Source organism: Pseudomonas onubensis, from assembly GCF_965653655.1.
In the GTDB taxonomy this organism is placed as follows: Bacteria; Pseudomonadota; Gammaproteobacteria; order Pseudomonadales; family Pseudomonadaceae; genus Aquipseudomonas.
Genome location: NZ_CBFHAZ010000009.1, coordinates 1 through 57671, shown reverse-complemented (window position 1 = coordinate 57671; position 57671 = coordinate 1). Strand labels below are relative to the sequence as shown.

The 57671-nt window shown below is 58.2% G+C and carries 51 protein-coding genes and 1 pseudogene (1 of these 52 running past the window's edge); 14 read left to right on the top strand and 38 right to left on the bottom strand.

Annotated features, from left to right (window positions below; genetic code table 11):
• Positions 1–561: the final stretch of an ABC transporter permease gene (locus tag ACTD9P_RS05155; RefSeq protein WP_438866924.1), read on the top strand. 1950 nt of this gene lie to the left of the window's left edge; 561 of the gene's 2511 nt are visible here — the last part of the coding sequence; its start codon lies beyond the left edge, outside the window; the stop codon is at positions 559–561.
• Positions 562–604: 43 nt separating this feature from the next.
• Here the strand turns inward: ACTD9P_RS05155 and greB are convergent, their stop codons facing one another.
• Together greB and ACTD9P_RS05145 are read right to left on the bottom strand one after the other, a co-directional pair.
• Positions 605–1078: a transcription elongation factor GreB gene (gene greB / locus ACTD9P_RS05150; protein WP_056857197.1), complete on the bottom strand. Its 474-nt coding sequence runs from the start codon at positions 1076–1078 to the stop codon at positions 605–607.
• 126 nt (positions 1079–1204) lie between these two features.
• Entirely contained in the window at positions 1205–2257 is a 1053-nt protein-coding gene (locus tag ACTD9P_RS05145; RefSeq protein WP_438866923.1) for a hypothetical protein, read from the bottom strand.
• 238 nt (positions 2258–2495) lie between these two features.
• On the opposite strand from ACTD9P_RS05145, the gene ACTD9P_RS05140 reads away from it, so the two are divergent.
• Genes ACTD9P_RS05140 through ACTD9P_RS05130 form a run of 3 tightly spaced genes read left to right on the top strand, consistent with a single transcriptional unit; the run spans position 2496 to position 5881 of the window.
• Positions 2496–3422 carry an ABC transporter ATP-binding protein gene (locus ACTD9P_RS05140; RefSeq protein WP_438866922.1) on the top strand — a complete coding sequence of 309 codons (927 nt, stop codon included), beginning with the start codon at positions 2496–2498 and terminating at the stop codon, positions 3420–3422.
• Entirely contained in the window at positions 3419–4144 is a 726-nt protein-coding gene (locus tag ACTD9P_RS05135; protein WP_438866921.1) for an ABC-2 transporter permease, read from the top strand. Before ACTD9P_RS05140 ends, ACTD9P_RS05135 begins: the two co-directional genes overlap by 4 nt.
• A 15-nt stretch (positions 4145–4159) precedes the next feature.
• A complete protein-coding gene (locus ACTD9P_RS05130; RefSeq protein ID WP_438866920.1) occupies positions 4160–5881 on the top strand; it encodes a Gldg family protein in 1722 nt (573 codons plus the stop codon).
• Between the two features lie 7 nt (positions 5882–5888).
• On the opposite strand, the gene ACTD9P_RS05125 is transcribed toward ACTD9P_RS05130, so the two are convergent.
• From ACTD9P_RS05125 to ACTD9P_RS05115, 3 genes are all read right to left on the bottom strand, one after another.
• A complete protein-coding gene (locus ACTD9P_RS05125; RefSeq protein ID WP_438866919.1) occupies positions 5889–6197 on the bottom strand; it encodes a class I SAM-dependent methyltransferase in 309 nt (102 codons plus the stop codon).
• 260 nt (positions 6198–6457) lie between these two features.
• A complete protein-coding gene (locus ACTD9P_RS05120; RefSeq protein WP_056857202.1) occupies positions 6458–6892 on the bottom strand; it encodes a DoxX family protein in 435 nt (144 codons plus the stop codon).
• 103 nt (positions 6893–6995) lie between these two features.
• Positions 6996–8417 carry an MltF family protein gene (locus ACTD9P_RS05115; RefSeq protein ID WP_438866918.1) on the bottom strand — a complete coding sequence of 474 codons (1422 nt, stop codon included), beginning with the start codon at positions 8415–8417 and terminating at the stop codon, positions 6996–6998.
• Positions 8418–8653: 236 nt separating this feature from the next.
• On the opposite strand from ACTD9P_RS05115, the gene ACTD9P_RS05110 reads away from it, so the two are divergent.
• The 3 genes and pseudogenes from ACTD9P_RS05110 to ACTD9P_RS05100 all read left to right on the top strand — a co-directional run.
• Positions 8654–9460: a TatD family hydrolase gene (locus ACTD9P_RS05110; protein ID WP_438866917.1), complete on the top strand. Its 807-nt coding sequence runs from the start codon at positions 8654–8656 to the stop codon at positions 9458–9460.
• Positions 9461–9556: 96 nt separating this feature from the next.
• Complete coding sequence (locus ACTD9P_RS05105) at positions 9557–11038, top strand: methyl-accepting chemotaxis protein (RefSeq protein WP_438866916.1); 1482 nt, start codon at positions 9557–9559, stop codon at positions 11036–11038.
• Between the two features lie 109 nt (positions 11039–11147).
• A pseudogene (locus ACTD9P_RS05100) lies at positions 11148–11396 on the top strand (terminase); the annotation flags it as partial.
• A 6-nt stretch (positions 11397–11402) separates the two neighbouring features.
• Here the strand turns inward: ACTD9P_RS05100 and ACTD9P_RS05095 are convergent.
• The 3 genes from ACTD9P_RS05095 to ACTD9P_RS05085 form a co-directional block, all read right to left on the bottom strand.
• Complete coding sequence (locus ACTD9P_RS05095; protein WP_438866915.1) at positions 11403–12200, bottom strand: acyl-CoA thioesterase; 798 nt, start codon at positions 12198–12200, stop codon at positions 11403–11405.
• Between the two features lie 90 nt (positions 12201–12290).
• Complete coding sequence (locus tag ACTD9P_RS05090) at positions 12291–13052, bottom strand: CHAD domain-containing protein (protein ID WP_438866914.1); 762 nt, start codon at positions 13050–13052, stop codon at positions 12291–12293.
• Positions 13053–13094: 42 nt separating this feature from the next.
• A complete protein-coding gene (locus ACTD9P_RS05085) occupies positions 13095–13373 on the bottom strand; it encodes a hypothetical protein (protein ID WP_010176194.1) in 279 nt (92 codons plus the stop codon).
• 197 nt (positions 13374–13570) lie between these two features.
• Here ACTD9P_RS05085 and ACTD9P_RS05080 point away from each other — a divergent pair, with 197 nt between their 5' ends.
• Positions 13571–14608, top strand: coding sequence for a patatin-like phospholipase family protein (locus ACTD9P_RS05080; RefSeq protein WP_200432799.1), 1038 nt, complete (start codon positions 13571–13573; stop codon positions 14606–14608).
• Positions 14609–14651: 43 nt separating this feature from the next.
• Here ACTD9P_RS05080 and ACTD9P_RS05075 read toward each other — a convergent pair whose 3' ends face one another.
• From ACTD9P_RS05075 to kdpF, 6 genes are all read right to left on the bottom strand, one after another.
• Positions 14652–15341 (bottom strand): response regulator, encoded by a 690-nt coding sequence (locus ACTD9P_RS05075; RefSeq protein WP_017136125.1) that lies wholly within the window; start codon positions 15339–15341, stop codon positions 14652–14654.
• 37 nt (positions 15342–15378) lie between these two features.
• The gene (locus ACTD9P_RS05070; RefSeq protein WP_438866913.1) at positions 15379–18030 is read right to left on the bottom strand and encodes a DUF4118 domain-containing protein; all 2652 of its coding nucleotides are present in this window, start codon (positions 18028–18030) and stop codon (positions 15379–15381) included.
• A 137-nt stretch (positions 18031–18167) separates the two neighbouring features.
• Positions 18168–18713 carry a potassium-transporting ATPase subunit KdpC gene (gene kdpC / locus ACTD9P_RS05065; RefSeq protein WP_438866912.1) on the bottom strand — a complete coding sequence of 182 codons (546 nt, stop codon included), beginning with the start codon at positions 18711–18713 and terminating at the stop codon, positions 18168–18170.
• Positions 18714–18851: 138 nt separating this feature from the next.
• Positions 18852–20915 (bottom strand): potassium-transporting ATPase subunit KdpB, encoded by a 2064-nt coding sequence (gene kdpB, locus ACTD9P_RS05060; RefSeq protein WP_438866911.1) that lies wholly within the window; start codon positions 20913–20915, stop codon positions 18852–18854.
• A 15-nt stretch (positions 20916–20930) separates the two neighbouring features.
• Positions 20931–22631: a potassium-transporting ATPase subunit KdpA gene (gene kdpA, locus ACTD9P_RS05055; RefSeq protein WP_438866910.1), complete on the bottom strand. Its 1701-nt coding sequence runs from the start codon at positions 22629–22631 to the stop codon at positions 20931–20933.
• A gap of 9 nt (positions 22632–22640) precedes the next feature.
• Positions 22641–22730 (bottom strand): K(+)-transporting ATPase subunit F, encoded by a 90-nt coding sequence (kdpF, locus tag ACTD9P_RS05050; protein ID WP_003218754.1) that lies wholly within the window; start codon positions 22728–22730, stop codon positions 22641–22643.
• Between the two features lie 413 nt (positions 22731–23143).
• Between kdpF and eat the strand changes: the two genes are divergently transcribed.
• Together eat and ACTD9P_RS05040 are read left to right on the top strand one after the other, a co-directional pair.
• Entirely contained in the window at positions 23144–24508 is a 1365-nt protein-coding gene (gene eat, locus ACTD9P_RS05045; protein WP_438866909.1) for an ethanolamine permease, read from the top strand.
• A gap of 111 nt (positions 24509–24619) precedes the next feature.
• Complete coding sequence (locus ACTD9P_RS05040; RefSeq protein ID WP_017136085.1) at positions 24620–24787, top strand: DUF2897 family protein; 168 nt, start codon at positions 24620–24622, stop codon at positions 24785–24787.
• 7 nt (positions 24788–24794) lie between these two features.
• Here ACTD9P_RS05040 and ACTD9P_RS05035 read toward each other — a convergent pair whose 3' ends face one another.
• Together ACTD9P_RS05035 and ACTD9P_RS05030 are read right to left on the bottom strand one after the other, a co-directional pair.
• A complete protein-coding gene (locus tag ACTD9P_RS05035) occupies positions 24795–25643 on the bottom strand; it encodes an urea carboxylase-associated family protein (RefSeq protein WP_438866908.1) in 849 nt (282 codons plus the stop codon).
• Positions 25644–25658: 15 nt separating this feature from the next.
• Positions 25659–26303 carry a GntR family transcriptional regulator gene (locus tag ACTD9P_RS05030; RefSeq protein WP_438866907.1) on the bottom strand — a complete coding sequence of 215 codons (645 nt, stop codon included), beginning with the start codon at positions 26301–26303 and terminating at the stop codon, positions 25659–25661.
• Between the two features lie 134 nt (positions 26304–26437).
• Here ACTD9P_RS05030 and ACTD9P_RS05025 point away from each other — a divergent pair, with 134 nt between their 5' ends.
• Positions 26438–27016, top strand: coding sequence for a TetR/AcrR family transcriptional regulator (locus ACTD9P_RS05025; RefSeq protein ID WP_438866906.1), 579 nt, complete (start codon positions 26438–26440; stop codon positions 27014–27016).
• A gap of 27 nt (positions 27017–27043) precedes the next feature.
• On the opposite strand, the gene ACTD9P_RS05020 is transcribed toward ACTD9P_RS05025, so the two are convergent.
• The 22 genes from ACTD9P_RS05020 to mtnA all read right to left on the bottom strand — a co-directional run bounded on the left by ACTD9P_RS05020 (position 27044) and on the right by mtnA (position 54713).
• Positions 27044–27376: a ComEA family DNA-binding protein gene (locus ACTD9P_RS05020; RefSeq protein ID WP_438866905.1), complete on the bottom strand. Its 333-nt coding sequence runs from the start codon at positions 27374–27376 to the stop codon at positions 27044–27046.
• Between the two features lie 111 nt (positions 27377–27487).
• Positions 27488–29482: a polysaccharide biosynthesis protein gene (locus ACTD9P_RS05015; protein WP_438866958.1), complete on the bottom strand. Its 1995-nt coding sequence runs from the start codon at positions 29480–29482 to the stop codon at positions 27488–27490.
• An 88-nt stretch (positions 29483–29570) separates the two neighbouring features.
• Complete coding sequence (locus tag ACTD9P_RS05010) at positions 29571–30608, bottom strand: MraY family glycosyltransferase (protein ID WP_438866904.1); 1038 nt, start codon at positions 30606–30608, stop codon at positions 29571–29573.
• On the bottom strand, positions 30605–31567 hold the full coding sequence (locus ACTD9P_RS05005) for a UDP-glucose 4-epimerase family protein (protein ID WP_438866903.1): 963 nt from the start codon (positions 31565–31567) through the stop codon (positions 30605–30607). Before ACTD9P_RS05005 ends, ACTD9P_RS05010 begins: the two co-directional genes overlap by 4 nt.
• Positions 31567–32820 (bottom strand): glycosyltransferase family 4 protein, encoded by a 1254-nt coding sequence (locus tag ACTD9P_RS05000; RefSeq protein ID WP_438866902.1) that lies wholly within the window; start codon positions 32818–32820, stop codon positions 31567–31569. Before ACTD9P_RS05000 ends, ACTD9P_RS05005 begins: the two co-directional genes overlap by 1 nt.
• Positions 32821–32834: 14 nt before the next feature.
• A complete protein-coding gene (gene wecB, locus ACTD9P_RS04995; RefSeq protein ID WP_138816132.1) occupies positions 32835–33965 on the bottom strand; it encodes a non-hydrolyzing UDP-N-acetylglucosamine 2-epimerase in 1131 nt (376 codons plus the stop codon).
• Positions 33966–33987: 22 nt separating this feature from the next.
• Positions 33988–35106: a UDP-2-acetamido-2,6-beta-L-arabino-hexul-4-ose reductase gene (gene wbjC / locus ACTD9P_RS04990; RefSeq protein ID WP_438866901.1), complete on the bottom strand. Its 1119-nt coding sequence runs from the start codon at positions 35104–35106 to the stop codon at positions 33988–33990.
• Positions 35107–35109: 3 nt separating this feature from the next.
• Positions 35110–36153: a polysaccharide biosynthesis protein gene (locus ACTD9P_RS04985; protein WP_200433263.1), complete on the bottom strand. Its 1044-nt coding sequence runs from the start codon at positions 36151–36153 to the stop codon at positions 35110–35112.
• An 11-nt stretch (positions 36154–36164) separates the two neighbouring features.
• Positions 36165–37364 carry a glycosyltransferase family 4 protein gene (locus ACTD9P_RS04980; protein WP_438866900.1) on the bottom strand — a complete coding sequence of 400 codons (1200 nt, stop codon included), beginning with the start codon at positions 37362–37364 and terminating at the stop codon, positions 36165–36167.
• A gap of 9 nt (positions 37365–37373) precedes the next feature.
• Positions 37374–38540: an EpsG family protein gene (locus ACTD9P_RS04975; protein WP_438866899.1), complete on the bottom strand. Its 1167-nt coding sequence runs from the start codon at positions 38538–38540 to the stop codon at positions 37374–37376.
• Positions 38533–39672, bottom strand: a complete 1140-nt coding sequence (locus tag ACTD9P_RS04970) for an oligosaccharide flippase family protein (protein WP_438866898.1) — start codon at positions 39670–39672, stop codon at positions 38533–38535. Before ACTD9P_RS04970 ends, ACTD9P_RS04975 begins: the two co-directional genes overlap by 8 nt.
• A 1560-nt stretch (positions 39673–41232) precedes the next feature.
• Positions 41233–41454 carry a LapA family protein gene (locus tag ACTD9P_RS04965; protein WP_438866897.1) on the bottom strand — a complete coding sequence of 74 codons (222 nt, stop codon included), beginning with the start codon at positions 41452–41454 and terminating at the stop codon, positions 41233–41235.
• 24 nt (positions 41455–41478) lie between these two features.
• The gene (ihfB, locus tag ACTD9P_RS04960; protein WP_003218804.1) at positions 41479–41775 is read right to left on the bottom strand and encodes an integration host factor subunit beta; all 297 of its coding nucleotides are present in this window, start codon (positions 41773–41775) and stop codon (positions 41479–41481) included.
• A gap of 132 nt (positions 41776–41907) precedes the next feature.
• On the bottom strand, positions 41908–42192 hold the full coding sequence (locus ACTD9P_RS04955) for a hypothetical protein (RefSeq protein ID WP_438866896.1): 285 nt from the start codon (positions 42190–42192) through the stop codon (positions 41908–41910).
• A 176-nt stretch (positions 42193–42368) separates the two neighbouring features.
• Positions 42369–44063, bottom strand: a complete 1695-nt coding sequence (gene rpsA, locus ACTD9P_RS04950) for a 30S ribosomal protein S1 (protein WP_138816141.1) — start codon at positions 44061–44063, stop codon at positions 42369–42371.
• Between the two features lie 120 nt (positions 44064–44183).
• Positions 44184–44873 carry a (d)CMP kinase gene (cmk, locus tag ACTD9P_RS04945; RefSeq protein WP_003172653.1) on the bottom strand — a complete coding sequence of 230 codons (690 nt, stop codon included), beginning with the start codon at positions 44871–44873 and terminating at the stop codon, positions 44184–44186.
• The gene (locus ACTD9P_RS04940) at positions 44870–47080 is read right to left on the bottom strand and encodes a bifunctional prephenate dehydrogenase/3-phosphoshikimate 1-carboxyvinyltransferase (RefSeq protein WP_438866957.1); all 2211 of its coding nucleotides are present in this window, start codon (positions 47078–47080) and stop codon (positions 44870–44872) included. Before ACTD9P_RS04940 ends, cmk begins: the two co-directional genes overlap by 4 nt.
• Positions 47081–47108: 28 nt before the next feature.
• The gene (gene hisC / locus ACTD9P_RS04935) at positions 47109–48221 is read right to left on the bottom strand and encodes a histidinol-phosphate transaminase (protein ID WP_438866895.1); all 1113 of its coding nucleotides are present in this window, start codon (positions 48219–48221) and stop codon (positions 47109–47111) included.
• Positions 48222–48230: 9 nt separating this feature from the next.
• Positions 48231–49325, bottom strand: coding sequence for a prephenate dehydratase (gene pheA / locus ACTD9P_RS04930; protein WP_003172650.1), 1095 nt, complete (start codon positions 49323–49325; stop codon positions 48231–48233).
• On the bottom strand, positions 49325–50410 hold the full coding sequence (gene serC / locus ACTD9P_RS04925) for a 3-phosphoserine/phosphohydroxythreonine transaminase (protein ID WP_065929271.1): 1086 nt from the start codon (positions 50408–50410) through the stop codon (positions 49325–49327). The genes pheA and serC overlap by 1 nt, the downstream gene beginning before the upstream one ends.
• Positions 50411–50554: 144 nt before the next feature.
• The gene (gene gyrA, locus ACTD9P_RS04920) at positions 50555–53218 is read right to left on the bottom strand and encodes a DNA gyrase subunit A (RefSeq protein WP_438866894.1); all 2664 of its coding nucleotides are present in this window, start codon (positions 53216–53218) and stop codon (positions 50555–50557) included.
• A gap of 424 nt (positions 53219–53642) precedes the next feature.
• Complete coding sequence (gene mtnA / locus ACTD9P_RS04915; RefSeq protein WP_438866893.1) at positions 53643–54713, bottom strand: S-methyl-5-thioribose-1-phosphate isomerase; 1071 nt, start codon at positions 54711–54713, stop codon at positions 53643–53645.
• A gap of 109 nt (positions 54714–54822) precedes the next feature.
• Here mtnA and ACTD9P_RS04910 point away from each other — a divergent pair, with 109 nt between their 5' ends.
• From ACTD9P_RS04910 to mupP, 3 genes are all read left to right on the top strand, one after another.
• A complete protein-coding gene (locus ACTD9P_RS04910; protein WP_438866892.1) occupies positions 54823–56154 on the top strand; it encodes a TRZ/ATZ family hydrolase in 1332 nt (443 codons plus the stop codon).
• A gap of 63 nt (positions 56155–56217) precedes the next feature.
• Positions 56218–56916 carry a bifunctional 2-polyprenyl-6-hydroxyphenol methylase/3-demethylubiquinol 3-O-methyltransferase UbiG gene (gene ubiG / locus ACTD9P_RS04905; protein ID WP_314385534.1) on the top strand — a complete coding sequence of 233 codons (699 nt, stop codon included), beginning with the start codon at positions 56218–56220 and terminating at the stop codon, positions 56914–56916.
• Between the two features lie 4 nt (positions 56917–56920).
• Positions 56921–57592, top strand: a complete 672-nt coding sequence (gene mupP, locus ACTD9P_RS04900) for an N-acetylmuramic acid 6-phosphate phosphatase MupP (protein WP_438866891.1) — start codon at positions 56921–56923, stop codon at positions 57590–57592.
• Positions 57593–57671: the final 79 nt, after the last annotated feature.

Here is a 57671-nt window from a genome sequence, read left to right as displayed (position 1 = left end):
TTTTTCATGATCTTCCAGCCCGGCACCTTGAAGGACCTGCCGGCCACTTACCTGACCAGCTTCTACCTGGCACCCGGGCATGACCAGCAGATCGTCGACCTGTCCCGTGCGTTCCCGGCCGTCACCATCCTGCAGGTCGAAGCCTTGCTGGAGCAGCTGCGCAGCATCCTCGCCCAAGTGACTCTGGCGGTGGAGTACGTGTTGCTGTTTGTGCTGGCGGCGGGCATGGCCGTGTTGTTTTCGGGCCTGCAGGCCACCCTGGATGAGCGGATTCGCCAAGGTGCGCTATTGCGTGCTCTGGGGGCCGAGCGCAAGTTGCTGGTCAAGGCACGGCGGATTGAGTTCGGCTTGCTCGGCGCGGTCAGTGGCCTGCTGGCAGCCCTGGGCACCGAGTTGGTGACCTGGGTGCTGTACCGCTACGCCTTTGACCTGGCGTGGCATCCGCACCCGTGGTTGCTATTGCTGCCGGTGATCGGTGCCGTGCTGATCGGCGGCGCGGGTGTATTCGGTACGCGTCGCGCGTTGAATGCCAGCCCATTGACGGTGTTGCGCGAAGGTTGAACCCAGCGCTGGCCAGCACGCCCGACGGCGTGCCGGCCAGCGTTTACTTCACATACTCGATACCGGTAATCCACCAGCACACCTCGCCGGTCGGCGTCTGCACCATGGCCTCATCGTCGACTTCCTTGCGCAGCAGCGCCCGGGCCATCGGTGAATCGATGGAGATGTAATCCATGCGTTCATAAATTTCGTCATAGCCCACAATCCGAAACCGCTTGGTCTCGCCCTGCTCGTTTTCGATATCGACCCAGGCGCCGAAAAACACCTTGCCCTCCTGCTCGGGCATGTATTCCACCACCCGCATGTCTTCCAGGCGCTTGCGCAGGTAACGCACACGCCGATCGATCTCACGCAGCAGTTTCTTGTTGTATTGGTAATCCGCATTCTCGCTGCGATCGCCCAGGGACGCCGCCCAGGTCACCTTGCGGGTGGTATCCGGACGTTTTTCACGCCACAGGTAATCCAGCTCTTTTTTTAGCGCTTCATGACCTTCTTTGGTAATCAGCTTGGTACTCAAACGCGTGCATCCCCAGACAATGTCCAATGGTGCCGATACGCCAAGGCATCACGCCCTGGCGCCGGCCGGCTGGGGTTGATGATAAATGAACCCTGAAAAGTAGCCAGACCGCAGAACACATCGGCTTCAAGCCTGGCCATCCAGGGTTTGATCCAGCTCCAGGAGCACACCCTGCAAGCGCTGGCGTATCCCCGCCACCTGCGACAGTGCCTGCGTCAACTTCTCAGCCGTCTTGCCAACCTCAAGGTCGCGCTCATGCAACTGCGCTGAGTGCTGTTGCAACGCCCGGTTCTTTTCTTCCAGTTCGCTCTGCTCCTGCTCGAGTCGTGCCTGCCACTGCTCAAGCATTTCCTCGCGCTCGATTGCCGCTTGCTGCTGTTGCGTAAGCTCTTGGGCGACCTTGGCCAGGCTGGTCAACGTGCTGTCCATCTCAACCAACGAGGCATGTTCCATCTTCGGCGCAAGTGGGCGCGGTGCAGGCGCGGCCGGCTCAACCTGAACCGGCGGCGCACTGAGTTCGACCGATTCCGGTTCCGACTCTGGTTCCGGCTCTGGTTCTGGTGCTGGCTCCAACTCCTGCGCCTGGGCAATCGCGACGGCTGTCTCCAGTGGTTGCGCCTTGAGCGGCTCGCAAACCGGCGGCTCAGAGGAATTGGCTGGGTTGGAGGGCCTGGGCGGGGTAATCATCTGCGACGAGAAGCGAATCGAAGGCACGATCAACGAAGCACTTTCGATGGCCGGCAGTGCGGGCGCAGACATGCCCAGGGTAATGACCTTCATCACCAGGCCCTTCTTGATGATCATTGAATGATGATCTTCCGGTCTGGCGGGCGGTAACTTGCAGCCTTTCAAATCAATGAAATGGAAAGGGATCGAGGATTCGCTGACAGTGCCGGTCTTGGTTCCGGAGGCCGCAGCCGCCATCAGGATTTGCTTGAACACTTGCATGGCAACTTGCAGATCTCCCTTGGACTCGACCCCACCCAGGAAATACCGATCGAGTTTCTTGCGGAGCGCCGCGATATAGACCCTGGAGTTACCAGGTTCGGTCTCTTCATCCAGGCTATAGACCAGAAAGTTTGAATCGGTCTGTGCAACGGCAAACCCGCAAAGTAGTGCACCGTTGATCGGTGTGTCCTGACCGCTGCGTTCAAGAACAAGCGTGCGAAGAAGCATCATGATATTCAGGCCTTATTGCGAAAGAGTAAACCTTATATAAACGCCAGATAAACACCCGGCCGTTAACAAACCTCGGAACAACGCAATTGTTTCAGCAAGTTAGGCGCTGCGGCGTAGGACTTATCTGATAAACATGTCCCCACGTTCCCAAGTCCAATGATTAAACGTAACCTTCCTGGCGCTCACCGTATATGACGGTAAATGTTCCTACGCCTCGCAAAACTTATTCGGTAAAAAGATGCTCGAGATAAGCAGCCTGACAAAGCGTTTGGGTAAAAGAAACGTCATCACTAATGTCTCATTTTGTGCCCAACGCCAGGAATGCATAGGCCTGTTCGGGGAGAATGGTGCAGGCAAGACCACTCTACTGAGCGTAATAGCCGGGCTCGCCAAACCTTCTGCGGGGCATGTGACGGTCCAGGGCTTCGACACTCAAACGCAGCCACTGCAGGCGCAAAAAAACCTCGGTTATCAACTCCAGGGCGGCCTCAGCCATCAGTCACTGTCGGTTAAAGGCGTGCTCAATTTCATTGCTGCCGTTCGCGGCTTCAGCGGTGCCGAAAAACGCAGCCGTGTTGATCGGGCCGCCATGCGCCTGGAGTTGTCACGGGTGCTCGATGCACCGCTTGCTACGCTTTCGATCGGCCTGAAACGCAGAGTCGCCATCGCCCAGGCGATCCTGCACAACCCCGGCCTGTTGTTACTGGATGAGCCGACCGAGGGGCTCACACCGGATCAACTGCTCAGGTTCAAGACACTTATCCAGGCGCTGACCGAAGACATGGCAGTCATCATTGCCTCCCGGCACTGCGACCACCTGTCCGGCCTCTGCACGCGCGCCCTGGTTATCGCCGGCGGGCACCTTGTGGCAGACACACCGCTGCCCGACTTGCAGCGCAACTCCCGGCATTACCGAGCCGTCACGCTGGCCGCAGAAACACCCCTGGATTTACTCGCCCTTGCCGTATTACCCGGCGTAGCGGGCATAGAAGAGGACCGGCATGCACCCGGCACCGTGACGGTTCTGGCCATGCCCGGGCACGCCATCTACCCCCATATCAACGCACTAATCGCCAGCCGTGGCTGGAACATAACGTCACTGAATCTGGAGCCGGGTCGCCTGAACGAAGTGGTTCAGCATCTGAGCCACGAGGTCAACCTTTGAAACTGCTGCCCGTCATTTTCAAGCGCCAACTGGCCAGTTATGCCTGTACGCCCAGCACATACCTGGGTATTGCCGCGTTTCTGGTGTTGTGCGCCACCCTGGGGCTGTATACAAGCAATTGGCTGGAACAGGACAGCGGCGACCTGCAGGTGTTTTTCCAATTGCACCCTTGGCTCTACCTGCTGCTGATTCCCATGCTGTCGACGCAATTGTGGTCGGACGAACACCACGCAAGCATGCGCCACATGCTCAAAACCCTGCCCATCACCAGCGTAGAGCGAGTAATCGGAAAGTTTCTGGCGGCGTGGGTCGTGTGCGGTATTGCATTGTTGCTGACTTTCCCACTGGTGATCCTCGCCAACTACCTCGGCACCGCCGACAACCGTGTTATCTCTTCACAGTTTCTAGCCAGTTGGTTGCTGGCCGGCGCCTATCTTTCTGTCGGATGTTTTACTTCTGCCCTGACCCACCAACGTTTGGCTGTATTTCTGGTGACGGTGGTGATGTTACTGGCAGCCAGCGGACTTTCATCGGTGCTGGACGCACTAGAACATCAGGCACCAATCTGGGTAGTAGACAGCCTGGTCTCGATTAACCCGATTTCGCGTTTCGGCTCTATCGACAACGGCAAACTGACACTGCATGACGCCTTGTACTACATCAGCATGATCCTTGCCTTTCTCTCGGCATCCACAGTCACGCTCAATTACAAAACCAGTTGAGAAGGAAAGCAAACGATGCGTTCCACTCTGAGTACGGGTATGACACTGCTGGTCATACTGCTGCTTTTCCTTGCATTCAATCTCGCGTGGGTCGGCAAACTACCGAATATCCGCTGGGACTTCTCACAGCAGAAAATCCACACTTTATCGCCCGCTGTGCGACAACTGCTTGCCACTCTGGAACACCCACTGGATTTGTATTACTTCAACTCAAGCAATGACCCGAGAAGAAGCCAGACAATAAACCGCTATGGCGAACGAGTGGCAGATTTACTCAAAGAGTTCGAAAAAGCATCAAAGGGCATGATTAACCTACATGTTATAGATCCTACCCCTTATTCAGAGGATGCCTACAAGGCCGGCCTGTTCGGATTGGATGACAAGCAAGGCTTTCTTGGCCTCATTGGCACCCGTGCAGGCCAGCCCGCACAACGTATCGATGTACTGCGCCTGGATGACGAGCCCTTGCTTGAGTACGAAATCAGTCATCTGATCCACCAACTGATGCACCCCGAGCCTCCCACCGTCGGCGTATTGACGGGGTTGGCACTGAACGCGTCTGGCGAACAGCTGCTGGCACAGATGCATCAGCATTTTGATCTGATTGGCCTGGCATCAAGCACCCCGACAGTGCCCGAATCGATCAAAACCCTGATGGTTGTGCACCCGCGCGCCCTGCCGGAACAAACCCTGTATGCGATTGAACAGTTTGTATTCAGGGGTGGCAAACTGATGCTCTTCATTGACCCGGTGAGCGAGGCCGAGACCAACGCCAAGCCCGCCGACACAAGGCTGGATGGGCTATTGGCGGCGTGGGGCATTCAGATGCCGGCGGACAAGCTGTTGGTCGATCACGCTTTTGGCTCAGGCGCGCCAACCGTACTGCACCCGGCCAAGCTGAACCTGCCACGGCAAGCGATGGCGGCCAACGATGTGAGTGCCTGGAAACTGGATACGGTCATCGTATCGAGCAGCGGTGCGCTGTCGCGCGTGAGAAAAAGCCGCACCACACTCACGCCTCTGTTGCAAAGCTCCAGGCGCTCCACACTGCTGGATGCAGGCCGCTTTGCAGCAACGCCTGCAGCCGACTTACTGGATGAAGGAATACCGGCTGCCGCGCAACCCCATATGATCGCGGCGCGCCTCGAAGGCCCCGCCTACTCGGCCTTTCCAGATGGCATTGACGGACAACCTGCCGGGCTGCAAAAAGCTGCACATATCGATGTAGTGGTGGTCGCCGATACCGATTTGCTGATGGACGCGGTGATCAACTCTGCGCCCAATAGCAATGTGATGTTTGTCTTGAATACCTTGGATAATCTTGCCGCGCCCGACATGCTCGCAAACATTCAACCGCGTACCAGCGTCAGCCATTCTCCCCACGCACTGGAGCAACTGCGCGAGGCTGCCGAGCAGGCTTATGCGCAAAAAGCCGGGGAACTGCAAAGACGTCTTGAGCAAACCGAGCAGGAATGGCAACGCTTGAATCCACCGAGTACTGGCTTCGGCACCCGCGCGGTGGACACCACTATCCAATTGCAGGCGCTCAACAAGGAACGACTGCGGCTGCCCATGGAGTTGCATTCACTCAGGGTCCAGGCGTATGCACCGGTGCATCGAGCGGAACGCAACCTCAAGTTGCTGATGATTGGCGCAGTACCGCTGTCGTTATGCCTGATCGCCTGGGCAGTGTTCCTCTACCACCGGCGACGCCGGTCGGCGGTTGTCGTTCACTGATGAGCCGTCAACGACGCGCAATCAGCCCTTGCCGGGCGATGCGCGTCAGTTGGCGGATCACCTCCTCGGCATCGTCCGCACTGGGCGCCTGGATAACGGCGAGGTCAAAGCTGTTGCTGGCAAAACGCGCCAGGGAATCGCCATCTTCCACAAACTGGATCAGAAACGCTGAGGGGCGCCCTGTACGGCGCGGCCAGCCGTCCAGATAACGCAGCAAGGTCGGCTGATGCTTACCGCCCAGCAGGATTTTGGGGTTGCGTTGAGTCAGGTCCGCGGTGATCGGGGCCAGGCGTATGAGGGGGCGTAGTGCATTCATCGTGTCGTGTCTCTGCCTCAAAAGTCTGCGGGCAGGTGAGAGGCAACACCGAACCAGCGCTTTAGCGGTATTTCGAAACCTGACTCTTGATGAGTGCATGCTTCTGTCGGGCTGCATTGAGTCCCAGTGGCGCCCCGCAATTAGCTGTTTAAATCGGCGCATGAGCAGCATCCTAGAGAAGCCGGTGGGGCGCTGTCAAGAATCCCGAGCAATGAAAAAGCCCGCTCATGGCGGGCTTTTTCAGGGGGTTACGCGGGTCTTCAGTGGGCGATGGCGCGGTCGACGGACAGTTTGCCGGCGCCTTCGAACAGCACCGCCAGTGCACCGCCGAGCAAGGCCAAGGCGAACTCATAACCGTTGTTGGCCATGAACAGGCCGTTATGGATATGCACCGAGAAGATCGCCACCAGCGACAGGAACGCCAGGCCCAATGCCGCAGGGCGTGCCAGCAAGCCAATGATCAAAGCCAGGCCGGCAAAGAACTCAGTCCCACCTGACAGCACTGCCATCAGTGTGCCCGGCGTCAGGCCCAGGCTTTCCATGTACTGCGCCGTGCCGGCCAAACCGCCGCCGCCAAACCAGCCGAAGAGTTTTTGCGAACCATGGGCGGCGAAAACAATGCCGACAAAAATTCGCAGGATGGTCAGGCCGTAACCGGCGCGGGTGGACAGAATACGAGTGATCAGTGGGCTCATGGTGAGAATCCTTTTCAAAGTAGGGGTTGGTTGGCCGCTATATTAATCGGATCAGACTATGATAAAAGCGCAAAAATCGCCTAATACTTATCGATAAAACCGATTATTTTCGTGAGGCAATTTTCGGCGTCGACGGTTCCAGGGATTCCCGCTCCCGATCAAACGCCAAGTAATACTTGTTCACGCTATTAACATAGCTGACGCCGCCCATTCCCACCTGTTCCATGGCAATGCGTTCGACCTGGAAGAACCATTGATTGGGGTTCAAGCCCCGCCGGCGAGCCTCTGCGCGCATACCCTGGACCCGCTCCGGCCCCATGTTATAAGCCGCCAGCACAAAGGCCATGCGTTCGCGCTCGTTGAGTTTGGGGCTGGCGAAGAACTTGCGGCGGATCATTGCCAGGTAACGCGCACCGGCCTGCACATTGTTGTCCAGGCTCTCGATATTGTTCACACCTACCCGCTGCGCCGCCGATGGGGTGATCTGCATCAGGCCGGTCGGCCCGCCGCTGTTGCGCGCGCCAGGGTCCAGGGCAGACTCCTTGAAGGCCAGCGCGGCCAGGTTCAGCCAGTCCATGCCCTGCTCTCGGGCGTGCTTTTGCAGCACCGGACGCAGTTTCTCCAGGCGCTGACGGTCGGCACGGGCCAGCGGATTGCGCACTTGGTAGAGACGTCGATAGATACGCTGAAACGCTACGTCCTGGTCGGACGGCGTGCGGTAAGTCTTGAGGAAGCGATCAATACTGGCCCGCAGCATCGAGGCATCCTGGCGCACGAACCAGTACTCGTCACCCGGCTCGCTGATTGCCACCTGCCGATCAAAGCGTAACTTGGGCAGGATTTTCGACCAGCGCTCGGCAATCGGCTTTTCGACGATGGTGAGGTGGAAGATTCCGGCCTGAACCATCTCCAACACATCCTCCACGGCCAGCGTCGGGTCAACCCACTCCACCTTTACCGGCGGGCGCTTGTGCAGCGCCAGTTGCTGGTTGACCTGGTTGATGGCATCCGCCGCCGCGCTGCCGGTGGTCAACGCCAAGGTGCGCCCGGACAATTGCTCCAGCTTGGTAAACCGCCGCTCACCCTTCACGCCCACCAGCCATAGCGGCACGCCGCTGGCAATCGGGTCACTGGTGCTGATCTTGTGCGTGGCCTTCACATCGAGTAATTCACCCGGCGCCACCAAGTCGCCTTCGCCACGGGCCAATGCGCCAAGCAATTGGTCCTTGGCCTTGGGAATGATCTTGAGGCTGATTTCTTCTCCATCCCGGGCGTGGCCGTTCAGGTATTGCTCGAACGCCCGCAGGCGATGGTATTCGACCCCGATAGCCTGGCCCTGGACCTCACCGGAACTGTTACGGCTCTGGTTGACCAACACACGCAGGGTGCGACTCGAGCGGATCTGCGCCAGGTCACGGACCTTGCCGGGCTTGGTCACTTCCAGCGGCCCGTCCAGACGCGCTACCGCCGCCGTGGGCAGCAGTAACGTCAGGCACAACATAAGCAACGCCGAGGGTCGGATCATCCGCTCTCCGGAAAGAATACTGGCCAGCCATTTCGTGAAAGACGAAAAGCTGGAGGTCAGAAACAGAGCGCTTCAAGCGCTGGCAAGGCACGCAACGGTGGCGTCGGGGCAGGCGGCGCGCCAACCACAATGTCACTTGCGACGTTCAAAGACAGCTATAACGCGTTGTAGTTCTTAGTTTTTCTTATAAATCTACAGCTCTGATATGCTTTCCGGCCGCAGGCGGAGCTAGCACCATGCAACTCATTGATATCGGCGTCAACCTGACCAACCCCAGTTTCGACGAGAGGCACCAGGCCGTTCTCGACCGTGCCTACGCCGCCGGCGTGCAACAATTGGTGCTCACCGGCACCAGCGTCGACGGCAGCGAACAGGCCCTGGAACTGTGCGTAAAACTCGATGAAAGCGGCCAACGCCTGTTCAGCACCGCCGGCATCCACCCGCACTCGGCCAGTGACTGGAACGGCGACAGCGCCCAGCGTTTGCGTGCGTTGCTCAACGAAAGCCGCGTGCGTGCGGTGGGCGAATGCGGGCTGGACTTTAACCGCGACTTTTCCCCGCGCCCACAGCAGGAAAAAGTCCTCGAGGAGCATTTGGCCCTGGCGGTCGAGCTGAAACTGCCGGTGTTTCTGCACGAACGTGACGCCAACCAGCGCCTGCTGGAAATCCTCAAGGACTACCGAGATCACCTGACCGCCGCCGTGGTGCATTGCTTTACCGGCGAACAACAGGCGCTGTTCAGCTACCTCGACCTCGACCTGCACATCGGCATTACCGGTTGGATCTGCGACGAGCGCCGTGGCACGCACCTGCATCCGCTGGTCAGGGAAATTCCCCGGGGCCGCCTGATGCTGGAAAGCGATGCGCCGTACTTGCTACCGCGCACCTTGCGGCCAAAACCGAAAAATGGCCGCAATGAACCGGCTTATTTACCCGAAGTGCTGCGTGAAGTGGCACTGCATCGCAATGAAACGCTGGAAGACCTGGCCGAGCACAGCACCGCCTGCTCCCGTGCGTTTTTTGGGCTACCTCAAGTGGATTGATGCGGCGCATTGACCCATGTCAAAACCGGTTTACTGAGTAGCGGCACAATAATGGCACCTTGCCAATGCTGTTTCCGCTATCAGAGAAAACCTTCCATGGGTGCCTGGCTTAGCAATATCTCGCTGAAATACAAATTCTGGGCCGTCAATGCGGTCGCTTTCATCACCACACTGCTGCTGGTGCTGTATGCCGTGCAGCTCGAACAACAGGCCCGCAGCGATGCGTCCCGGGCTTCGGCCCAGGCCCAGGCACGACTACTCGGTGCCTGGCCGGCCAACAGCCCATTACCCAAAGACGAACATTGGCTGACCTTTGCCCGCGGCCAAATCCCACAGTTGGCCGATCAAGATCTTTCAACCCTGAGCACCGCCAGCGGTTGGGTCGAGCTCAATCACATGCCCGTGCTCGGGGAAAACCCACTGATCGGTGCCGAAGTGGTCACCCGTGCCGATGGCCAACAAATCGCAGTACTCGCCTACGGCCGTAGCCTCAGCCAGGTTTTCGGCGAACGCTTCGCCAACTACGCCGTGGCCGTGTTGATCCTGATGCTGGCGATGCTTGGCGCCTCGCAGTTGCTGATCCGCTTCCTGCTCAGCCAACTCAACACCCTCAAGGACGTGATGCTGCACGTAGAGAAGACCGGCGACCTGTCGGCCCGCGTGCCCCTGGCCTGCAAAGATGAAGTTGGCCAGATGGCCAGCGCCTTCAACGCCATGCAGGCCGGCTATCAGCGCGTGGTCAGCACCGTGGCGCGCACCGCCCAGCAACTCGACGATGGCGCCGCGCGCCTGGCCAGCAGCATGAACGAGGTGCAGCACGGCATGCTCGGCCAGCAAAGCGAAACCGACCAGGCCGCCACCGCCATCAATGAGATGACCGCCACCGTCTACCATATCGCCCAGCATGCCGGCGCTACCCGCGACCTGTCCCAGACCGCCGACACCCTCGCCGGCAGCGGCAAGGAAGTGGTCACCCGAGTGCAGCGCTCTATCGCAGGCCTGTCCACCGGCGTGCAGCAGACGGCCGAAATGATCCAGAAACTCGCCGAAGACAGTCAGAAAATCAACGGCGTGGTCGGGGTGATTCACAGCATCGCCGAACAAACCAACCTGCTCGCCCTCAACGCCGCCATCGAAGCCGCCCGCGCCGGCGAAATGGGCCGTGGTTTTGCCGTGGTCGCCGACGAAGTACGCAACTTGGCCAAGCGCGTGCAAAGCTCCACCGACGAAATCACCCGCATGGTCTCGGCACTGCAAGCCGGCACCCGCGATGCGGTGGACTTCATGCAAGAAAGCTCGTTCAAGGCTGATGATTGCGTGCAACAGGCCCAGGAAGCCGGCGCCGCACTCGCCGAAATCACCGGCGCCGTGGCCCAGATGCGCGAAAGCAATACCCAGATTGCCGTGGCCGCCGAACAGCAAAGCCATGTTGCCGAAGAGATGAACCGCGCGGTGGTGAGCATTCGCGATGTGACCGAGAACACCGTGCAACAGACCGTGGAGTCGGCCACCACCAGCAACGAACTGGCGACCTTGGCGGGGGAATTGAGCAAGGCGATCGGGCAATTGAAGCTATAAGCCAAACAAGGCTGGCTATGGCTTCCATAGCGAGTCTTGATTCGCCGTCCCACGTGCCCGCGACCTAAACTTTGTCCATGTTGTTTCAACGGACAGAGGATTCATGATCATGGGCAAACGTCACCCCAACTTCCCCGCCTGGCAATGGCGCACTCAGCCACAGGCTCACCAGCACCCCACTAACCTGGGCCTGCAACTGCTTGCCGTGCCTTTGCTGATCATTGGTTTTCTGTTGATGGTGTCTGGCGTGTTCAGCTTCAGCCTGGCCAGTGTTGCCATCGGCGTCGTCGGCCTGATGGCGGGCGTTGCGCTGCAACGCCACGGCCGCACGCTGGAAGCCCAGGGCAGCCAGCACTTCTGAGGGTCAGGCGAAGACCACCACAGTCTGGCGGCTGATGGCGATCAACTCGCCGCTCGGGCTCCACAGCGCGGCAGCGGCATGGCCGTAGCCGTCGCGGGCGTGCTCGATGTTGACGTAATACTGGCACCAGTCGAGGGTGGTCAGGTTTTGCAGCGGCTGGATGAACTCGATGGTCCAGGTCAGGGTGCTGCCCGGCGCCGGTTTGGTCAGGTGCGGCAACAAGGCCGGTGGCCAGGCATCGACCAGGGCAAGAATATACGCCTCGGTCAGCGGCTCTTCCTTCACGTCCCCACGCAAACGCACCCAGCCGCCCATATCGCGGGATTTATTACCGGTAAACGGCAGGCCGCCGACACTCCAGCGCATCGCCAGGTGCCGCATGAATTCGGGAGTAACGCCCTTGATATAGGGCAGTTCCTGGCACTCATCCCAGTGTTTGAACACCGGCGGCGGCTCGCTCGCTACATCAATGACCGACTCGCGGGCTGCGCCAAAGCTGGCTTGTACCAAGGTCGCCACTTCGCCGTTCTGCACCACACGGCCGAGCAACTGGCTGACTGCTTTGCCTTCGCGCAGCACTTCGACCTGGTAACTGGCGGGTACATCCGGCGCTACCGGGCCGACAAAGGTGATGGCCAGCGAACGCAAAGGGCGATCCGCCGGCACTTGGGCGCGCAAGGCTTCGTATTGCAAGGCAGCCACCAGGCCACCAAAGGTTGCGCGGCCCTGCGCCCATTCAGCGGGGATGGTCACTTCCAACGGGTTGTTACGGGCGGCATCGAGCAAATCACAAAAGCGCATGGCAACCTCACATCCAGAAAACCGATGCAGGGATCTTAACCAGCGGGCCGGCCTGGCACAGCGCGTATTCCGGCCAAAAGCCGGACCGGTCTAGAAACAATCCGCGCTGAGCTTGTCCAGTACCCGATCCGCCTGGCGTTCAGCCTTGGCCATGGTGCGCTGCCAAACCGCAACGCACGGCTGCAGGTCGGGTTGATGTTCGGCCTGGGCCAGCCATTGCCAGCAATCGTGCCAATCGCCCAGGGCGCCTTGTGCTTGCTTGAGGCGTTGCATCGCCTTGGCAGGTAGTTTGTCCAACTCCGGGTAGGCTTCGGCCGCGTAGCGCACGCGCTTGATCAGCAGGCGCAGACGGTGGCGGTCATGATCAGGGTCTTTGAGGGCGTCATCGAGTTTCTGCCATTGCTTGGCCAGACGCTTTTCGATGCGCGGGCGCAGGCCTTTGAGCAGTTTCTGGTGTTGGGAGGCGCGGATAAAACGCGGGAAGGCATCCAGGATCAGCAGCAAATGCGCGAGTTCCGGGCTTTGCGCCACCTGGCGATAGGCATCGGCTTGCAAACGCAGGCGCCGTTCGGCCGCCGCGTGATGACCGTGCTGATGCAGGTACGCCGCCAGTACTTCGCGGTCGCGCAGCGGCGTAGTCAATTGGCCAACCGTGCTGGCGGCTAATTCCAGCTGCTCGACACCCGGCAGCCCGCGCAAGGGGCGCAACAAACTGCGCAGGCGCCGCACGGTGGTGCGCAGGTCGTGCAAGGCTTCATCGTCGGTGACGGCGGCGAGGCGAGCCTGGCAGCTCAGTAACCCTACTTCCAGGCCAATGACCTGAGCGACTAACTGATCAACCAGCGCTGACATCCCTTCCCCCTTAACGATGAAACCCTATTCGCCGCTGACGGATCAACGCCCGGCGCGCGACTCACGAATATAGAACCGCGCCTTCTCGGCCTTGTTGGAACAGCCTTCAAACGCTTCGAATTGCTGCTGGGTCTTGGCGCCGGTCAACAGCGACAAAGCCTTAGAGTAGCTCACGGTGCCGGCAAAGCCTTCGGCCTTGGCCAAATCCAGCTCGTGCCAGGCCGCATCCAATTGCGTGCCACAGCTGTCGCGGTACGCGGTTTTGCCGGCACAACCGGCCAAGGCCAACACGATCACAGGCACACACATCCAGGCTTTCATCAATGACACCTCAAATATAGAAAAACAGTCGTAGGCTGTAGACGTTGCCCAAAAGGAAAAGTGCCTTGTCTACAACCTGAAATCAGAAGCGCCGATTGCCAGAGCATACCCGAGCGTTATGGCTATTCTGGAAAAATATTTTGATGCCCTCTGCCGGTAGGCGCATTGTGGGCCACAGTTTTGCGAAGGATCAGCTCATGAAAAAACGTGTTGCCTTGGTGCTGGGCTCCGGCGGCGCCCGCGGTTACGCCCATATTGGCGTGATCGAGGAAATCGAACGGCGCGGCTACGACATCGCCTGTATCGCCGGCTGCTCCATGGGCGCCGTGGTCGGCGGGATCTACGCCGCCGGCAAGCTTGACGAATACCGCAATTGGATCGAGAGCCTCGACTACCTGGACGTGCTGCGCCTGGTGGACGTGAGCTTTCGCCTGGGGGCGATTCGTGGCGAAAAAGTCTTCGGGCAAATCCGCAAGATCGTCGGCGAGATCAATATCGAAGAGCTGCGTATTCCCTACACCGCTGTGGCCACCGACCTGACCAACCAACAGGAAATCTGGTTTCAGGAAGGCTGCCTGCACCAGGCCATGCGCGCTTCGGCGGCGATACCCAGCCTGTTCACACCGGTGATGCAAGGCAACCGCATGCTGGTGGACGGTGGTCTGCTTAACCCGCTGCCGATCGTGCCGGTGGTGTCGAGCCATTGCGATTTGATCATCGCGGTCAACCTCAACGCCACCAACCAGAAGCACTATCACCTGCCGGTGATCCAGCGTCCGCCGGCGTTCAAAAGCCGCTTCAACAGCCTGGCCAAATCACTGGGTTCGCACCTGCCGTTTCGGCGCAAGCAGGCCGAGCAACTGATGAAGCTGGAGCAGGAAGCCTTGCAGTCCCAGGCCGCCGACATCAACCCGTGGCTGGAGTCGGCCGAACCCGAGGCCCAACAACCTGCGGCTGCGCCTGAAAAACAAGGTGCGCCGAAGTCCGCGACCGGCTCGTTCATCATCGATAACGTCGGCCCCGCGTCACTGCTGGACCTGATCAACCAGAGTTTCGAAGTGATGCAGACCTCGCTGGCGCAGTACAAGATTGCCGGTTACCCGCCGGACGTGCTGATCAACGTGCCGAAGCGGGTGTGCCGGTTTTTCGAGTTCTACAAGGCGCCGGAGTTGATCGCGTTGGGGCGGGAAATTGCCAGTGATACGTTGGACAAGTATGAGAGTGAGCAGGGTTGAACGTGTGGGTGTGGCGAAGGCGCCGGTTCAGGCACCGATAAATTCAGGCATTCAACAACCGATACCCCACACCCGCCTCGGTCACGATAAACCGTGGCTGCGTCGGATCATCCGCCAGTTTCTGCCGCAGATGGCCTACCACGATGCGCAGGTAATGGCTGTCTTCGGTATGGGTCGGCCCCCAGATATCCTTGAGCAATTGCTGCTGGGTGATCACCCGCCCAGGATGGCGCGCCAGTTGCGCCAGCACCGCATACTCCTTGCGCGTCAGGGCCACTTCAGCACCGTCCAGCAGCACGCGGCGATAGGCCAGGTCCACCGTTAACGGGCCGAAACTCAACGCCGCTTCCTGGGCCTCTCCCGCTGGCGCCTGGCGCAACAAGGCGCGCACACGGGCGAGAAATTCCTGGATGCCAAAGGGTTTGGTTACATAGTCATTGGCGCCGCTGTCCAGGGCCTCGACTTTTTGCACTTCGCTGGCGCGCACCGACAGCACCAATACCGGCACCGTCGACCACTCGCGAAACTCGCGCAACACTTGCTGGCCGTCCATGTCGGGCAGGCCGAGGTCGAGCACCAGCAGATCCGGTTTGCTCAATGCCGCTTGGGCCAGGCCCTCGTTGCCGGTGCCGGCTTCGATCACCTTGTAGCCCTGGGAGGCCAGGCTGATACGCAGGAATTTGCGGATCTGCGGTTCGTCATCAATGACTAAAATCGTCGCGGTTTGGCTCATGGTGTCCAATCAAAATCCGTGGAAAAAAGAGGGTAGCTCAAGGCTCGCGCTCCGGGCCAGGTTGCGTCGGTAACGGCAGGAATAAACTGATGCAGGTGCCGCGCCCTTCTATACCGTCATCGACGCGGATGTGCCCACCGTGAGCGCCCACCATGCCCTGGCAGATCGCCAGGCCAAGGCCCGTGCCCTGCCCGCCGCGATCACCACGGGCGGCGGTGTAGAACATATCGAAGATCTTCGCACGCTCGTCCTCGGGGATCCCCGGCCCCTCGTCGGCCACGGCAAAAAACAGCTGCTCATCGGCCACGCCGGCACTCACCTGCAAACGGCCGTGGGGCGGTGAGAAACGCGCAGCGTTTTCCAGCACATTGACCAGCGCCTGCTCGATCAATGCGGCGTGTACATACAGCAGCGGCAACTGCGCCGGCACGTCAGTGTGTACCTGCAACGGCGCCAGCACCGCGCGCAAGCGGCCCAGGGCGCTGCCGACGATATCACCCGGCGAGACCCAATCGCGCGCCAGTTTCAGCGCGCCGTGGCCCAGGCGTGTCATGTCCAGCAGGTTCTGGATATAGCGGTCCAGGCGCTCGGCTTCATCGCGGGTGCCTTCCAGCAATTCGCGGCGGTCCTCCAGTGGGATGGCTTCGCCGAGCGCCAGCAGGCTGTCGATGCTGCCGCGCATTGAGGTCAACGGCGTGCGCAAATCGTGGGACACCGAGGCCAGCAAAGCGCTGCGCAGTTGCTCGGTTTCGCCGTGCAGGCGCGCCGACTCCAGCTCCTGCGCCAGTTGCGCGCGCGCCAGAGCCTGAGCCAACGGCTGGCTCAATGCGGTGAGCAAACGTCGGCGTTGGCCGCTCAATTCCAGGCCCGGTTTGGGGCTGACACCGAGCAGGCCTAACGGCCCCTCCTCGCCCGACAGCGGCCACCACCACCAACGCCCAAACGGCAAGGTACCGGTGCCCATGCCGGCCGGTTGATCATGCTGCCAGGCCCAGTCGGCGGCAGCGCGTTCGGCTTCGGTGAGGTTCAGCGCGGCGCCGGTTTCGACCTTCCAGTCGCCCTGGCCGTCTCGGTTCAACAGGCACAGGTCCAGGTCACTCCAGCCTTCCAGGTGATGGGCCGCCGCACTGATCACCGCCTGGCGGTCGGTGGCGGCGGTGAGTTTGCGCGACAGGTCGAGCAGTTCGCTGGTTTCTTCCTGGGTGTCACGCAGGGCCTGCAATTGCCGACGCTGACGCGCCGCGAGGTTGCCGGTCAGCGCGGCCATCAGCAGGAAGAACAACAGGGTCAGCACGTCTTCTTCACGCTGGATGGCGAAGGAGAAATTCGGCGGGATAAACAGAAAGTCGTAGGTCAGAAACGACAGCGCCGCACACAGCAGCGACGGCCCCAGGCTGCTGCGCACACCGACCAACAGCACTGCCGCAAGAAACACCAACGAGATATTCGGCAGCGGCAACACACTGGCCACCGCCCATGCCAACGCCGCCGCGACGATGGTCGCAACCACCGCCAGCCCATAGTCGAACCACACCAGCCCGCGTACATCCGGCAGGCGTGGCGGCGCGGGCATGTCGTCGCTGTCGAGGACGTTGATCTCCAAACCCCGCGCATTGCGCAGCAAGCGTGCCGCCAAGCCACCGCCGAACAGCCTGCGCCGCCAGCGCATCCGCGACTGCCCTACCAGTACCAGACTGGCGCGGCGTTCGGCGGCATGCTGGATCAGCGTCTTGGCCACTTCACCGGCGCGCAGCAACACCACTTCGCCGCCGAGCCGCTCAGCCAGTTGCTGGGCATTTTGCAGGCGCAGGCGCGATTGCTCATCGCGCGCGCGACCGTTATCGATATGCACCAGGCTCCACGGCAAATGCCGACGCTGGGCCACGCGGCTGGCGTGACGCACCAGGCGTTCGGCCTGCGCATCACCGTCCACGCCCACCAGCAAACGCCCGCGCACCGCCGGAGCAGCCTGGCCAAGCTGGCGGTAGCCTTGGGCCAGATCGTCATCGACATGCGCAGCGGCGGTTTGCATGGCCAGCTCGCGCAGGGCCATGAGGTTGGTCTGGGTGAAGAACGCATCGATGGCGGCGCGGGCCTGTTCCGGCACATACACCTTGCCGTCGCGCAGGCGCTCCAGCAACTCGCGGGACGGCAGGTCGATCAGCAGCAGCTCGTCGGCCTCTTGCAGCACCCAGTCCGGCAAGGTTTCACGCACTTGCACGCCGGTGATGCCACGCACCTGATCGTTCAAGCTTTCCAGGTGTTGGACGTTGACCGTGGAGAACACGTTGATGCCGGCGGCGAGCAGTTCCTGGATGTCTTGCCAGCGTTTTTCATGGCGACTGCCGGGGGCATTGCTGTGGGCCAGTTCATCCACCAGCACCAGCTTGGGCTTGGCGGCGAGCAGGCCGTCGAGGTCCATTTCTTCGAGCATCACACCACGGTATTCGCTGCGCAGCAGGGGTTGCTGCGGCAGGCCGCTGAGCAAGGCTTCGGTCTCGGCGCGGCCATGGGTTTCAACCACGCCTGCGATCAGGCGCACACCTTGGCGCAGTTGGGTGTGGGCGGCCTGGAGCATGGCGTAGGTCTTGCCCACACCGGGCGCCGCACCGAGGAAGACTTTGAGCCGGCCACGGCCGTCCCGTGGCAGATCGGCTAACAGGGCATCGGCGCGGCCGGAGTCGCTCATGCTTAGGAGTTCCTTCAGGTATTCAGGTCACTGAAGATCCAATGTGGGAGCGGGCTTGCTCGCGAATGCGGTCTGTCAGTAACAGATTAGTTGACTGACGCACCGCATTCGCGAGCAAGCCCGCTCCCACAAGGGGATCAGAGTTTTTCCAGCGCCATGTTCAGCGCCAGCACATTCACCACCGGCGGCCCTACCAGCGGGCTTTCGATGTGCTCATCGAGCAAGCGCTGCAGTGTAGACACCGGTACATTTCGCGCCGCCGCCACTCGCGCCAGTTGATAGGCAATCGCCGCCGGTGGCAAGTGTGGATCAAGGCCGCTGCCGGAGGTCGTCAGGGAGACCAAAGGCACCGGGCCCTGGCCTGGCACCAGTTGTTTATTGGCGTCATCAAAAATGCGCGTGGCCAATGCCGGGTTGCTTGGGCCCAGGTTGCTGGCGCTGCTGGAGACCGTGGCAAACGCGCCGGCCGATGGCCGTGGGTGGAACCAGCTGTCACCGGTAAAATCCTGGGCGATCAGGCTGGAGCCGCGCACTTTGCCCTCGGCGTCACGCACCAGGCTGCCATTGGCCTGGTCGGGGAACGCAACTTGGGCGACGCCGGTGACCACCAGCGGGTAGGCAACGCCGGTGATCAGGGTCATGAGGACCAGCAGGCTCAGGGCCGGGCGGATCATGTTAGTCATCTTGAAATCCTCAATAAATCGAGTAACCACTGTGGCGAGGGAGCTTGCTCCCGTTCGGCTGCGTAGCGGCCGTAGATCCGGGACCGCTAGGCGGTCCAGCGGGAGCAAGCTCCCTCGCCACAAAAAAGTGCGATCCAGTTACACCAGGTGCAGCGCGGTCAGGAGCATGTCGATCGCCTTGATGCCCACGAACGGCACCAGGAGCCCGCCCAGCCCGTAGATCAGCAGGTTGCGGCGCAGCAACGCCGCCGCACTCGCCGCCTGTACGCGCACACCGCGCAGTGCCAGGGGAATCAACACCACGATAATCAGCGCGTTGAAGACGATGGCCGAGAGAATCGCGCTCTGCGGGCTCTGCAAATGCATCACGTTGAGCACGCCCAGTTGCGGGTAGATCGAGGCGAACAGCGCCGGCAAAATCGCGAAGTATTTAGCCACGTCGTTGGCGATGGAAAAGGTCGTCAACGCGCCGCGGGTCACCAGCAGTTCCTTGCCGATCTGCACCACGTCCAACAGCTTGGTGGGGTCGCTGTCGAGGTCGACCATGTTGGCGGCTTCGCGCGCGGCCTGGGTGCCGTCGTTCATCGCCATGCCGACGTCGGCCTGGGCCAGCGCCGGAGCGTCGTTGGCGCCGTCGCCGCACATCGCAACCAGGCGCCCATCGTTCTGCTCGTGGCGGATGCGCGCGAGTTTTTTCTCTGGGGTGGCTTCGGCCAGCACATCATCCACACCCGCTTCAGCGGCAATCGCGGCGGCAGTCAGCGGGTTGTCACCGGTGACCATCACGGTGCGAATCCCCAGTTTGCGCAGTTCGGCAAAACGTTCGCGGATTCCGGGTTTGACCACGTCCTTGAGGTGGATCGCACCAAGCAGTTTGCCATCGGCGCATACCAGCAATGGCGTGCCGCCGCTCTGGGCAATCTTGTCGATTTCCCGCGAGAGCGCCGGTTGCAGGTCACGGCGTTGTTGGCCGATAAACGCCAGCAGCGAATCGACCGCGCCTTTACGGAACACACGGGCTTGGTAGTCGACACCCGACAAGCGCGTTTCGGCACTGAACGGCACGCAGGTCAGCTCGTCCAGGGTCGGCTCGGCCTGAGGGTGCAGCGCGCGCAGGTATTCGACGATGGATTTGCCTTCCGCCGTGTCGTCCGCCAGGGACGCCAGCAGCGCACCTTCAGCCAGATCGAGACCGCTGACGCCAGGCGCGGCGATCACGGCTGCACAACGACGGTTGCCGAAGGTGATGGTGCCGGTTTTATCCAGCAGCAACACATGCACGTCACCCGCTGCTTCCACGGCACGCCCGGATTTGGCGATGACGTTGAGGCGTACCAGGCGGTCCATACCGGCAATACCAATGGCCGACAACAGGCCGCCGATGGTGGTCGGAATCAGCGTCACCAGCAGCGCGACCAGGAACACCAGCGGCAAGCTGCCATTGGCGAAGTGGGCGAACGGCTGCAGGGTGACCACCACCAGCAGGAAGATCAGCGTAAGACCGATCAGCAGGATATCCAGCGCCACTTCGTTGGGGGTTTTCTGGCGCTTGGCGCCTTCCACCAATGCAATCATGCGGTCCAGGGTGGACTCACCGGGGTTGACGGTGATGCGCACCAGCAACCAGTCCGACACCAACCGCGTGTTGCCGGTGACGGCCGAACGGTCGCCGCCGGATTCACGGATGACCGGCGCGGATTCGCCGGTGATCGCCGCTTCGTTGACGGCCGCGATCCCCTCGATGACCTCGCCATCACCGGGGATCATCTCCCCGGCAGCGACGCGCACCACATCACCTTTGCGCAGGCTGGTGGCCGGCACGACTTTGAAACTGCCGTCGGCCTCTTTCCGGCGCGCGCTGAGGCCTTCGCTACCGGCTTTGAGGCTGTCGGCGCGGGCCTTGCCGCGACCTTCAGCCAAGGCTTCGGCGAAGTTGGCGAACAGTACGGTGAACCACAGCCACACGGCGATCTGTACGGCGACAAAAGTCGGCACCGCCGTGTCCGGCACAAAGCACAGCACGGTGGTGAGGATGGCGGTCAGTTCGACCACCAGCATCACCGGCGAGCGTTGCAGTTGGCGTGGGTCGAGCTTGACGAACGCCTGGACCAGCGCCGGGCGCCACAAGGCGGAGATCGCAGTTTTTGGCGGTTCCTGGGTGTTCACAGGAGAGGCGTTTTTTGCAGGCATATTCATTTTCATATCCCCTTTAGCTCTTTATTTAGGAGCAGCCATGCTCAAGTGTTCAGCAATGGGGCCCAGTGCCAGTGTCGGCAGGAAAGTCAGGCCGCCCACCAGCAAAATGGTCACGGTCAACAGGGTTACGAACAGCGGGCCATGGGTGGGGAAGCTGTTCTGGCCAATCGGTGCGGTTTTCTTCATCGCCAGGCTGCCGGCCAGGGCCAGTACCGGCAGGATGTAACCGAAGCGGCCGATCAACATGCCCAGGCCCAGCATCAGGTTGTGGAACGGCGTGTTGGCGCTGAAACCGCCGAATGCCGAGCCGTTGTTGGCACTGGCCGAGGTGTAGGCGTAGAGCAACTGGCTGAAACCGTGGGGGCCAGGATTACTGATGGCACTGGCCGGGCCGGGCAGGCTGGCGGCAATGGCGCCGAGCACCAGCACGCCAACCGGCATCACCAAGAGCGTCACCACCAGCAATTGCACTTCCTTGGCCTGTAGCTTCTTGCCCAGGTATTCCGGGGTACGGCCGATCATCAGGCCAGCGAGGAACACCGCGATCAACACGTTGAGCAACATGCCGTACATACCGGCGCCGACGCCGCCGAAGATCACTTCGCCGACCATCATGTTGACCAGTGCCACCATCCCGCTTAGCGGGTTGAGGCTGTCTTGCATGCCGTTGACCGAACCGTTGGACGCTGCGGTGGTGGCCACCGACCACAACACTGTGCCGGTGGTGCCGAAGCGCGCTTCTTTGCCTTCCAGCGGTGCCGTTTGTTCAACCGCCGGGTTACTCAGGGTCGGGTTGGGCTGGTATTCGGCCCACAGCGAGGTCGCGCCGCCGATCAGGAACAGCGCCAGCATGCAGCCGAGAATCGCGCGGCTCTGACGCAGGTCTTTCACGTAGTGGCCGAAGGTGAAAACCAGCGCCACCGGGATCAGGATAATTGCCGACAGCTCGAACAGGTTGGCCCAGGCTGTCGGGTCTTCAAACGGGTGCGCCGAGTTGACGCCAAAGAAGCCGCCGCCATTGGTGCCCAGTTGCTTGATCGCAATCTGGCTGGCGGCCGGGCCGAGCGGGATCACTTGGTCCACGCCCTGCATCGTCACGGCATTCACATAGTGCGCGAAGGTTTGCGGCACGCCCTGCCACACCAGGAACAACGCGAACACCAGGCACAGCGGCAGCAGGCCGTAGAGGGTGGCGCGGGTCATGTCGACCCAGAAGTTGCCCAGGGTCTTGGTGGACTTGCGCCCGATACCACGGCACAGCGCGACCAGCACAGCCAGGCCGGTGGCGGCGCTGACGAAATTCTGCACGGTGAGGCCGACCATCTGGCTGAGGTAGCTCAGGGAGGCTTCACCGCTGTAGTTCTGCCAGTTGGTGTTGGTCATGAAACTGACCGCGGTGTTGAACGCCAGCGTCCATTCCTGACCCGGCAATTTCTGCGGGTTGAGTGGCAGGTATTCCTGGAACAACAGCACCGCGAACAGCAACACAAAACCGGCCAGGTTGAACGCCAGCAGCGCCAGCGTGTACTTCTGCCAGCTCTGCTCCTGGTGCTCGTCCACCCCGGACAGGCGATAACACGCGCGCTCGACGGGGCCGAGCACCGGCGAGAGCCAGGTGCGCTGACCTTCCATCACTTTGTAGTAGAACCGCCCCAGGAACGGTGCCGGCACCAGCACCACGGCAAAGAAGGCGATGATCAGCCAATAGTCATAACTGTGCATAGCCTGCTCCTAGTTCCGATCCGCGCGTAACAGCGCAACCAGCAGATAAATGAACAGCGCCACAGCCAATAGCAGTGACACCCCGTCCAGAACGCTCATGGAAGTCTCTCCGTTTTGCGGCGATTGCCGCGTGTGGGGCAATTGTCGGCAGGAGTGGCGTAAAGGAACGAGAGCGAGGGTATGGGCGGGGCGTAAAGACGGCGTAAAGAGTGGGTTTATGCGGAGTTTACAGGGGGATTAGTGGTGGCTTTGCGGGCCTCTTCGCGAGCAAGCCCGCTCCCACATTCGACCGCGTTTGAGCAGGTAGTACGCGATTAAGTGTGGGAGCGGGCTTGCTCGCGAAAGCGTCAGGCCGGGCACCGCCGCTTTATTCTGGTGCACCAACGGAAACATTCAAACGCAAAACAGTTCCCCTCGCGACACTGTCCGAGCTTTACGACACGCTTCTATGGGCTGGCATGGCCGCTGCAACACCCAGTAATCATTCCAAACCGTTCAGGGAGCGCCACACGATGAACACACAACTCAAACCCACCTTGGGCACCCTGCATTTGTGGGGCATCGCCGTCGGGCTAGTGATTTCCGGCGAATACTTTGGCTGGAGCTATGGCTGGGGCGTGGCCGGTACGCTGGGTTTTCTGGTGACCTCGTTGATGGTCGCCGCCATGTACACCTGCTTTATATTCAGTTTCACCGAGCTGACGACTGCGATTCCCCATGCAGGCGGGCCGTTTGCCTACAGCCGTCGCGCCTTTGGCGAAAAAGGCGGCTTGATCGCCGGCCTGGCGACATTGATCGAATTTGTCTTCGCACCGCCCGCGATTGCCTTGGCCATCGGCGCTTACCTGAACGTGCAGTTCCCTGCACTCGACCCGAAACACTCGGCCGTGGGTGCCTACATCGTGTTCATGGGCCTGAATATTCTGGGGGTGAAGCTTGCCGCCACCTTTGAACTGGTGGTGTGCGTGCTCGCCGTTGCTGAATTGCTGGTATTTATGGGCGTGGTTGCGCCGGCGTTCAGTTTCAGCAATTTCGCCCTGAACGGTTGGGCCGGCTCCGACACCTTTGGTGCGCCGGCGATTGCCGGGATGTTCGCCGCGATCCCTTTCGCCATCTGGTTCTTTCTCGCCATCGAAGGCGCGGCCATGGCGGCTGAAGAGGCGAAAGATCCCAAGCGCACCATTCCAAAAGCCTACATCAGCGGCATCCTGACCTTGGTGATCCTGGCCATGGGCGTGATGTTCTTCGCCGGTGGCGTGGGCGACTGGCGCACCCTGTCGAACATCAACGATCCGTTGCCGCAAGCGATGAAAAGCGTGGTGGGCACCGGTTCCGGCTGGCTGCACATGCTGGTGTGGATCGGCCTGTTTGGCCTGGTGGCGAGCTTTCACGGGATCATCCTCGGCTATTCGCGCCAGTTCTTTGCCCTGGCCCGCGCCGGTTACTTGCCGCCGTTCCTGGCCAAACTCTCGCGTTTTCAAACACCACATCGGGCAATTATTGCCGGCGGTGTGGTCGGCATCGCCGCGATCTACAGTGATGGCCTGATCAACCTGGGTGGCATGACGCTGACCGCAGCGATGATCACCATGGCGGTGTTCGGTGCCATTGTGATGTACATCATGAGCATGCTCAGCCTGTTCAAGCTGCGTAAGACCGAACCGCTGCTGGAGCGCACATTCCGCGCGCCGGGCTACCCGATCGTTCCGGCTGTTGCGCTGGTATTGGCGCTGGTGTGCCTGGTGGCCATGGCCTGGTTCAATGCGCTGATCGGCCTGATATTCCTCGGTTTTATTCTGGCGGGGTTCATCTACTTCCAGCTGACCGCCCAAGACCGTGCCGATGCACCGGCTGACGCGATGCTGACCGGGCTCTAAGGTTAATGAGGCGGAACAGGCCTACAATGAACTACTCAGAAAGCCTGTTACTCAAAGCCGTTATTAGCGTGGGAACATCCTTCCACGTTAGTCCGCCTCAAGGAGAGCCTTATGCCGTGGTATGCGTGGTTGATTTTGGTGGTAGCGATCGGGTCGATCGTCGGTGGGCTGCTGATGCTGCGTGACAGCGCCAACAAGGTAGAACTCACCGACGAACAACGCAAACGCGTGGTCGAGCGCAACGCCCAGGCGGACGCCAAGGACGCGCAGGACCGCTGAAGCGGGGTTACTCCCAGTCTGCCTTGGCAATATGCAAGCCGTGCTGCCCCTTGTAGGCAGCACGCTCTGGCTGGCTCCAGCCGTTGAGCAACTCATCCTCCAAACGATAAATCTCTACACCCAGCGGCCGGCACACGGTCAATGGGTCTTGTGCGTCCGGCCCCCACATCGGCAGCGACAGGTCCCCGCCCGGGCACGTCGACAATGCACACAGCAAATCAATCTCGGCAAAAAATTCCAGGTAATCGCCCTTCTGCGCCGGGCAAGCTTTCATGAAGTACATATCGTCGTGATTAAGGCCGGTGCACTGGAAAATATTCAGCACGTCGTGCACGTCAAATTCGGTCAGGCCATGGGGCAGCACGGCGCGGGTCAAATTGGAATGGCAGTGGTGATGGAAGTCTTCGCCGGTGAGCATGCGGTTCACATACGGATCACAACGGGTGCCGAGCAAATCGTGCAGGCGCCCGCCGTGCTCATCGATGCCATAGTTTGCCAGGCTGTCATGGGTGATGGTCACCAAGGGCCGCAGGAACGGCAGGTTCGACCACAAGCGGTCGTGAGTGCTGACATGGGCGCCCTGCAACTGCCGCGTGCGTGCCGCCCATAGGCGTTCACGCGGGTCATTGGCGTTCCACAGGTTAAAATCGCCGACCTGAGGGCCTACCGGCGTCGTCACGCGAAACACATGCCCGGCCGGCACCTTCCACGCCCTGCCCGTGCGAATCGGCACTTCGAACTGCTCGATCAATGTGCGTTTATCCGCCTGGTCGCGAATACGCGCGTAGAAGGCCGTGTCCACCTGCAGCGCCGAGCCTTTGCTGACCTGATAGGCGGCCGGGTAGTCTTTGTACATGGGTGCAATCCTCCATCAAGGGTAATCAAACAGCGCCAGGGACAGGCGTTCAGAGTCGTGCAGGTAAAGGCTCATCGCCTCCTGCGCAGCTGATTTATTGCCGTTTACCAGCAAGGTGTAGATCTCACGATCACGCTCCAGCCAGGGCGACTGAAAACGTTGCTCATCGGGCGCCGCGCAAAACACCAGGCGCAATTGAGCGATCACCTGGGCGAAGAACTCGTCGAATATTGGGCTGCACATCAACCCGACAATCTGCTGGTGGAACACCAGGCTATGAGTAGCAACGGCGCGCCAATCTTCACGCTCGCGCGCCAGCGTGGTGGCTTCGATGGCATTTTGCATGCGTACGTCGTGGTCGCCCGTCAGCGTGCCGCTCTGGGCGATGGCCTGCAGCTCAAGGGTACGGCGGACCACAAACAGATCACGTACTTCGTCGCGCGCCACACGCCGGACCACCACGCCTTTGTTGCGCACATAGCGGGTGAGCCCTTCCTGCCCCAAACGGTGTAGCGCTTCGCGAATGGTATTGCGCGAGGCGTTGTAGCGCTTGACCAGGTCCATTTCGACCAGCGCCATCCCCGGTAACAGCCGCCCACCCATGATGTCGGCGCGCAGCTCAAGGGCTATCTGGTCGGCTAAAGACAAACTGAGCGTCATCAACGCCTCACGATTGTTGAACAATTAATAAACCAAATGTAATCACTTTTCGTGCCAGCCCATCTGAACACTGCCCCTATGGGTAAAAAGGGTTCAACTCCGCTAAAATGCGCACTCGTTCTCGAGGCCGTCCTATGCGTTATTCAACAGTTCACAAAGCCCAGACTCACCAACGCATCATCAAGGAAGCCTCCGTCCGATTTCGCCGCGACGGCATTGGCGCTACCGGCCTGCAGCCCTTGATGAAAGCGTTGAACCTGACACACGGCGGGTTCTATGCGCATTTCAACTCCAAGGATGAACTGGTGGACAAGGCCCTTCTGGCCGCCGCCGCAGAACTGGATGCACACTGCGCAATGTTGTTCAGCCAGGAACGGCCGCTGGATGCGTTCATCGACAGCTACCTGTCGCCGTGGCACCAGACCTCACCGGGTGAAGGCTGCCCGCTGCCCACGATGTCGTCGGAGTTGGGCCTGCGAGGGCAGCATAGTCCGGTAACGGATGCGGTACTTGAAGCCAGGCTGACCCAGATCGACTCAGCATTGGAGCACCCAAAGGGTGATCACGAGAGCCTGGTACTGATGTCAACGTTGGTGGGCGCATTGGTGTTGGCCAGAAGCGTCGAAAACCCGGAACTGGCAGCCCGCATCCTGGAAGTGGTACGCGGGAGTTTGAAAGAACAGGTCTCGGACAATCAAAAGGCCGGTCAATGACCGGCCTTCTGCACAAGGTTTACACCCTTAGTTGATTGCCAGCCTGTCGCGGTTTTTCTCCAGCAACGCTTTGCCGATACCTTTGACCTCCAGCAGTTCGTCTACCGCGGTAAAAGGGCCATTGCTGTCGCGATAGGCGATGATCGCCTTGGCCTTGGCGGCGCCAATACCGAACAGGTCGCGGCGCAGTGCTTCCGCGTCGGCGGTGTTGAGATTGACCTTGGTGGATTGCTCGACGTTGGCCATCTGCGCCGTAATAGGTGCCGGGGCTTCGGCTTTGATGGAAGGGGCTGCGGTGGTTGCTACGGAGAGGCTGGTGAGGACGGCAAAGATCAGGGAAGAAATATAGGCGTTTTGCATTGGTGACACTCCATGACATCGGTAGAAGAAAAGCAGCTTTCCAAAAGCTGCTTTTCTAACTTAGGCGATGTGGCGAGAGAGTCAAAAGTGGGTGAGTAACAGGGTGTTAACTCACGGCTCCAAACGGCGCTGCTGGTAGATCCAATCGACGATTTCGCCGTCGGGCGAGTAGCCGCTCACGGTGTCGCGAAGCAGTTGGCGAACGCGCGAATAATCATCCGCATCTATTGCTGCCAGCAGCTCCGAGAGCTTGCCTTTGAGCGTATCCCAGGACAGGTGGTCTTCATTGGCACTCATGATCATGGGGTGCTGAGTGGCAACCACGTTGTCACCTATCAGTAACTCTTCGTAAAGCTTTTCGCCCGGACGCAGGCCGGTGAATTCAATAGCGATATCACCGTGGGGATTTTTGTCGGAGCGCACGCTCAAACCGGAAAGATGAATCATCTTCTCTGCCAGCTCGACAATTTTCACCGGCTCGCCCATGTCCAGCACGAATACATCACCGCCCTGGCCCATGGAGCCAGCCTGGATAACCAGCTGCGCCGCTTCAGGGATGGTCATGAAATAGCGGGTGATTTTGGGGTGAGTAACGGTGATCGGCCCGCCCCATTTGATCTGCTTGTGAAACAGCGGAATAACCGACCCCGAAGAGCCCAGCACATTGCCAAAACGCACCATGGTAAAACGGGTTTTGTTGACGCAGGAGATGTTGAATTTGTCGCCAAACATGACCGGAGCCAACTCGCGGCTGAGAGCCTGCAGTGTCAGTTCAGCCAGGCGTTTGGAGCTGCCCATCACGTTGGTGGGACGCACCGCTTTGTCTGTGGAGATCAGCACGAAGTTGGCAACCCCCACTTGAAGCGCCGCCTGGGCGGTGTTGAGCGTACCGATCACATTATTGAGCACGCCTTCGGCAATATTGTGTTCGACCATCGGCACATGTTTATAAGCCGCCGCGTGGTACACCGTATCGACGTGCCAGGCTTTCATGACGTCCAGCAACTTGGCCGGGTTACGCACAGAACCCAGGATCGGCAGCAACTTTATCGGCAATGATTCGCGGGTGACGCGCTGCTCAAGTTCCGAAAGGATGCTGTAGAGGTTGAACTCGCTGTGTTCGAACAACAACAAGGTGGTGGGGCGCAACGACAGGATCTGACGGCAAAGCTCAGAACCGATGGAGCCGCCGGCGCCCGTCACCATCACGCATTGACCCTTGATACAGTGCTCCAGCAAATCGCCCTGGGCAGGCACGGAATCACGCCCCAACAGGTCGGCAATATCGACCTCCTGGATGTCATCAACCTTTACCCGACCGCTGGCCAGGTCCATAAACCCGGGCACACTGCGCACATGCAACGGGAAACCTTCCAGGAAGCCAAGAATTTCACGGCGCCGACCTCGATTGGAGGATGGAATCGCCAACAGGATCTCTTGGGCGCCGGTCGCATCGATCATGCGTTGTATATGCTTGGGCTTGTAGACCTGAAGGCCGGATATGACGCGATCGGCGATACTGGCATCGTCATCGATGAACGCAACCGGGCGCATTAACCGCCCTATACGCAAGGCTGCCACCAGTTGGTTGCCGGCCGCTCCCGCACCGTACACGGCAACCCGCGGCAGCCCATCGTCACGGTTGGTGAAGGGCACGTGCTGGGAGGCGGAAAACCAGTCGCCGAGAAAGTACTGGCGCATAGCCAGGCGCAGCCCGCCGACCATGATCAGGCTGAGCCACCAGTAGTTGAAGATGATCGAGCGTGGGACGACATGCTGGTGGTTACTGTTCCAGTAGACCACCAGGCCCAGGATCAAGGCGGACAAGCTGACGGCCTTGATGATGGCGATCAGTGCATCGTTACCGAAATAGCGCATGACGGCGCGGTACATCCCAAAGCGAACAAACAGCGGGATGGCGACGACAGGTGCTGCGACGAACAGCCAGAGGTGGTCCCGAAATGGGTTGGCCATCTCATCAATGCCGAGCCGCACGACAAATGCCAGCCACAGAGCAGTCCAGACCACCACGACATCGGTAGACACCTGAATCAGGCGTTTTTTACGACGCGGCAGCCCCACCAAACAGGCCCGTAACCTTTCCATCATCCCTTCGTCCACCTCAGGCAATTCCTCTCGTTAATGGCCACGTGGCCGTACGACACATCCGACTGATTCAAAACCTTTTGAATCGTCAGGCGCCTTCCTTTGCAGTGTCAGCTTTTTCCAGTTCGCCTGCATGGTATTTGATCGCCAGCAGCACCAGGGGCACATAAGCGATAACCGCCCCCAGCGCGCCGTCCAGCCCCAGCAGAACCACGCACAGCGCCACCGGCAGTAACCAGAACAGGTTCAGCCCGGCGACAGCGAGTGTCACTGGCAAATGCCGGCCAAATCGCCGCGAAGCAAACTGATAAGCGTGGCTGCGATGTGCCTCGTATACCTTGTCTCCACGCACCAGGCGACGTATCAACGTGAACGTGGCGTCCACGATGAACACCCCCAGCAGGATCAGCCATGCCCACAGCAGCGGCGAGGACACCCAGGCCGCCTGGAGCGATAAAACCCCCAGGACAATCCCTAGAAAACCGCTGCCGGCATCGCCCATGAATATCCGCGCAGGCGGAAAGTTCCAGAATAGAAATCCCGCCACCGCCATCGTCAGGGTCATTGGCAGCCACACCAAGCCTGCGTGCCCGCTCACACCGTACAGCAGGCACATGCCCAGGCACGCGCAGATAGCTTCAACACTGGCAATACCGTCGATACCATCCATGAAGTTGTATAAGTTCAGCATCCAAACCAGGTAAAAGGCAGCGAGTACGCTCCCCACCCATCCCAGGTTTGCCGCGAAGCCAAATACGCTTACCTCAGGCAAACCGCCTAACCAGTATAGCGCCCATGCGGAAGCCACAAAGTGCCCCGCCAAACGCCACCGGGCGGCGATATGCCCGTGGTCATCCATAAAGCCGATGATTGCAATCAAGGCACCCGCGCCACCCACGGCCAGCAGGACAGGCATTGAAACGACCTGCCCCCATGCCAGCAAAGGCAAGGCCAACAGGAAAGCAACTACGATCGCTACGCCTCCCCCTCTGGGAGTGGGGACTGTATGGGAGCTACGCGCAATGGGAATATCAATGATGCTATGAGCCAGCGCGTAGCGTCGCAACACAGCGGTCAACACCCACGAAAAAAACCCAACGACGACTACAAACCACCAATATGTCATTGTTTCTTATCACTCATATACTGCGCAGCGACGGAGGCAAGTGCGTTATCCACCGAGACCGGAGGCGACCATTGCAATAGGGTTGCGGCCTTTTGGATATCAACCTGCAGTGAGCCACACAGCCGCTGGGACAAGGCCTTTTTGCCCACAAGCCTGGCGGCTGTACTGAGCATCCAGGCGGGGATGGGCAGCAGGCGTGCAGGCCTGCCGAGCGCTGTTGCGGTCCTGCGCAAAAGTTGTGTGGTGGAGAGGTCCTCGCCGTCGCTGACCAGGAAAGTCTGGTTGGCAGCAGCCGGGTGATTGATCGACGTAACAATCAAGTCCACCAGGTTATCCAGCGCCACCAAACTGCGGCGGTTATTGATAGCGCCAAAGGGTAGCGGCACGCCGTTGTCCAACCAGCGCATCATGTTCAAAAAGTTGGCTTTGACGCCTGGGCCGTAGACCAGCACCGGGCGAATGATCACCACGTCCATGCCGGTACGCTCAGCCAGGGCCAGCAACCCCTGCTCCGCTTCCATTTTCGAAATACCGTAGGGATCACTCGGCTCAGGTTTGTCATCCGCCGTATAGGGCTTACCGAGTAAGGTGCCCTCGCCGTTGACCTTGATCGAACTGATGAAGATAAAGCGCCGCACGCCAGCCTGTGCCGCCTGTTCCGCAAGATTCAACGTGCCCTGCACATTGACCTTGCGAAAGGCCGCCAATGGGTCCGGTTCGACATCGTTCATGACATGCACACGCGCCGCGCAATGAACCACCGCATCGATGCCAACACAGTTTGCGTGCCAGTCAGTGGTGTCAAACGCGTCAAACCAAACCGTGTGAGCAGCGTTCTCAGGCGCATTGGCGCCATGCCGAACGGCTGCGGTGACACTGACGCCATCCATCACTAAACGGCGCAATACCGCGCTGCCAACAAAACCGCTGGCGCCCGTCAACAAAACAGATTGCGACATCATTGCTGTTCCTTACGTAATGTTGCCTCGCGAAACAGCGTTTCCAGACGAGTCAACAACGTTAGCTTGGAATAATTTTCAAGATAATACCGCCGGCCTGATGCGCCCATTTCCTTGCGCTGCTCCCCATCGAGTACAGCCAATTTCGAGGTTATTTCAGCCAAGGCAGTTGCATCACCTGACGGGCAGCACAACCCGGCGCCCGCAGCTTCGATAACACGCGCGGCTTCGCCATTGATCATGCCCAGTATCGGCTTGCCCGCCGCCAGGTAGGCCTGCACTTTGCCGGGGATGGTTTTCTCAAATACATCGTTGGTTTTGAGCGAAACAAGCAGTGCGTCTGCGCAAGCAAACAAGCAGGGCATTGCCTCCAGCGGATGGCGTCCCAACAAAAGCACATTATCCATGTCGCGCGTACGCACTTCATTGGCGAGCCATTCACTCATACGGCCATCGCCCACAATCACCCAACGGACCGAGACCGTGCCTGCCAGTGCGCGAGCAGCTTCAATGATCGCGGGGAAATCCTGCGCCTCTCCCAGGTTACCTGCAAAAAGCACGGTGAAAACCGAGTCATCTCGGTCGAGTAACGCGGAGGTAGGTTGCGCCGTGCCAGAGAAATCGTCCTCAGCCCAGCTCGGAAAATACACCAGACGATCAAGGGCAATGCGCTTGGTGCAGTAGCCCTTTACGTTCTCAAAAAAACCATGGGACTGCAGCAGTAAGTAATCAGCGCGATTGTAAATCCACGACACCATTCGCCCCACGGTCTTCAGCAATATCGGGTTGCGTACAACACCTACCGCCCGCAGGGTTTCCGGCCATAAATCCAATACCCAGATGAACACTGGGGCGCGTTTGATCCGGCCGAGTACCACCGCAGGAATAGCAGCCATGACCGGTGAAACGGCATAAACGAACACGGCGTCATAGCGCTCTGAGCGTAACTTCCAAGGCCCCAACAGCGATGCCGAAATAAAAAACGAGGCATAGTTCAACATCAGGCTAATGCTGCGCTTACCACGCGGCACCAGGGGCACACGGACTACTTTCGCACCTGCATACTCAGCAAACTTCTGCGGCGCTGCACGATAACTGCTATAGACACTGCCTTCGGGGTAGTTGGGGAGCCCTGTCAATACCGTAACGTTATGCCCCTTCTCGGAAAAATCACGCACAAGATCATTAATACGCATATTTTCCGGCCAAAAATATTGCGTAACGACAAGTATATTGAGTTTACGATCAGGCATTGACATAAACTCGATTAGTAGCGTTTCCAGACTATCCGATTCACATAATCAGTATAGCTGTGAATAATCCGAGCTACTTTTTCGGAAACATTCGGCATGCTGTAATCAGCCACCTGACGCAAGGTCCTATTATCTTCGGTCCCCTGCCCTTCCAATACGCTCAGTCCTTGAAGCACTCGATTAACTTCCAGCCCAACCATCATCACTGCAGCTTCTTCCATTCCTTCCGGGCGCTCGTGAGCTTCACGAATGTTCAGTGCCGGGAAGTTCAGTATCGATGACTCTTCGTTAATCGTTCCGCTATCAGACAACACCGCCTTTGCGGTCAACTGCAACTTGTTATAGTCCTTGAAACCCAACGGCTTGAGCAACTTGACGTTCTTATGGAAGACGATACCCATGGCATCTACGCGTTTTTGCGTGCGCGGATGGGTGGACACGATCACCGGGAAGTCATACTGCGCAGCCACGGTATTGAGCACATCCGCCAACTTCAAAAAGTTCTTATCCGAGTCGATATTTTCTTCACGATGAGCACTGACGACGAAGAACTTGCCTTTTTGCAGGCCCAGTCGCTCTAGTACGTCCGAAGCCTCAATACCTTCACGGTAGTGAGTCAGCACTTCAAACATCGGGCTACCGGTTTTAATCACCATGTCTGGAGACAGGCCTTCGCGTAACAGGTAATCACGTGCAATGGTGCTGTAGGTCAGGTTTATATCCGCCGTGTGGTCAACGATGCGACGGTTGATCTCCTCCGGCACCCGCATATCAAAGCACCGATTGCCGGCCTCCATATGAAATGTCGGAATCTTGCGGCGCTTGGCAGGGATCACCGCCATACAGCTATTGGTATCCCCCAGCACCAGCAGCGCTTCGGGTTGAATCTCCGCCAGCACACGGTCGACCGAAATGATGACGTTGCCAATCGTCTCCGCTCCACTGGCGCCGGCCGCGTTCAAAAAGTGGTCCGGTTTACGAATGGCCAAATCCTGGAAGAAGATCTCATTGAGCTCGTAATCGTAGTTTTGGCCGGTGTGCACCAGGACATGATCACAATGCCTGTCAAGCGCATCAATAACACGCGACAAGCGAATGATTTCAGGGCGGGTACCCACGACCGTCACAACTTTCATTTTTTTCATAACTGGATGCTCAAGATTATAGTTAGGCTTCAGTGCCGACCGCCATTGAGAAGGTGTCCGGATGCTCACGGTCAAAAATCTCATTAGCCCAGAGCATAACGATCAACTCGCTATCACCCACATTGGTCACGTCGTGAGTCCAACCCGGCACCGTCTCGACAATCTCGGGCTCTTCTCCCGTGGTGAACAACTCGTAAAACTCACCCGAGACAATATGTCTGAACCTAAAGCACGCGTGGCCTTTGATAACCAGAAATTTTTCAGTCTTGGAGTGATGGTAATGGCCACCCCGAGTAATCCCTGGATGGGCAGTAAAGAACGAAAACTGACCTGCATCCGGGGTTTTAAGCATCTCCACAAAAATTCCCCGCGGGTCCTCATATTTGGGAACCTTGTAGGTAAAACGTTCAGGAGGCAGGTAGCTCAGGTAGGTGGAGTACAGCGCCCGAACCAGGCCAGTGCCCACACGCTCACTGACCATAGTGGTACGGCTGTCTCGAAAGGCCGACAGTTGCTCAACCAGGCCGCCAACACTGATGCTGTATTGAGGCTCAACGTTGACAAAGCCCTGGGTGCTGACTTTGCCGTCCATGACCTGGATAAACCGGGTTACCACGTCATCAATATAAACAAGGTTAATCATCGCCTGCGGATCATTGATCTTGATCGGAATATCACGGGCGATGTTATTGCAGAATGTCGCTACGGCAGAGTTGTAATTAGGGCGTGCCCATTTACCAAACACATTGGGCAAACGGAACAGGTAGACGGGAACATCCGCAGAAGCCTGCAGATTAAGCAGTAACTCTTCAGCCCCGCGCTTGCTGCTGCCGTAAGGGTTATCCAGTTCGGCCTGACTGGATGACGTATACAGTACCGGCACACGCCGACCACTGCTGATGACCGCGTTGCAAAGCGCACCGGTCAGGTCCGTATTCCCGGTATTGAATTCCTGCGGGTCAACAGGCCGGTTGACACCAGCAAGGTGGAAAACGAAATCTACCTGCGCCACCAGGCCAGGCAGGCTCGAGAGATCATCGTCGCGAGTAAAGCGTACGACGTCGATATCGGCCCGTTCTCCCAGATGCGCGATGAGATTCTGGCCGACAAAGCCATTGGCGCCCGTGATCAAAACCTTCATTGCTTATTCCTCAGGGGTTGCGTGCTCACCGCGCTGAATGGCACGCATGAAGTCCAATTTCAACAAAAGCTTTTCCATGCCGGCAACGTCCAGCCGCTCGGTGTTGTGAGAATTGTAGTCTTCGGTTCTGGAAATTTTGGTCTCGCCCTGCTCTACGAACTTGGCGTAATTGAGGTCGCGCAAATCAGGTGGAATGCGGAAGTATTCGCCCATGTCTTCAGCGCACGCCATCTCTTCACGGCTGAGCAGCGCTTCAAACAGCTTCTCGCCATGGCGGGTACCGATCACCTGAATCTCATGCTCAGGCTTACCGACCATGGCAGTGAGTGTCTTGGCCAATACTTCCACGGTGGCAGCTGGCGCTTTTTGCACAAACAGATCACCGTTGTTGCCATGCTTGAACGCGTAAAGCACAAGGTCGACGGCGTCGGCGAGGGTCATCATGAAACGCGTCATGTTCGGGTCAGTCAGGGTCAACGGCAGGCCGGCGCGGATCTGCTCAATGAACAACGGAATCACCGAACCACGGGACGCCATGACGTTGCCGTAACGCGTACCGCAAATGACGGTCTTCGTTTCATCAACATTACGCGACTTCGCGACCATGACTTTTTCCATCATCGCCTTGGAGATCCCCATGGCGTTGATAGGGTATACAGCCTTGTCGGTACTCAGGCACACGACACGCCTGACCCCGTTCTGGATCGCGGCCTCAAGCAGGTTCTCGGTTCCCAGCACGTTGGTCTTGACCGCCTCCATGGGGTGGAACTCGCATGACGGGACTTGCTTTAACGCGGCGGCGTGAAAAATGTAATCGACGCCGCGGGTTGCGTTCAGCACGCTCTGATAATCTCGAACGTCACCGATGTAAAACTTCAACTTAGTGCTATTATACCGCTTACGCATATCATCTTGCTTTTTCTCATCGCGACTAAAAACTCGAATCTCTTTAAAGTCCGAATCAAGAAAACGCTTTAATACAGCGTTACCAAAAGACCCTGTACCACCGGTAATCATTAGAGTGGCGCCAGCAAAAACACTAGCCATGTAATATCTCCTTATAGAAGCCCAATTATCTTATCTTTGGCATTTTCGACCGACAGGAACTCTTCGTAATAACGACGCCCCGCCAATCCCATCTTGCTCCTCAGCACAGAATCTGAAGCGAGAATAGATAGCTTTTCGTGCAGAAGCTCACTATTTCCGGCAATGACAGAGTATCCGGCCTTTATATCATTTTGAAGAATGCTACCAAAATCAGTTACTGCATCCAAAGATGCCAGAATGGGTAAAGAAACCTTAAAGTAATCAACTGACTTGGACGGAAAACTGGGCACGCTCAACTTGCTGGACAGTGAGATCAAGCCAATGTCGCACGCCTGAACGACATCCTGATACTCTTCACGAGGAACATAATCAAGAAATATCACGTTTGTGAGTCCCTCTTTGATCGCTTTAGCCTGAAGGCGCTCGCGCTCCGTACCGCGACCAATGAACAAAATGCAAACATCTTCGCGAGAGTGCAAACTAAGGCGGGCAAGTTCAAGAAGGTTCTCCAGTTCCTGTACTATCGACATCGCGCCGCCATAAACCGCAATTACTTTACCTTCAGGCAAATTATACTTGTCACGCACTTTAGAACGGTCAATTGCAGGCACTGCCTTGATCTTCGCCCACAGGGGCAGTATTTCAACGCGCGCAGGCTCCACGCGGGGATAATTCTCAAGCAGGAATTTTACATTCCCCTTGGTCATACAACCAATACGATCAAACGTGCGGTACATTCTGTTTTCAAGACGATGAAAAAAACCAAAAAATAATTTATTTCGGATCACGCCTAAATCTTTAAGATAAAACGGAAAAAAGTCCCACAGTACCAAATAGGCTTTTGATTTGTAGTGACGCTTAAAGAAACTCGCAAGCCCGACGATAGTGACACACGGCGTATTGGCAATTAAAAGATCACACTGCCTAACGTGCTTTTTTATAACGATACGCGCCCAGTAGGGAAACAGGAAAACCTTCAGCGCCGTTCCGATAAATCCAGTCGTATAAAAGAGCTTTAACAGTTTTATCCTAACCACTGTAATACCGTCAATCTCTTTAACCGAGCTTTCAGGCTCATCCCGCAACCATGAAAACACAACCGCGCACACGCGGTGCCCATCATCCCTTAGAGAATAAGCCATTTCATTGGTCAGCCAAGCATCCGCCTTATTTTCGGCGTACTTGGTTGTCAGCAAAACTACATTTTTCATAGACACCCGTTACTTTAACCAGAGAATTTCGAGTTGATGCAGCAAATCGTCAGTACGCTTCTGACCCGTTGAATTTTTTTCATCATATAAAAATTGGCTCTGATACGGGACATAGACGATCGACAGCGGATTGACCAAAAACCTATAAAAGGAAACATAAGAAATCACGCAGACAGCCAACATTATAGCCAGGCGATCTCGAGCATTAAACAGTACGAGCACAGAGAGGCTGACGCCCACCATAAAGATACAGAAAAAATACTGATACCGAGTCGAAAACGTAGGAAAGCCAAACACAACCAACGGTATCAACACGCCGAACATCGCCAACCGATACACCGTTGAGTCCCACTTCGAAAAGCCGCTACTGTCGACAAGCCGCTTATCCCAAGAGGTATATATTAAAGCAAAAACCAGCGTTGATACCGCAGCATAAACAAGGCGATAAACAAATGAAGCATTATAAACATCCCTCTCTAAATAAAATATATACTTCGGATAAAAATAAAGCACCACAAAATTCGCAAAAAACCTTGCAACATCGATAGAGAACAAATACAGAGTAACGGCCACAGCAAATAAAACTACAAACACATATTTACTTAATCTCACTCGCATTGCCAAAACAAGAAATGCAATTGCCCCAACCACCGAATAGTGCACAGATACAGCCAGAACAAATATTCCCAACGCCGTAAAAAGGCGTGCCCTTGCATAGTAGTGTAGCCCGTAAAAAAACAGACTAGCCGCCAAAGCCTGCCTAACCAATGAAAACGAAGGGATAAGATAAAAATCAGGGATTGAATATAGCAGCGCCATCACCCAGATACTGTGCTTCCGAAAGAAAAATCGCACAGATACAGCAATCAGCAAAATTTCCAATACACTGAGAAGGGCGACGAACTGATGAAATTCAAAACCTAAGAAAGTAAAAATCCGAACAAGATATTCGTATCCAATTTCAAAATTGAGCTGAAACGTTTCACCCGCGGCAACATGCAAATAATGGGACTTATAGACAGGCCAATCATAACCGGTCTCAAACCTGAAAGCTAAAAACAGCGCCATGAATGTCGCTTGAATATAAAACAAGTAGCGCGACCAATCAGACCTTATGAACACTGAGAATATTGCCATTATCCAAATGGCAACATAGACCACATTATAATCAATCATCAGCTTCTACCGTGCGCACCGAGTCACGGGAAAACTTAAAAAACCAACAGAGTAAAATAACCAAAGACACCGACACCTGCACGACATAACCAAGTGCCATATTATCAAAACCCACATACTTCAAAGCCAACATCGACAACACAACATAAACGACTGCCGAGAAAACCTCGTAGACCAGATAAAAAATCACTTTCTGCTTCGAAATCAAGACATACAAAAAAATCCAACTTACAACCTTTAGGGCGTCACCAACCACATAGATATCTAACAGGCGCGAAGCTAGATCAAATGCCGGTCCGTAAATCATATTGACTGTCCAGCCCGATACCACATTCACCGCCAGCACCAAAACGAGAGAAAACATCAGCCCAAAAACTAACATCTTCATCACTTCCGAAGTTAATAACCTTCCCGCCAACCCGGAATACTTCGGGAGTAAGACTGTGGAAAATAGCACGCTGGAGATGCCAATGTAGATATCCGAGAGACGCGTGGCTGAATACCAGATACCTGCTGCCGTCGCGGACAAATTACTTGTAATGAACTGCCTCAAATAGATCTGACCACCATAAACAACCAGTGCCGATCCTACGGCCATCAAAGAAAACTGCAATAATGACTTGGCGAGCGGTGAAAACTCGGAAGTCGATAAAACCTTCCAGTCGTTCATCCAACCTCTAAAACAAGCCAAGATGATGACACCCGCGCAAATGGGTGCAATGACCACAGAGTAAATAGCGCCCTTAAACCCGAAAATCAATACGCACAAAACAACCGCCACGGCCGTAAACATAGAGACCAATATGGAATATATAAAATAACGCCGATAGTCCTGACGACCATTATAATAGGATATAAACAAACTGCCGAGACCCAGAAAAAAAGCCGCCACCGGTATAGACAACAAGACTCCACCCCATTGCCCACCCAGGAAAACCTCAGTTATTACATCGAAAAAAAACCATAGAATCAAAAAAACAAACACTGTATAGATCGACAAGAGAAAAAAAGAAGCTTTTATTACCTTGCTTTCTGCTTGACGCCCCTCTGACACAAGCTTAACCACACCCGTTGACGTCATTGCACAGGCGCCAGCTGCCGTCATTTGCAAAAAAGATTGCAACTGACCCACAAGCGCCATACCCGAAGGGCCCGCGTAGAAAGCAACAACCTTCAAAGACACGACAGAAAATAGTAGCTTAATAACTGCTTGAGCACCTATGCTAACTATGGACTTTATCATTATTAATATAAAAACCTATCCAATTAAAATCAAAACCTTAAATCCACTTAAAAAACAATGTCTACCTTGGCGCTGACAGCAATCAGTTCTGACCAGAGTTCTATCATAGCAGCCCCAACCAGCATCTGCTTTACACTGCTACCTCAGCGCCTAAACACCTCACCTCGTGAGGACCAGGAGAACCCGCCACTAACACCCCCAAGCAAAAATGGCCCAATGCCACACTTTGCATTGCGGCGCTCTAGCAAGCTTACTCAAGACCCACTGAATCACTGAGTGACACGGTTGGGTATTTGCGTCTATCGACAAAGCAGATTGAAGAATTCCTTATGATACCATCGCAAAAAGACTCGAGACGTAATCGCAGCTTCAGCTGTACGCCGCACGACCGGATTTTACTTTTCGATACTTAGCCAATCAACTTGTTTGTCAGGGCAGCTCCCTCAAGCCTCCCAGGTACTCTGCACCTCACCCTACGCGCAACCCAGACGAGTCAAAATCCCGCTACCTAGATGAAGGGACTCTAGTACCTGTTCGCTTATAGCGCAAATCAACTGAAAAATCCTACATACGCTCAATCCGTTACAATGTAGATCGTTTGCATAAACAATTAGCGCCTCCGCACCAGACACCCTCTTCATAAAATTCAGGATGTTTATTTTTTGACCACATGCAGACGTCCGCCTCTTATCTTTCAACACTGTTTTTTTAGCTGGATAAAGCGAGTTAAGGCCGGCCCCTGTAGGATTTTTCCCGCAGTCATTAGCACCTAATGACGTAGGAAAATAATCAGCAAATAGTATTAGTAAGAACTCGTACTATAGATCAATTGCATCTAGCCAAGAATCTAATGCTAGCACCTTTTCATTATTTGCTGGTGTGTTCGGATGATACATTCCGCCAGCAAGATAAAGATGATTGCCACCACCGAAAAGTGCCTGACCAAAAGCCAGATTGAATATTTCGACTAGATTGTGCCATCAGAAATAGAAGCACTAGCAGACTAAAAAATGCGGCGCGGCGCCCACTCCCACGCTGAGTAGACGCAGCCTACACCGACTTAAGCGCTCACGACGAGTCCAGCGCCCTGCATTCAGCTCGAGCCTCACAGGGGTACAAGAGCGCTCCAGCAAACGGCTTGATCTGATGAGAGATAGATAAGAAGTTAGGATTAGCGGACTCGATGATGAATCCCTATACAGCGGGAGGAGGTGTTTAGATAAAACCTGTCATAAATCCGGATCAAATATCAAGGCACGTGGAGTACAGCTTGAAACTAAGGACGACCCCAAAATGATATGGAAACAGTGATGCCAGGGCAAAGGATATCAATTTCACAAAAAAGGACCCCACGAACTCCTACCGAAGCTTTCGCGCAGACCTATTGCGATGCACAGAATACGACACCCCTCTATTGAGTCACGTCATGGCGCTGCATGCGCTGTGGTATCACATCTTAACTTTGCGCCTGAACAATACTGCAAAAACCGGCCCTATCAACATACCGATTAGCAGCGCTAATACTACAAACACTGAAACGGGTAACGGTACAGAAGCCCACCCCAGGAACGAAACAGAGACCGCTTGCCGGTTTTCCAGCACAAAGCCCAAAACGACCAGCGCGACAATCAGCACCGATAAGACCAGAACAACGCGCTTAACCCCACGCATAATTTACTCCTACCTCAAAAAGGCTCAGACGCCTTCTTCCTCGTCTTCGTTCACACGATCGCGCAATTCCTTGCCCGGCTTGAAGTGAGGCACAAACTTACCGTCAAGGCTGACGGACTGCCCGGTTTTCGGGTTCCGACCTACACGCGGCGCGCGGTAGTGCAGGGAGAAGCTGCCAAAACCACGGATCTCAATGCGGTCTCCGGTAGCCAGGCACTGGGACATCTGTTCAAGCATAGTCTTGATAGCCAGCTCTACATCCTTGGATGAAAGCAGCCCTTGATGGGTGACAATTCGTTCGATCAACTCCGACTTCGTCATATTTTTCCCTTCTTTTTCAAGCAGCTAGGAAAAGCGCTTCGAAGGTTTTAGCATGACTTGGTGAATTTGAACAGCCCACCCGCCAACTTATCTGCGGCACCCATGGGTACCCGCAACACATGCCTGACCCGCTCATTTACAGATCACCAGCATGGTGCGAGTAACAGCGCCAGCAGGGTTCCAGCCGAACAGGTAGTCGCCCTCCTCGTCCTTGGCGTCACTGGAACGGGTGATGACCTTGTAGCCCTGCATTTTGCACTCACGGGCGGCACGCTTCTCACACTTGTCCCAGCTGCTGCCAAGCCCCGAACAGTCGATCTCGATGCCGCTGACGCCGCGCTTGGCGTGGGTTATGGCACTGGTGGCGGTGCAGCCTGCAAGTAGCGCCACTGCAAATAATACGATGAGCCTGTTCATTCAAATCCTTATTGAAACAACGACACGGCGGAGCCTGTGTTAAGAACTCCTGTGTTAAGAACTATAGTCAGCTCTGACACTGGGCTGCACACCTTGGTTCTAACTTGTTGATTCAACGAATTTCAGACACAAAAAAGGGCGACCGAAGTCGCCCTTTTTCTATGGTCTGACAGAACTTAGTTCTGTTTTTCCATTTGTGCACGCAGCAGGTCGCCCAGAGTGGTAGGACCAGCAGAAGGCTCAGTGGAGGCTGGCTTGTCGCGCAGGCTCTGAATGGCTTCTTTCTCTTCGATCTCGTCCTTCGACTTGATGGAGAGCTGGATTACGCGGCTCTTACGGTCAACGCTGATGATCTTGGCTTCTACTTCCTGGCCTTCTTTCAGAACGTTGCGCGCGTCTTCAACGCGGTCACGGCTGATTTCGGAGGCTTTCAGAGTCGCTTCGATATCGTCGGCCAGAGTGATGATGGCGCCTTTAGCGTCAACTTCTTTCACGATGCCCTTAACGATTGCGCCTTTGTCGTTCTCTTGAACGTACTCGGAGAACGGATCGCTTTCCAGTTGCTTGATACCCAGGGAGATGCGCTCGCGCTCTGGGTCAACCGACAGGATAACGGTGTCCAGCTCGTCGCCCTTCTTGAAACGACGAACAGCTTCTTCGCCAACTTCGTTCCAGGAGATGTCGGACAGATGAACCAGGCCGTCGATGCCGCCGTCCAGACCAATGAAGATACCGAAATCGGTGATCGACTTGATGGTGCCGGAGATTTTATCGCCCTTGTTGAACTGGCCAGAGAAATCTTCCCATGGGTTAGATTTGCACTGCTTGATGCCCAGGGAGATACGACGACGTTCTTCGTCGATGTCCAGAACCATAACTTCCACTTCGTCGCCGACTTGTACGACTTTCGAAGGGTGGATGTTTTTGTTGGTCCAGTCCATTTCGGAAACGTGTACCAGGCCTTCCACGCCTTCTTCCAGCTCTGCGAAGCAGCCGTAGTCGGTCAGGTTGGTAACACGCGCGGTTACGCGAGTGCTTTCTGGGTAACGGGCTTTGATAGCAACCCATGGATCTTCGCCCAGCTGCTTCAAGCCCAGGGAAACGCGGTTACGCTCACGATCGTACTTCAGAACCTTGACATCGATCTCGTCGCCAACGTTGACGATTTCGGAAGGATGCTTGATACGCTTCCAAGCCATGTCGGTAATGTGCAGCAGGCCATCGACGCCACCCAGATCGACGAATGCGCCGTAATCGGTGAGGTTCTTGACGATACCTTTGACTTGTTGGCCTTCCTGCAGGGATTCCAGCAGAGCTTCACGCTCGGCGGAGTTCTCTGCTTCCAGGACGCTGCGACGGGAAACGACAACGTTGTTGCGCTTCTGGTCGAGTTTGATGACCTTGAATTCGAGTTCCTTGCCTTCCAGGTGCGTGGTGTCGCGCACAGGACGAACGTCGACCAAAGAACCTGGCAGGAACGCACGGATGCCGTTAACGTCGACAGTGAAGCCGCCTTTAACCTTACCGTTGATAACGCCCTTGACCACTTCTTCAGCTGCGAAGGCTGCTTCGAGAACAATCCAGCATTCAGCGCGCTTGGCTTTTTCACGGGACAGCTTGGTTTCACCGAAACCGTCTTCAACCGAGTCCAGAGCAACGTGAACTTCGTCACCGACATTGATAGTCAGATCGCCAGCATCGTTGTAGAACTGTTCCAGCGGGATCAGAGCTTCAGACTTCAGACCAGCGTGAACGGTTACCCAGCGAGCTTGGTAATCGATATCAACGATAACACCGGTGATGATGGAGCCTGCCTGAAGGTTCAGGGTTTTTAGGCTTTCTTCAAAGAGTTCCGCAAAGCTTTCGCTCATTTTAATTCCTGTTGATAAGGGCGAAGAATACGCCCATCTCCACACCCCAGACGGTGTGGGTCAGTTTCAGTTAAAAGAAGCCACCGCAGGACTATGACTGGTCCCCTGCGGCCTTCTTGATCACCCGGCGATATCGCGAATGGCGATTTCACTCAAGATGCGTTCCAGCACCTGCTCGATGGACAACTCCGTGGAATCCAGCTGTATGGCGTCAGCCGCCGGCTTTAGCGGGGCTACCGCACGCTGGGTATCACGTTCATCGCGTGCACGGATCTCATCTAGCAGACTCGACAGACTAACACCATCGACTTTGCCCTTCAACTGCAAGTAGCGGCGGCGAGCACGCTCCTCGGCGCTGGCGGTCAGGAAAATCTTCAGCGGCGCTTCGGGAAACACCACCGTACCCATGTCACGGCCATCGGCGACCAGGCCCGGCGGTTCCTGAAACGCCCGCTGACGCTGCAGCAATGCGTCGCGCACGGCCGGCAACGCGGCAACCTGGGAGGCCCAGGAGCCGACTTGTTCGTTGCGCAGATCATCGGTCACGTCATCACCTTCAAGGATGATGCGCTGCGGATGACCTTCCGTCGCGCCGACGAACTGCACATCAAGGTGCGCCGCCAGCAGCTTCAGGGATTCTTCGTTGGTCAGGTCGACGCCATGGTTGCGTGCAGCAAAGGCCAGCAGGCGGTATAGCGCGCCGGAATCCAGCAGGCACCAGCCCAGGCGCTTGGCCAGAATGCCGGCGATCGTGCCTTTGCCCGAGCCGCTTGGCCCGTCGATGGTAATCACCGGTGCTTTGATATTCACAATTGAGCCTCTTGGGCAACACGGATGCCGACATGGGCACACAGTGTAAGAAAGTTCGGAAAAGATGTAGCTACGTTGGCGCAGTCACGGATACGAATCGGCGCCGTCGCCCGTAGGGAAGCCACGCTGAAGGCCATGGCGATGCGGTGATCACCATGAGATTGCACTTCGCCACCGCCCATTGGGCCGCCGTCAATGATAATCCCATCAGGTGTCGGTTCACACTTCACGCCGAGGGCCAACAGACCGTCGGCCATGACCTGGATGCGGTCGGACTCCTTGACCCGCAGCTCTTCGGCGCCAAGCAGCACGGTGCGCCCTTCGGCACAGGCCGCCGCCACGAACAACACCGGGAATTCGTCGATCGCCAGTGGCACCAGGGCTTCGGGAATCTCGATGCCTTTTAAAGCAGCGGCGCGCACGCGCAGGTCGGCAACCGGCTCACCGCCCACTTCACGCGGGTTTTCCAGGGTGATATCCGCGCCCATCAGCCGCAGGATATCGATCACGCCGGTGCGGGTCGGGTTGACGCCCACGTGCTCCAGCAACAACTCGGAGCCTTCGGCAATCGAAGCTGCCACCAGAAAGAACGCCGAAGAGGAAATATCCCCTGGCACTTCTATATGTGTCGCCGTCAACGCATGGCCCGACTCGACAGACGCGGTAGCCCCCGCCACGTCCACCGGATAACCAAAGCCGCGCAACATCCGCTCGGTATGGTCACGGGTTGGCGCAGGCTCGGTCACCGAGGTCTTGCCCTCGGCATACAAGCCGGCCAGCAACAGGCAGGACTTAACCTGCGCACTGGCCATCGGCATCGAATAATCCACGCCTTTGAGCGTCTGGCCACCGCGAATCGTCAGCGGTGGACGCCCGTCCGGCCCGGTTTCGATCACTGCCCCCATTTCCCGCAGCGGCTTGGCCACGCGGCTCATCGGGCGCTTGGACAGCGATGCATCACCGGTCAATACACTGTCAAAGCGCTGCGCCGCGAGTAACCCGCAGAGCAAACGCATCGATGTGCCGGAGTTACCCAGGTAGATCGGCCCCGGTGCCGGCTGCAAACCGTGCAAACCCACACCATGGATCGTCACGCGCCCATGGTGCGGCCCTTCAATGACCACGCCCATGTCACGAAACGCCTGCAGGGTTGCCAGGGCATCTTCGCCTTCGAGGAAACCTTCGACTTCGGTCACGCCGTCGGCCAATGAGCCCAGCATGATCGAGCGATGGGAGATCGACTTGTCGCCCGGCACCCGGATCTGCCCGCTCAAGCGGCCACCCGGGTTGGCGAGAAAGCTCTGCTCATCGGCGTTCACAGCGGTTTCCATGTAGGCCCGGCGCGCCAGGATCTTGCTGAAATGCTCACGCGCCACCCGCGCACGGGTGAACACGCCCAATAATTGATGGCCATCCCCCGCATCCACCGCATCGCGCAAGGCGTCGAGGTCACTGCGGAAGGTGTCCAGGGTGCGCAACACGGCTTCGCGATTGGCGAGGAAGATGTCGTGCCACATCACCGGGTCACTGCCGGCAATCCGCGTGAAATCGCGAAAGCCGCCGGCGGCGTAACGGAAAATCTCAAGGTTTTCGTTGCGCTTGGCCAAAGAATCCACCAAGCCAAAGGCCAGCAAGTGCGGCAAATGGCTGGTCGCCGCCAACACTTCGTCGTGGCGCTCAACCTGCATGTGCTCGACATCCGCGCCCAGCTCGCGCCACAGGCGATCCACCACCGCCAAGGCCGCTGGATCGGTCTGCTCAAGCGGGGTCAGAATCACCTTATGGCGACGGAACAACTGCGCATTGGACGCCTCGACGCCGCTCTGCTCGGAACCGGCAATCGGATGGCCCGGCACAAAACGCGCCGGCATGCCGCCAAAGGCGAGTTTGGCGGCGCGCACCACATTGCCTTTGGCACTGCCGACGTCCGTGAGGATCGCCTGGCCAAGGTCCATGTCCGCCAGCAAGGCCAGCAACTTCTCCATCGCCAGAATCGGCACCGCGAGCTGGATCACATCCGCGCCCTGGCACGCCAGCGCGAGGTCTGCCTCACAGCGGTCCACCACACCCAGCTCCACCGCCAGCTTGCGCGATTGCGGGTCCAGGTCCACACCGACCACCTCGCCACACAGCCCGCTTTCACGCAGGCCTTTGGCGAAGGAGCCGCCGATCAACCCCAGGCCGACCACCACCAGGCGACCGATCATAGGCACAGCAGGTTGCAATGCAGTGACATCAACCACGAGCCAGAACCTTGGCCAACGCCTCCAGGAAGCGGCTGTTTTCAGCCGGCAAACCAATGGTGATACGCAGGTGGTTCGGCATGCCGTAGTTAGCCACCGGGCGCACGATCACGCCCTCACGCAGCAGGCCCTGGAACACCGGCGCGGCGACTTGGCCGAGGTCCACACAAATGAAGTTGCCCTTGGAGGGAATCCAGCCCAGGCCCAGCGCACGGAAACCTTCCTGCAGCTGCAACATGCCGCTTTCGTTGATGCGCCGGCCCTCTTCCAGGTACTCGGCATCCTTGACCGCCGCACACGCCGCCGCCAGGGCGAGGCTGTTGACGTTGAACGGCTGGCGCACGCGGTTGAGCACATCGGCAACCACCGCGGTGGACAAGCCGTAACCCACGCGCAGCGATGCCAGGCCGTAGGCCTTGGAGAAGGTGCGCGACACCAGCAGGTTCGGGTAAGCCGCCAGGAAGTCCAGGCCGTCCGGCAAGTCGCTGCCTTCGGCGTACTCGATGTAGGCCTCGTCCAGCACCACCAGCACGTGCTCGGGCACGTCCTGCAGGAAGTCGTTCAGCGCCTGGGCGTCGAACCAGGTACCGGTCGGGTTGTTCGGGTTGGCGATAAACACCACGCGGGTTTGCGCGTCGATGGCCGCCAGCATGGCCGGCAGGTCATGGCCCCAATCCTTGGCAGGAATGACGCGGGCGTCAGCGCCCACGGCCTGGGTCACGATCGGGTAAACGGCGAACGCGTGCTCGCTGAACACCGCATTCAAGCCCGGCGCCAGGTACGCACGGCCAACCAGCTCAAGAATGTCGTTGGAACCGTTGCCCAAAGTAACTTGGGTCAGCTCGACGCGGCAGTTTTCCGCCAGCAGCGACTTGAGTGCGAAGCCATTACCGTCCGGGTAGCGGGTCAGCTCGGTCAATTCTTCACGAATCGCCGCCAGCACCTTGGGGCTTGGGCCCAACGGGTTTTCGTTACTGGCCAGCTTTACGATCTTCGACGGGTCCAGGTTCAACTCACGCGCCAGCTCGTCCACAGGCTTGCCTGGAACGTAAGGCGACAGTTGTTGCACGCCCGGCTGAGCCAGGGCGAGGAAGTTGCCACTCATGTTAAAGCCTCACAAAACCGCTTTCGGGTAAGAGCCCAGCACCTTGAGTGCCACGGCTTCCTGACTGATTTTCTCCAGCACACCTTTGACCAGTGGGTCGCGGTGATGGCCGATGAAGTCGATAAAGAACACATAAGTCCATTTACCGCTGCGCGAAGGGCGAGTTTCGATTCGCGTCAGGTCAATCCCGTTATCGTGGAACGGCACCAGCAGCTCGTGCAGCGCGCCAGGCTTGTTGCTCATGGAGACGATGATCGAAGTCTTGTCGTCGCCGGTGGGCGGCACTTCCTGACTGCCGATCATCAAGAAGCGCGTGGAGTTGTCCGGGCGATCTTCGATTTTTTCGGCCAGGCGCGTCAGGCCATACAGGCCCGCAGCCATGTCACCGGCGATAGCCGCCGAATTCCACTCACCCTTGACCCGCTTGGCCGCTTCGGCGTTGCTGGACACCGCCACGCGCTCGACATTCGGGTAATGCGCGTCCAACCACTTGCGGCACTGGGCCAGCGATTGGGCGTGGGAGTAGATACGGCTGATGCTGTCGGTCTTGGTGTTCTCGCCCACCAACAGGTGGTGGTGGATACGCAGCTCAACTTCGCCGCAGATCACCATGTCGTGCTCAAGGAAGCTGTCCAGCGTGTGGTTGACCGCGCCTTCGGTGGAGTTTTCCACCGGCACCACGCCAAAATTCACCGCACCGGCCGCCACTTCGCGGAACACTTCGTCGATGGCCGCCATCGGCTTGCTGATCACCGCGTGGCCGAAATGCTTCATGGCCGCCGCTTGGGTGAAGGTGCCTTCCGGGCCGAGGTATGCCACTTTCAGCGGCTGCTCCAGCGCCAGGCACGACGACATGATTTCACGGAACAACCGCGCCATCTCTTCGTTGCCCAACGGGCCTTTATTGCGTTCCATCACGCGCTTGAGTACCTGGGCTTCACGCTCAGGCCGGTAGAACACCGGCACTTCGCCTTCGGCCAGGGACGCCATCTTCACGCGGGCAACTTCCTGGGCGCAGCGCGCACGCTCACTGATCAGCTCCAGGACTTTCTCGTCCAGGCTGTCGATGCGTACACGCAGGGCCTTGAGTTCTTGCTCAGACATTAGCCGTGTTCCTTTTCGAACTCTGCCATGTAGGCAACCAGCGCGTTGATCGCGTGGATGTCGACAGCGTTGTAGATGGAGGCGCGCATGCCACCGACCGAACGGTGGCCCTTGAGGTTCAGCAGGCCGCGCGCGTCGGCACCGGCCAGGAATGGCTTGTCCAGGCGGTCATCGGCCAGGCGGAACGGTACGTTCATCCACGAGCGGTCGGTGAGGTTGATCGGGTTGCTGTACAAGCCGCTGGCGTCGATGAAGTCGTACAGGGTGCGCTTCTTCTCTTCGTTCAGCTTGCCCATGGCGGCCACACCGCCCTGCTCTTTCAGCCACTCGAACACCAGGCCCGACAGATACCAGGCGAACGCCGGTGGCGTGTTGTACATCGAGCCATTATCGGCCGCGACCTTGTAGTTGAGCATGGTCGGGCACAGCGAACGCGCGCGACCCAGCAGGTCTTCGCGGATGATGTTGACCAGGATGCCGCTCGGGCCGATGTTCTTCTGCGCACCGGCGTAGATCATGCCGTATTTGGACACATCGATCGGGCGCGAGAGGATGTCCGAAGACATGTCGCACACCAACGGCACGTCACCCACTTGCGGCACCCAGTCAAACTCCAGGCCGCCGATGGTTTCGTTGGCGACGTAGTGAACGTAGGCCGCGTCTTTGGACAGCTTCCACTCGTTCTGACCGGGAATGGCGAAGTAGTCGTAAGGCTTGGCGGTGCCCGCCACGTTGACGTGACCGTAGCGCGACGCCTCTTCAATCGCCTTCTGGCCCCAGATACCGGTGTCGATATAGTCGGCAGTGCCGTCTTCGGGCAACAGATTCAGCGGAATCTGAGCAAACTGCTGGCTTGCGCCGCCTTGCAGAAACAGCACTTTGTAGTTGGAAGGGATGCCCAGCAAGTCGCGCAGATCCTGCTCGGCCTTGGTGGCGATGGACACAAACTCATCGCTGCGATGGCTCATTTCCATCACGGAGAGGCCTTTTCCATGCCAGTCGAGGAGTTCACCCTGCGCACGCTGCAGGACTGCTTCAGGAAGCGCCGCGGGACCGGCACAGAAGTTATAGGCTCTCTTGCTCACATCCAATCTCACTCTGATCTGGTGGTAGTCACGCAAACATATCAGCCGACACCCGCTCCCACACTAGATCTCCATGGCTGTCGATATTTCCATACGGACAAACAACAAGGGGGCGAATCTTCATCCGCCCCCCTGTGTGTCCGCTTATTCCTGCGGTTCTTCTTCGTCTGCGGCAGCATCGAGGGTTGGCTCTTCGACGTTGTCATCGCCGGCTGCGATCACCTCGCCATCGAATACCGCACCGTCTTCGCCTTCCAACTCTTCGCCTTCGACTTCCGATGGCTCCTGGACGCGCTCCAGGCCTACCAGCGTTTCGTCGCTGGCCAGCTTGATCAGCGTCACGCCCTGGGTGTTACGGCCCAGGCTCGACACTTCAGCCACACGGGTACGCACCAGAGTGCCCTGGTCGGAAATCAGCATGATCTCCTCGCCATCAAGCACCTGTACCGCGCCGACCAGACGGCCGTTGCGGTCGTTGCTGACCATGGCGATCACGCCCTGGCCGCCACGCTTGTACTCCGGGAACTCGCTGATGGCGGTGCGTTTGCCATAACCACGCGCCGAAGCGGTGAGGATCTGGCTGCCTTCTTCCGGGATCAGCATCGAAATCAGCTTCTGCCCTTCCGGCAGACGCATGCCGCGTACACCGCGGGCGGTACGGCCCATGGCGCGAACGTCGGATTCCTTGAAGCGTGTCACTTTGCCGCCGTCGGAGAACAGCATGACTTCACGCTCGCCATCGGTGATGGCCGCGGAGATCAGTACGTCGCCTTCGTCCAGCTCCAGGGCGATCAGGCCCACGCTGCGCTGGCGACTGAAGGATTCCAGCGGGGTCTTCTTCACGGTGCCTTTGGCGGTGGCCATGAAGATGAAGTGACCTTCGGTGTATTCCTCGACTGGCAACATGGTGGTGATGTATTCATCACTGTCCAGCGGCAGCAGGTTGACCAGCGGACGACCACGGGCTGCGCGGGAGGCTTCCGGAATCTCGTAGGTCTTGAGCCAGTACACCTTGCCTTTGCTGGAGAACAGCAACAGCGTGGTGTGGCTGTTGGCAACCAGCAGGTGAGCGATGTAGTCCTCATCCTTCACGCCGGTAGCCGATTTACCCTTACCGCCACGACGCTGAGCCTGGTACGCAGCCAACGGCTGGGTCTTGGCGTAGCCACCGTGGGAGATGGTCACCACACGCTCTTCTTCCGGGATCATGTCACCCAGGGTCAGGTCCAGGCGCGCATCGAGGATCTCGGTGCGGCGCACGTCGCCGTATTCGGCGCGGATCACTTCCAGTTCTTCGCGGATCACTTCCATCAGGCGCACAGCGCTGTTGAGGATGCGGATCAGCTCGCCGATCTGGTTGAGAATCTCCTGGTACTCGGCCAGCAGTTTCTCGTGTTCCAGGCCGGTCAAGCGGTGCAAACGCAGTTCCAGAATGGCCTGGGCCTGTTCCGGCGACAGGAAGTATTTGCCGTCACGCAGGCCGTATTGCGGGTCCAGGGTCTCCGGGCGGCACGAATCGGCACCGGCACGTTCAACCATCGCCACGACGGCGCTGGATTCCCACGGCATCTTGATCAGGGCTTCCTTGGCTTCCGACGGCGTCGGCGAAGCCTTGATCAGCGCGATCACCGGGTCGATGTTCGACAGCGCAACCGCCTGGCCTTCCAGGATGTGCCCGCGTTCGCGGGCCTTGCGCAGTTCGAACACGGTGCGGCGGGTGACCACTTCGCGGCGGTGACGCACGAAGGCTTCGAGCAGGTCCTTGAGGTTCAGGATGCGCGGGCGGCCGTCGATCAGGGCCACCACGTTGATACCAAACACGCTTTGCAGCTGGGTCTGGGCGTAGAGGTTGTTGAGGATCACCTCAGGCACTTCGCCACGACGCAGCTCGATCACCACGCGCATACCGTCTTTGTCGGACTCGTCGCGCAGTTCAGTGATGCCTTCGAGCTTCTTCTCTTTAACCAGCTCGGCGATCTTCTCGATCAGGCGCGCCTTGTTCAGCTGGTAAGGCAGTTCGGTGATAACGATCTGCTGGCGGCCACCGACCTTGTCGATGTCTTCGATCATCGAGCGGGCACGCATATAAATGCGGCCACGGCCGGTACGGTAGGCTTCGATGATGCCGGCACGACCGTTGATGATCGCGGCAGTCGGGAAGTCCGGACCGGGGATGTATTGCATCAGCTCGTCGACGGTCAGCTCAGGGTTGTCGATGAGGGCCAGGCAACCGTCGATGACTTCACCGAGGTTGTGCGGCGGGATGTTGGTGGCCATGCCCACGGCGATACCGCTGGAGCCGTTGACCAGCAGGTTGGGAATACGGGTCGGCATGACGGCCGGGATCATCTCGGTGCCGTCGTAGTTCGGCACCCAGTCCACGGTTTCTTTGTGCAGGTCGGCCAGCAGCTCGTGCGCCAGCTTGGTCATGCGCACTTCGGTGTATCGCATGGCCGCGGCGTTGTCGCCGTCGACCGAACCGAAGTTGCCCTGGCCGTCTACCAGCAGGTAGCGCAGGGAAAACGGCTGGGCCATCCGAACGATGGTGTCGTACACCGCAGTGTCGCCGTGAGGGTGATACTTACCGATCACGTCACCGACAACACGGGCAGATTTCTTGTACGGCTTGTTCCAGTCGTTACCCAGCTCGCTCATCGCGAACAGCACACGCCGGTGCACGGGCTTCAAGCCATCGCGCGCATCAGGCAGTGCCCGACCGACAATTACGCTCATCGCGTAGTCGAGGTAGGACTGTTTCAGCTCGTCTTCGATATTGACCGGGAGGATTTCTTTGGCCAGTTCGCCCATGAGAAGCCTGATTCCTTTTTCGGGTGAAACCTCGTCGCATCCATATGGGACGAACGAAGCTCGCCGTTGCCGGCACGGTGCCTGACAACGACTTACGACAAATCAACGAGTTATGACACGGATCTGCACGTTATGGGCCACCCCTTGGGGTGGCCATGGAAACCGCCGGATGTTATCACAATCGCCGCCACGCACCTATCCCCCTGATGCGCATGGAGGCTAGTAATTTGACGGATGACAGGCTTGAGGGGGACGAGAGAGGCTCAGAAGTGCGTTGATGCTATTTTCAAGGTACAGATCCAAGGATTTTATTGACTTTGAAGGCCCATTCGCGAGCAAGCCCGCTCCCACACTTGAATGTGTTCACAATTCAAGTGTGGGAGCGGGCTTGCTCGCGAATGCAATCTCAGAAGCGCCACCTTCCTTAATGCAGGCGCTTACGGCACATCAACTTGGCCAGCTTGGCGGTATCAGGCCGTTCGACAATGCCTTTTTCGGTCACGATCACATCAATCAGGTCCGCCGGCGTCACATCGAAGACCGGATTAAACGCCGCAACCTCCAGCCGCTGGCCGTTTACCTCCAGCAACTCAGCCGAATCGCGCTCTTCCAGGCTCACATCATCACCGGTGGCCATCATCAAGTCGAGGGTCGAACTGGGCGCCACCACCATAAAACGCACGCCGTGGTGCATGGCACACACCGCCAATTGATAAGTGCCGATCGGGCCGATCACGTCACCATTGGCCGCAATGCAATCGGCGCCTACCACGACCCAGGTCACGCCTTTGGTCTTGAGGATATGTGCACCGGCCGAGTCGGCATTCACCGTGACCGGGATGCCCTCGCCCGCCAGCTCCCACGCGGTCAGCCGCGAACCTTGCAGCCAGGGGCGGGTTTCGTTGACGTAGACATGCTCGACCAAACCTTCCAGGAACGCCGCGCGGATCACCCCAAGGGCCGTGCCCACGCCGCCGGTAGCCAGGGCGCCCGCATTGCCATGGGTGAGGATCGCCTGGGCATTGCCCTGGTGCTTGCGAATCCGTTCGAGGCCCAACTGGGCCATGACCAGGTTGGCTTCGCGGTCGCTTTCATGGATCGCAATGGCTTCGGCTTCCAGCACCGCCAAGGGGTCGGCGTGCTTTTTGACCCGATCGAGGCGGTCACGCATGCGCTTCAAGGCCCAGAACAGGTTCGCGGCGGTCGGACGGCTATCAGCCAGCAATGCGTAGTCTTCTTCCCACGCCGCCTGCCAGTCACCGCCCTCGGCGATCCGCTCGCGGGCGGCCAGCACCAGGCCGTAGGCGGCACTGATGCCGATGGCCGGTGCGCCACGCACGGTCATAGTGCGAATGGCCTGGGCGACTTCAGCCGCCGAGGTGCAGGCCACCCAGGTTTCCCGTGAGGGCAAGGCACGCTGATCGAGCAGGTGCAGTGCGCCATCACGCCAATCGATGGCCTTCACTTTCTCTGCAGCTAACAGTCGGTCGCGCATCCCTTACCCCGCACTCATGAACAAAAGCCGCCGATTATAGCGATCCGCCAGCCAGGACGCTCGGGTATACTTCGCCCTTCTTTTATAGCTGCCTGGGAAGAAGCCTGCGATGACCTCCACTGCCGCCCCGCTCGACTTATTGCTGCTGCCAACCTGGCTGGTACCTGTCGAACCCGCTGGCGTGGTGCTCAAGGAGCACGGCCTGGGCATCCGTGACGGGCGCATTGCGTTTATCGGGCCGCGCGCCGCCGCGCTGAAGCTGGCCGCCACAGAAGTGCGCGAGCTGCCGGGCATGCTGCTCAGTCCCGGCTTGATCAACGCCCACGGCCACGCGGCGATGAGCCTGTTTCGCGGCCTGGCCGACGATCTGCCGCTGATGACCTGGCTGGAAAAACACATCTGGCCCGCCGAAGCCAAATGGGTCGATGAAGCCTTCGTGCGCGACGGCACCGACCTGGCCATCGCCGAACAGCTCAAGGGCGGCATCACCTGCTTCTCGGACATGTACTTCTACCCCAAGGTCGCCAGCGACTGCGTACACAACAGCGGCATGCGCGCGCAGATCGCGCTGCCGATCCTCGACTTCCCGATTCCCGGCGCCAGCAGCGCCGATGAGGCGATTCGCCAGGGCGTGGAGCTGTTCGGCGACCTCAAGCACCACCCACGCATCAAGATCACCTTCGGCCCCCACGCGCCCTACACCGTAAGCGATGAGAACCTGGAAAAGATCCGGGTGATCGCCGAAGAGCTGGACGCGGCCATCCATATGCATGTGCACGAAACCGCCTTCGAAGTGCAACAAGCCGTGGACAAGACCGGCGAACGTCCGCTGGCGCGCCTGGGCCGCCTCGGCCTGCTCGGCCCACGCTTCCAGGCCGTTCATATGACCCAAATCAGCGAGGACGACCTGGCTTTGCTGGTAGAAAGCAACACGAGCGTCATCCATTGCCCGGAATCGAACCTGAAACTGGCCAGCGGCTTTTGCCCGGTGGAGCGCCTGTGGCAGGCTGGCGTGAACGTGGCCATCGGCACCGACGGCGCGGCCAGCAACAATGACCTCGACCTGTTGGGCGAAACCCGCACGGCGGCGATGCTGGCCAAGGCTGTCGCCGGCTCGGCCACCGCCCTGGACGCCCATCGCGCCCTGCGCATGGCTACGCTCAATGGGGCACGCGCCATGGGCCTGGACAGCGAGATTGGCTCGCTCGAAGTCGGCAAGGCGGCGGATATCGTCGCCTTTGATCTTTCGGGGCTGGCGCAACAACCGATCTACGACCCGGTCTCAACGCTTATATATGCCACCGGACGCGAGTGCGTGAAACACCTTTGGGTCGCCGGCAAGCAGTTGCTCGACGACCGGCGATTAACCCGCATGGATGAACAACAGTTGACCGCCACGGCCATCGCCTGGGGCCAACGGATCAGCGGGCACAGCGAATAACGAAGGTCTTGAACCCAGCGTTCAGGGCTGAATAACCGATTTATCAGATTTAGAGGATTCACCATGAGCAACGTCGACCACGCCGAAATCGCCAAGTTTGAAGCCCTGGCCCACCGCTGGTGGGACCGCGAAAGCGAGTTCAAACCACTGCATGACATCAACCCGCTGCGCGTCAACTGGATTGACGAGCGCGCCAACCTGGCGGGCAAGAAGGTGCTGGACGTCGGTTGCGGCGGCGGCATCCTCAGCGAAGCCATGGCCCAGCGCGGCGCTACCGTGATGGGCATCGACATGGGCGAGGCGCCGCTGGCCGTGGCCCAACTGCACCAGCTGGAATCCGGCGTGAGCGTCGAATACCGCCAGATCACCGCCGAAGCCCTGGCCGAAGAGATGCCTGAGCAGTTCGACGTGGTTACTTGCCTTGAGATGCTCGAGCACGTGCCAGACCCGTCCTCGGTGATCCGCGCCTGCTTTCGTATGGTCAAGCCGGGCGGCCAGGTGTTCTTCTCCACCATCAACCGCAACCCCAAGGCCTACCTGTTCGCGATCATCGGCGCCGAATACATCATGAAGCTGCTGCCGCGCGGCACCCACGACTTCAAGAAATTCATCCGCCCGAGCGAACTGGGCGCCTGGAGCCGTCAGGCCGGGCTGACCGTCAAGGACATCATCGGCCTGACCTACAACCCGCTGACCAAGCACTACAAGCTGGCCAGCGACGTTGACGTCAACTACATGATCCAGACCCTGCGCGAGGAGTAAGCCTGTGAAGTTGCGAGCAGTTCTCTTCGACATGGACGGCACTTTGCTGGACACCGCGCCGGACTTTATCGCCATCTGCCAGGCCATGCGCGCCGACCGAGGCCTGGAGCCGATCAACCCCCAGCATATCCGCGATGAAATTTCCGGTGGTGCGCGAGCGATGGTCGCCGTGACCTTCTCGATGGACCCAGAGTCGCCTGGCTTTGAAGAGCTGCGCCTGGAGTTCCTGGAGCGTTACCTCAAAGGCTGCGCCATCCACAGCAAGCTGTTCGACGGCATGGCCGAACTGCTCGAAGACATCGAAAAGTCCAAACTGGTCTGGGGTGTGGTCACCAACAAGCCGTTGCGTTTTGCCGAACCAATCATGCAGCAACTGGGCCTGGCCGAGCGTTCGGCGCTGCTGATCTGCCCGGACCACGTGAAGCACAGCAAGCCAGACCCCGAGCCGCTGATTCTGGCGTGCAAGATGCTCGACCTGCACCCGGCCAGCGTGTTGTTCGTGGGCGATGACCTGCGCGACATCGAGTCTGGCCGCGACGCCGGCACCCGCACGGCGGCAGTCACCTTCGGCTACATCCACCCGGACGACAACCCACGCAACTGGGGGGCCGACGTGGTGGTGGACCACCCGCTGGAACTGCGCAAAGTGCTGGATAACGCGCTGTGCAGTTGTTAAAACCGATGGAGGTCTAAATGTGGGAGCGGGCTTGCTCGCGAATGCGGTGTGTCAGTCAATGAACCAGTAACTGACACAC

Bases quoted from the DNA above. Each gene is read 5' to 3' on its own strand.
- ACTD9P_RS05145 (WP_438866923.1), bottom strand. From the start codon at position 2,257: ATGATGCTTCTTCGCACGCTTGTTCTTGAACGCAGCGGTCAGGACACA.
- ACTD9P_RS05140 (WP_438866922.1), top strand. From the start codon at position 2,496: ATGCTCGAGATAAGCAGCCTGACAAAGCGTTTGGGTAAAAGAAACGTC.
- ACTD9P_RS05130 (WP_438866920.1), top strand. From the start codon at position 4,160: ATGCGTTCCACTCTGAGTACGGGTATGACACTGCTGGTCATACTGCTG.
- ACTD9P_RS05125 (WP_438866919.1), bottom strand. From the start codon at position 6,197: ATGAATGCACTACGCCCCCTCATACGCCTGGCCCCGATCACCGCGGAC.
- ACTD9P_RS05120 (WP_056857202.1), bottom strand. From the start codon at position 6,892: ATGAGCCCACTGATCACTCGTATTCTGTCCACCCGCGCCGGTTACGGC.
- ACTD9P_RS05115 (WP_438866918.1), bottom strand. From the start codon at position 8,417: ATGATCCGACCCTCGGCGTTGCTTATGTTGTGCCTGACGTTACTGCTG.
- ACTD9P_RS05110 (WP_438866917.1), top strand. From the start codon at position 8,654: ATGCAACTCATTGATATCGGCGTCAACCTGACCAACCCCAGTTTCGAC.
- ACTD9P_RS05105 (WP_438866916.1), top strand. From the start codon at position 9,557: ATGGGTGCCTGGCTTAGCAATATCTCGCTGAAATACAAATTCTGGGCC.
- ACTD9P_RS05095 (WP_438866915.1), bottom strand. From the start codon at position 12,200: ATGCGCTTTTGTGATTTGCTCGATGCCGCCCGTAACAACCCGTTGGAA.
- ACTD9P_RS05090 (WP_438866914.1), bottom strand. From the start codon at position 13,052: ATGTCAGCGCTGGTTGATCAGTTAGTCGCTCAGGTCATTGGCCTGGAA.
- ACTD9P_RS05085 (WP_010176194.1), bottom strand. From the start codon at position 13,373: ATGAAAGCCTGGATGTGTGTGCCTGTGATCGTGTTGGCCTTGGCCGGT.
- ACTD9P_RS05080 (WP_200432799.1), top strand. From the start codon at position 13,571: ATGAAAAAACGTGTTGCCTTGGTGCTGGGCTCCGGCGGCGCCCGCGGT.
- ACTD9P_RS05075 (WP_017136125.1), bottom strand. From the start codon at position 15,341: ATGAGCCAAACCGCGACGATTTTAGTCATTGATGACGAACCGCAGATC.
- ACTD9P_RS05070 (WP_438866913.1), bottom strand. From the start codon at position 18,030: ATGAGCGACTCCGGCCGCGCCGATGCCCTGTTAGCCGATCTGCCACGG.
- kdpC (WP_438866912.1), bottom strand. From the start codon at position 18,713: ATGACTAACATGATCCGCCCGGCCCTGAGCCTGCTGGTCCTCATGACC.
- kdpB (WP_438866911.1), bottom strand. From the start codon at position 20,915: ATGAAAATGAATATGCCTGCAAAAAACGCCTCTCCTGTGAACACCCAG.
- kdpA (WP_438866910.1), bottom strand. From the start codon at position 22,631: ATGCACAGTTATGACTATTGGCTGATCATCGCCTTCTTTGCCGTGGTG.
- kdpF (WP_003218754.1), bottom strand. From the start codon at position 22,730: ATGAGCGTTCTGGACGGGGTGTCACTGCTATTGGCTGTGGCGCTGTTC.
- eat (WP_438866909.1), top strand. From the start codon at position 23,144: ATGAACACACAACTCAAACCCACCTTGGGCACCCTGCATTTGTGGGGC.
- ACTD9P_RS05040 (WP_017136085.1), top strand. From the start codon at position 24,620: ATGCCGTGGTATGCGTGGTTGATTTTGGTGGTAGCGATCGGGTCGATC.
- ACTD9P_RS05035 (WP_438866908.1), bottom strand. From the start codon at position 25,643: ATGTACAAAGACTACCCGGCCGCCTATCAGGTCAGCAAAGGCTCGGCG.
- ACTD9P_RS05030 (WP_438866907.1), bottom strand. From the start codon at position 26,303: ATGACGCTCAGTTTGTCTTTAGCCGACCAGATAGCCCTTGAGCTGCGC.
- ACTD9P_RS05025 (WP_438866906.1), top strand. From the start codon at position 26,438: ATGCGTTATTCAACAGTTCACAAAGCCCAGACTCACCAACGCATCATC.
- ACTD9P_RS05020 (WP_438866905.1), bottom strand. From the start codon at position 27,376: ATGCAAAACGCCTATATTTCTTCCCTGATCTTTGCCGTCCTCACCAGC.
- ACTD9P_RS05015 (WP_438866958.1), bottom strand. From the start codon at position 29,482: ATGGAAAGGTTACGGGCCTGTTTGGTGGGGCTGCCGCGTCGTAAAAAA.
- ACTD9P_RS05010 (WP_438866904.1), bottom strand. From the start codon at position 30,608: ATGACATATTGGTGGTTTGTAGTCGTCGTTGGGTTTTTTTCGTGGGTG.
- ACTD9P_RS05005 (WP_438866903.1), bottom strand. From the start codon at position 31,567: ATGTCGCAATCTGTTTTGTTGACGGGCGCCAGCGGTTTTGTTGGCAGC.
- ACTD9P_RS05000 (WP_438866902.1), bottom strand. From the start codon at position 32,820: ATGCCTGATCGTAAACTCAATATACTTGTCGTTACGCAATATTTTTGG.
- wecB (WP_138816132.1), bottom strand. From the start codon at position 33,965: ATGAAAAAAATGAAAGTTGTGACGGTCGTGGGTACCCGCCCTGAAATC.
- wbjC (WP_438866901.1), bottom strand. From the start codon at position 35,106: ATGAAGGTTTTGATCACGGGCGCCAATGGCTTTGTCGGCCAGAATCTC.
- ACTD9P_RS04985 (WP_200433263.1), bottom strand. From the start codon at position 36,153: ATGGCTAGTGTTTTTGCTGGCGCCACTCTAATGATTACCGGTGGTACA.
- ACTD9P_RS04980 (WP_438866900.1), bottom strand. From the start codon at position 37,364: ATGAAAAATGTAGTTTTGCTGACAACCAAGTACGCCGAAAATAAGGCG.
- ACTD9P_RS04975 (WP_438866899.1), bottom strand. From the start codon at position 38,540: ATGATTGATTATAATGTGGTCTATGTTGCCATTTGGATAATGGCAATA.
- ACTD9P_RS04965 (WP_438866897.1), bottom strand. From the start codon at position 41,454: ATGCGTGGGGTTAAGCGCGTTGTTCTGGTCTTATCGGTGCTGATTGTC.
- ihfB (WP_003218804.1), bottom strand. From the start codon at position 41,775: ATGACGAAGTCGGAGTTGATCGAACGAATTGTCACCCATCAAGGGCTG.
- ACTD9P_RS04955 (WP_438866896.1), bottom strand. From the start codon at position 42,192: ATGAACAGGCTCATCGTATTATTTGCAGTGGCGCTACTTGCAGGCTGC.
- rpsA (WP_138816141.1), bottom strand. From the start codon at position 44,063: ATGAGCGAAAGCTTTGCGGAACTCTTTGAAGAAAGCCTAAAAACCCTG.
- ACTD9P_RS04940 (WP_438866957.1), bottom strand. From the start codon at position 47,080: ATGATCGGTCGCCTGGTGGTGGTCGGCCTGGGGTTGATCGGCGGCTCC.
- hisC (WP_438866895.1), bottom strand. From the start codon at position 48,221: ATGAGTGGCAACTTCCTCGCCCTGGCTCAGCCGGGCGTGCAACAACTG.
- pheA (WP_003172650.1), bottom strand. From the start codon at position 49,325: ATGTCTGAGCAAGAACTCAAGGCCCTGCGTGTACGCATCGACAGCCTG.
- gyrA (WP_438866894.1), bottom strand. From the start codon at position 53,218: ATGGGCGAACTGGCCAAAGAAATCCTCCCGGTCAATATCGAAGACGAG.
- mtnA (WP_438866893.1), bottom strand. From the start codon at position 54,713: ATGCGCGACCGACTGTTAGCTGCAGAGAAAGTGAAGGCCATCGATTGG.
- ACTD9P_RS04910 (WP_438866892.1), top strand. From the start codon at position 54,823: ATGACCTCCACTGCCGCCCCGCTCGACTTATTGCTGCTGCCAACCTGG.
- ubiG (WP_314385534.1), top strand. From the start codon at position 56,218: ATGAGCAACGTCGACCACGCCGAAATCGCCAAGTTTGAAGCCCTGGCC.